Below are 55511 nucleotides of genomic sequence, written 5' to 3' on the forward strand. Positions count from 1 at the left end.
GCCCCTCGGCCGCCGCCCGGATAGGGTCGTGCATGTGATCGAGTACGTACGAAACGTCCGGCTGTGGTTCGCGCCGCAGGAGGTCCGGCAGGAGGGCGGCACCCCCGACTACCGGTTCTCGCTGGCGAACGAGCGCACCTTTCTGGCCTGGCTGCGTACCGCGCTCGCGCTCATCGGCGGCGGGTTCGCGGTGGACCAGTTCCTGCCGGACCTGCGCTGGGGCTGGCGGGTCGGTCTCGCGCTGGCGCTGCTCGCGGCGGGCGTGCTGTGTTCGCTCCGCGCGGTCAACCACTGGGTGCGCTGCGAGCGGGCGATGCGGCGGGGCGAGGACCTGCCGGTGTCGCGGTTCCCGGCGGTGCTGAGCCTCGTGGTCGCGGTCGTCGCCGTCGCGATGGTCGTCGTCGTCCTCGTCGGGTGGGAGGGGTGAGCGCCGGGGAGGCCGAGGCCGCTGAGCCGGTACGCGATCCCGGACTGCAGCCCGAGCGGACGCGCCTGGCGTGGCGCCGTACGACACTGTCCGGCGCGGTGGCCGCCGTACTCGCCGTGAAGACCGCGCTGCACGGCGGCGTCTCGGTGGCCGGGATCGTGGCGTGCGCCCTGTGCTGCGGCCTGTGGCTGGCCTTCCTGGCCCTCGCCCACCGCCGCATCCACGCCCTGGCCGCCTCACCCGAACCCCCGCCGCTGGCCCCCCGGCATGCCACGGCCACCGTCCTGTTCACGGTGGCCCTGGCGGTGTGCGGCGCCGCCCTGGTCCTCTGAGGCCCTCCAGGCCCCTTTCCGAGGTCGCTTCCAGGGCCTTTCTAAGAGCTACGGGCTCTGGTCCGGCTCCTGCCACAGCCCTTCCGGTGCCACCGGCTCCTCCTCGGTCTCCCAGTCCACCGTGACCACGATCTTGCCGCGGGTGCGGCCCTCCTGGTTGAGCCGGTGGGCGTCCGCCGTCCGTTCCAGGGGGAAGGTCTCCGAGACGTGCACGGTCACCACGCCCTCCTCCGCGAGCTCGCAGAGCCGGAGCAGGTCCGTCGCGTCGGGGCGGACGAAGTAGTAGCGGCCGCCGTAGTCGAAGACGTCCGGGTCGGCGATCGACACCAGGCGGCCCTCGGGGGCGAGGAGGTTGGCCGAGGCCTTCAGCGCTTCGCCGCCGACCGTGTCGAACGCGGCGTCCACGCCCTCGGGCGCGAGACCGCGCACCCGTTCGGTCAGGCCGTCGCCGTACTCGACGGGTTCGCCGCCGAGACCGCGCACGAAGTCGTGGTTGTGCGGGCTCGCCGTGCCGATCACCCGGGCACCCAGATGGCGGGCGAGCTGGACGGCGATCGATCCCACGCCGCCGGCCGCCGCGTGTACGAGGACGGTCTCGCCGCGCCGTACCTCCAGGACCTTGGTCAGCACCTGATACGCCGTCAGCCCGACCAGGGGCAGACCGGCCGCCTGCTCCCAGGTGAGGTTGCGGGGCTTGCGCGCGAGGGTGCGCAGGGGGGCGGCGACGTACTCGGCGAAGGTGCCGTGGGAGAGGAGGTCCTCGCGTACGTAGCCGATGACCTCGTCTCCGACTCCGAACTCGGTGACCGACACGCCCGGTTGGACCACCACCCCGGAGACGTCCCAGCCCGGCACCACCGGGAAGGCCGGCTCCAGCAGCCGGTCCATGTGGCCCTCGCGGCACTTCCAGTCGACCGGGTTGACGGCCGCCGCCCGCACCTTGACCAGCACGGAGTCGGGGCCGACGCGCGGCTCGCGCAGCTCTCCGTATGCGAGCACCTCGGGCCCGCCGTAGCGTGTGTAGCTGATGCCCTTCATGGGTTCGACCCTCCGGGGTGGCAGGACGCCACGCAAGCCGAATGACCCGATATGCGGCGTTCGCGTGGCAGCCTGTCCGACGTCACGACCCCCGCCTTCGAAGGTGAGCACCATGACGACCCTGCACGCGGAACACCCCTCCCACACCCACACTCACGGTCCGGACTGCGGGCACACCGCGGTGCCGCACGGCGACCACACCGACTACGCGCACGACGGTCACCTGCACCGCGAGCACAGCGGCCACTGGGACGAGTGCGAGCCGGACGGGCACGTCGCGCACGAGGGCCACACCCATCAGCACGGCGCCGACTGCGGACACGAGAGCGTCCTGCACGGCGACCACGTCGACTACCTCCACGACGGCCACCGGCACGCCTCCCACGACGGCCACTGGGACGACCACTGAGCCCAGCCCCGAGGCCCCGGCCACCTCGGCGTACTGGCCGAGAAGGCACCACCGACAGCTCCCCGGCGCTCCACGCGGGGAGCTGTCGGCCTATCGTGGCCCCGATCACGTTCGGCTCCCCCACTGGACTACATACCGACTGGTCGGCATCATGAGTCAGGTCCCGTTCACCTGCCTTTCAGGAGCGACGTATGAGCCCCGACCATCCGCCCGGTCTCGATCTCGACCGACTGCGCGGCCTGCTCGAGCGTGAGCGGCCCGGTCTGGCGCAGGGTCCGCTGACCGGCCGGCTGATCGAGGGCGGACGGTCGAACCTCACCTACGCGGTCTCCGACGGCACCTCCAAGTGGGTCGTACGCCGCCCTCCGCTCGGTCATGTCCTCGCCACGGCGCACGACATGAAGCGCGAGCACCGGGTCATCAGCGCGCTGCACCCGACCAGTGTGCCGGTGCCGCGGCCGGTGCTGCTGTGCGAGGACGAGGAGGTGCTCGGGGCCCCGTTCTACGTCATGGAGTTCGTCGAGGGCACCCCGTACCGCACCGCCGACCAGCTCGCCCCGCTCGGCCCCGAGCGCACCCGGGGCGCGGTGCTGTCGCTGGTGGACACGCTCGTCGAGCTGCACGCGGTGGATCCCGCCGAAGTGGGCCTCGCGGACTTCGGCCGGCCCGAGGGCTTCCTCGACCGGCAACTGCGCCGCTGGGGCAAGCAGTTGGACGCCTCGCGCAACCGTGAGCTGGCCGGTATCGACGAGCTGCACGCCACGCTCGGCCGCCGGCTGCCCGCCTCCCCCACCGCGACCGTGGTGCACGGCGACTACCGGCTCGACAACGTCCTGATCGGTGCGGACGACACGATCAAGGCGATCCTCGACTGGGAGATGTCCACGCTCGGCGATCCGCTGACCGACCTGGGGCTGCTGGTGATGTACAGCATGCCGCTGGGCATGCCGGACTCCCCCGTCTCCACCACGGCCGAGGCGCCCGGGCACCCGGAACCGGCCGAACTCATCGAGCGGTACGCCGCGCGCTCGGGGCGCGACGTCTCCGCGGTCTCCTGGTACACGGCGTTCGCCTGGTTCAAGCTCGCCGTGATCCTGGAGGGCATCCACTACCGCTACACGCTGGGCCAGACGGTCGGCCGCGGCTTCGACCGCATCGGCGACCTGGTCCCCGTCTTCATCCAGCACGGCCTCACCACCCTTCAGGAAGGCTGATCCGCCATGGACTTCGCGTTCGACGCGCGCACCGAGGAACTGCGTGCCAAGCTGCTCGCCTTCATGGACGAGTACGTCTATCCGGCGGAGGCGGTGGCGGAGGAGCAGCGGGCCGCGCTGGCGTCCCCGTGGGACACCCCGGCCGTGGTCGAGGAGCTCAAGGCCGAGGCGCGCAGGCAGGGCCTGTGGAACCTCTTCCTCCCCGACGCCGAGTACGGCGCCGGCCTCACCAACCTCCAGTACGCGCCGCTCGCCGAGATCACCGGCCGCTCCCCGCAGCTCGCGCCCACTGCGACGAACTGCGCCGCGCCGGACACCGGGAACATGGAGGTGCTGTACCAGTTCGCCGACGAGCAGCAGAAGAAGCAGTGGCTGGAGCCGTTGCTGGCCGGTGAGATCCGCTCGGCGTTCGCGATGACCGAGCCGGAGGTGGCGTCGTCGGACGCCACCAACATCACCACGCTGATCGAGCGGGACGGCGACGACTACGTCGTCACGGGCCGCAAGTGGTACATCTCCGGGGCGATGAACCCGGACTGCAAGATCTTCATCGTGATGGGCAAGACGGACCCCGACGGCGAGGACATCCGCCGCCAGCAGTCCATGATCCTGGTCCCCCGCGACACCCCTGGTGTCACGGTCAAGCGGGCCATGCAGGTCTTCGGCTACGAGGACCACTCCCACGGCGGCCATGCCGAGGTGATCTTCGACCACGCGCGCGTGCCCGTGGCCAACCTCATCGGCGAGGAGGGCGGCGGCTTCGCCATCGCCCAGGCGCGGCTCGGTCCCGGTCGTATCCACCACTGCATGCGGCTGATCGGCATGGCCGAGCGGGCGATCGAGCTGATGTGCCGGCGGGCCGCGTCCCGTACGGCGTTCGGGAAGGCGCTGGCCCAGCAGGGGGTCGTGCACAACTGGATCGCCGACGCGCGTGTGACGGTCGAGCAGTTGCGACTGCTGGTCCTCAAGACGGCCTGGCTTATGGACACCGTCGGCAACAAGGGTGCGCACACGGAGATCCAGGCCATCAAGATCGCTACGCCGCGTGCGGTGGTGGACATCCTCGACCGGGCTATCCAGCTGCACGGTGCGGGGGGTGTCAGTCAGGACTTCCCGCTGGCGGAGCTGTACGCCGGGGCGCGGACGCTGATGATCGCGGACGGGCCGGACGAGGTGCATCAGCGGTCGCTGGCTCGGCGGGAGCTGAAGAAGTACCTGTGACGCCGGGGGCGCCGGGGGTTCCTCGCCCCCGCCGCCCCTACCCGTCCCATCCCTGGGGGCTGCGCCCCCAGACCCCCGCTGTCGGCCCTGCGGGCCTCGTCCTCAAACGCCGGACGGGCTGAAAGATCCAGCCCCGTTTGAGGAGCGGGGTCTGGGGCGGAGCCCCAGAAGGATGGGACGGGGCGCTGATCCGGGTCAGGGGCGGAGAGCCCGGAGCAGGAGGTCAGCCAGGTGGTCGGCGACCTGTTGGGGGGTGAGGGGGCCGTCCGGGCGGTACCAGGTGGACAGGTGGTGGACGGAGCCGAAGTGGTAGTCGACGACCAGGTCGGCAGGGGTCGCCTTGGAGAAGACGCCCGCCTCCTGGCCCTCCTCGACGAGCGCACGGAAGCGTTCGTGGTAGCGCCGCCGCTCGGCCCGCACCTGCTTGTTCTTCTCCGGGCTCAGATGATGCATGGAGCGGAAGAAGATCATCGCGTCGTCGAGGTTCTCGATGGTCGTCACGACGACATCCGCCGCCGCCCCCCGAAGCCGCTTCTCGATCGGCTCGTCGGCACCCGCGAACGCGTCCAGCCGCTCCTGCTGAACACGCAGCACGCGCGCGTACACCTCGTGCAGCAGGTCGTCCTTGGAACCGAAGTAGTGGTACAGCGCCCCCTTGGTGACGCCGGCCGCCTCTACGATCTCCTGCACCGAGGTGCGGTCGTAGCCACGCTCGGCGAAGAGCCGGGTGGCGGCGGCGAGCAGCCGCTGCGGGACGGGCGTACCGTCTCCGTCCGTCGTCCTGGCCACTGTGCCGCCACCTGCCCTTCCGAGATTTCTGCTTGTTGTCTAGCCGTCGTTCACGCGAGAACGGAGTTCCCGTCGGAGGATCTTGCCACTTGCCGTCTTCGGCAGGTCGGGCAGGATCTCCACCTGGCGCGGATATTTGTAGGCGGCCAGTCTCTCCCTGCAGTACTCGGCGAGTGCGCCGGGGTCGGTTTCCGCACCCGGACGGAGGCTGATGTACGCCTTGACGGTCTCCCCGCGGTACCCGTCAGGCACCCCGACGACGGCGGCCTCGCGCACCGCCGGGTGGGTGTAGAGCACGTCCTCGACCTCGCGCGGCCAGACCTTGAAGCCGGACGCGTTGATCATGTCCTTCTTGCGGTCGACGACGTAGAGCCAGCCCTCGGCGTCCATGAAGCCGATGTCCCCGGTGCGCAGTTCCCCGTCGGGGAAGGTCTCGGCGGTGGCGTCGGGGCGCCGCCAGTAGCCGGGGACGACCTGCGGGCCGCGGACGAGGATCTCGCCCTGCTCCCCGAAGGGGACCTCCTGGCCCTGGTCGTCGACGATCCGGACGACCGTCTCGGGTCCGGGCAGACCGACGGCGAGCGTGCCCGAGACCGGGTCGACGGGTGCCTCCAGGCCGGGCGGGACGGACGCGCACGGAGCGGTGCACTCCGTCAGGCCGTAGCCGTTGCGGATGTACGGGCCGAAGCCGGCCCGGAACTTCTCGACCAGGGCGGGCGGCAGCGGGGCGCCGCCGGAGGAGATCATCCGGAAGGAGGCGAAGTGGTCGCGGGTGACGGCCGGGTGGGCGGCGAGCGCCATGAAGGCCGTGGACGGGCCGACGGTGTAGTGCGGTCCGTGCTCGGCGAAGGCGTCGAGCACGACACCCGCCTCGAAGCGGTACGCCAGCACCAGCGTGCCCGCGCTGTCCAGACACGCGCCGAGCTGGCAGACCATGCCGGTGATGTGGAAGAGGGGCGCCAGCGCGAAGTAGACCGGCGCGTCCGGCAGTTCCAGGCCCGTCCGCTGCCGCTCGGCGTTGTACATGATGTTGCCGTGCGTGTTGGTGGCGCCCTTGGGGGTGCCGCTGGTGCCCGAGGTGTAGCTGATCAGGGCGATGTCGGACGGTCCGAGGTCACGGTCCTGCGGCGCCTTGTGGCCGGCGCGGGCCACGGCCGTCAGGTCGTCGGCGTCGTCGGTGTCGTCGGCCTGCGGGAGCCGCTCGAAGGACAGCACGCGCGCGTCGTTGCGCGTCTGGAAATCCAGCTCGCACCCGGTGAGCGCGATCCGCACCGGCGAGTCCGCCGCCGTCTCGCGCAGATACGACTGCCAGGCCCGGTCGGAGCAGATCAGCGCGGCCACCTCGCCGTCCCGCAGGACATGGCCGACCTCCCCCGACTTGTACATCGGGTTGACGGGCACGACGACCGCCCCCGCCTTCCAGGCGCCCAGCAGGGCGAGCACGAAGTGCGGGGAGTTCTGCAGCAGGATCGCCACCCGGTCGCCGCGCTCCAGACCGCGGGCGGCGAGGTGCCCGGCGACGGAGTCGCTGAGCTCGTCGACCTCGCGGTAGGTCAGGCGGCCGTCGAAGTAGGCGAGGAAGGTGCGGTCCGGGGTCTCGGCGACGACCCGGCGCAGGGCGTGCACGAGGGTGCGGGCCGGGTCGACGGGGGCGCGCTGGGCGTCGGAGAGCAGGGCCAGCCAGGGCTTGGCCGCGTACCGGGAGGCGGAGTCGTCGGTCACCGGGCCTCCTCCCACTTCTGCTGGATGTGGCTCATGCCGGCCAGCCAGCGGTCGGGCGTGGCGGCCCGCGCCTCGTAGTACCCGGCGACCTCGGGGTGCGGCAGAATCAGGAAGCGGTCCTCCGCCATGCCCTTGAACAGGGCGTCCGCCACGTCCTCCGGCGCGATGGCCGTGGGCTTCAGCACCAGGTCCCCCGCGCTGCCGGTGGCGTCCAGCATGTCGGTGCGCACACCCTGGGGGCAGATGGCGTGGACCTTCACGCCACGGTGCCGGTACGTCAGCGACAGGTACTCAGCGAAGGCGTAGGCGCCGTGCTTGGTGACGGCGTAGGGCGCGGCGCCGATCATGGTGAGCAGCCCGGCGGCCGACACGGTGGACACGAACCGCCCGCTGCCACGCTCCAGCCAGTCCGGGAGCAGCGCGCCCGCGGCCCGCACGTGTGCCATCACGTTGACGTCCCAGGACAGCGCCCAGGACTTCTCGTCCACCGCCTGCCCCGGCTCCTCGCCCGCGAAGGCGACACCGGCGTTGGCACAGTAGACGTCGACGGTGCCGCCGAGCGCGTCCCGTGCCTCGGCGACGATCGCGGAGGCGTCACCGGCCACGGCGATGCCACCGATCTCGTCGGCGACGGCAGCCGCCTTCGCACCGTCCAGGTCATTGACGACCACCCGGGCCCCTTCGGCGGCGAACCGACGCGCGAGCGCCGCCCCGATGCCACCCCCAGCCCCCGTGACGACCACTCCAGCACCCTGAACGGCTTCCACCATCGGTCTCCTTCGACTCCGGCTCGACTGCAAGGCCCAGACTAACCGGTCGGTATGTATCTGAGGAAGGGCAACAGCAGCCAACCTAGGAGCGCGGGGCTGTATCGATATGCGGCTCCGCCGCGGGGCGCGACCAGCCACAAACCACCGCCGCCTTCCCCACGACCCGCGGGAGCAATACGGTCCCCCCATGCGCCTATCCAGACGAGCTCTCCTCGCAGCGACAACGGCAGCAACCGCCCTCTCCGCAGCCCCCTCCGCCTCGGCCGCCGAGCGCCGCAGGCACCTGCGCACCGGCTTCGAGAACCTCGCCGCCACCGCCTACGCCCAGCTCAGCGGCGACCGCGTCGGGATCGTCACCAACCCCACCGGCGTCACCCGAGACGTCCGCCACATCGTCGACGTCATGCACGCCGACGACCGCGTCGACCTGATCGCCGTCTTCGGCCCCGAGCACGGCTTCCGGGGCACCGCCCAGGCCGGCGGCTCGGAGGGCCGCTACGACGACCCGGCGACCGGCCTGCCGGTCTACGACACGTACCTCAAGAGCGGTCAGCCCCTCGCCGACATCTTCACGGCCTCCGGCGTCGACACGGTCGTCTTCGACATCCAGGACGTGGGCGCCCGCTTCTACACCTACATCTGGACCCTCTACGACTGCATGGACGCGGCCCGACTCGCCGGCAAGCGCTTCGTCGTGCTGGACCGGCCGAACCCGGTGACCGGACGGTCGGCCCAAGGCCCGGTCCTGCACAAGGAGTTCGCCAGTTTCGTCGGCCGGCAGCCCGTGTCGCAGGCGCACGGTATGACGGTCGCCGAGCTGGCGCGGCTGTTCAACGGGGAGTTCCTCACCGCGCCGGTGCCGCTGGAGACCGTAGGGATGACGGGCTGGCGGCGGTCCGACTTCTACGACGCCTCGGATCTGCCGTGGGTGCCGCCGAGCCCGAACATGCCGACCCCGGAGACCGCGCTCGTGTACTCGGGCACCTGTCTTTTCGAGGGGACGAACCTCTCGGAGGGCCGTGGCACCACCCGGCCCTTCGAGCTGCTGGGCGCGGAGGGCATCGACGGCCGCTGGGCCGCCGCGGCGAACGAACTCGGCCTGCCCGGTGTGCGCTTCAGGGAGGCGTACTTCGCGCCGGCCTTCTCGAAGTTCCAGGGTCGGACCATCGGCGGCGTGCAGATCCATGTGCACGACCGTGCCGCGTACGACCCCGTCCGCACCGGGATCGGCCTGCTCGTGACCGCCAAGAAGGTCTGGAGCGGGTTCGGTTGGCGGCCCGACAACTGGATCGACAAGCTCACCGGCTCCACCGGGGTCCGCACGATGATCGACGCGGGAGCGGGCACCGACGACGTGGTGGCGGGCTGGCAGCGGGAGTTGGCGGCGTTCCGGCGGATGCGCAAGGAGTACCTGCTGTACACATGAGCGCCCCCGCCGGGTGCCTCTGATGGGTGACGACGTATGGCCAATCCCGCCCGCTAGCAGGACGATGCGCCCGTATCGCACCGATTCGGGGGACGAGGGGGCCTGTGATGGCGGAACCGGCAGTGAGCGTGACTCCCTACTGGGAGCTGACTTTCGACGCGGACGGGGATCCGGACGCCGCCAGGCGGGACCGGCTGCTGGCCGGGGTGGCCCGGCACCACGTCCGCGATCTGATCGTCTTCGCGCACGGCTGGAACAGCGACCGCTCGGGGGCCACGCGGCTCTACGACCGTTTCTTCGCGCCGATCCCGCAGCTCGCTCCGGCGGCGAGGATCGGGTACGTCGGTGTGGTCTGGCCGTCGATGCGGTTCTCGGACGAGCCGATCCCGGACTTCCCGCGGGCCGTGGCGGCCGAGATGCCCCGTCGGCCGGTGCTCGACAAGGACACGCGGCACGCGCTGCTGGAGACGTTTCCCGGGCGGGCGACCGTGATCGACCAGATCGCGCGGATGCTGGACCAGCAGCCGCGTGAGGAAGCCGAGTTGGAGGAGTTCGGGCGGCTGGTGCGGATGCTGGTGGACGTCGTGCCGCCGGGGCCGCAGGCGCTGTTCGCGGCGGACACGCTGTGCGAGGGGGTGCCGCAGGACTCGCCGGACCTGTTCTCCGGCTCGACCGCAGCCCTGTGCGAGGAGTTCGCGCGGGCGCTGGCACGACTCGAAGCGCCGGACGGGACACCGTCCGACGGAGCCCCGGACGGCGCGGCCTCGTTCTCGTTGCCGAACCCCTGGGAGGGCGCGCACGAGCTGCTGCGGCAGGCGACGTACTACGCCATGAAACGGCGCGCGGGGACGGTGGGTGAGCGTGGGCTCGGCCGGGTGATCGGGCAGCTGGCCGAGCGGGCGGGCGGGGTGCGGGTGCATCTCGTCGGGCACAGCTTCGGCGCCCGGCTGGTGTCCTTCGCGCTGCGCGGGCTACCGAAGGGGGTGCGCACGGTGAAGTCCGTGACGCTGCTCCAAGGCGCCTTCTCGCACTACGCGTTCGCGTCCCGGCTGCCGCACGACGCGCGGGCGGGCGGGGTGCTGGAGGGCCAGCAGAACCGGGTCGACGGACCCCTGGTGTGCTGTTACTCGCGGCACGACTCGGCCCTGTCGACCATGTATCCGCTGGCTTCCCGGATGGCGGGGGACGCGCGCGGGATCGCGGCCCTGGACGTCGGGCGGATGCTGGGCGACAAGTGGGGTGCGATGGGGCACGACGGGGTGCAGGCGGTGCCGGGGACCCGGTCGTTCACGCTGGCCGACGCGCTGAGTGCGAAGCTGCCCACCTCGGGCTGCGTGAACATCGACGCGGCGGCGGTCGTCAAGCGGGGCGGGCCGCCGGCGGGGGCGCACAGCGACATCGCGCACCGGGAGCTGGCGCGGGTGGTGCTGGCGGCGGGCCGTATCCACTGACCCGCCGCCACCGGTCTGCCCGACCGGTCACCTGTGGGACGTGAACTCCACGACCTGCTGGTACGTCGGCCGGTTCTGCCAGCTGATCTTGCCGTGCTTGACGCCGCCCAGCGTGCGCTGGACGATCGAGTCGGCGCACCACTGGTCGCCCGCCGAGCACTGGTCGTCGCCCGGGTAGACCTGGGCCGCGGTCTTGCCGGCCGCCTCCTTCAGGGTGCTGATCAGCAGGTCCCGGCAGGCGCTGAGGCTGCCGCCGCCGCAGTACTTCCGGTCGAGCGGGCCCTGGACGGACTCGCCGAGGACGGCCCTGATGTCCTTGTCGACGTAGCTCCACCAGCCGTACTGGAAGGAACTTCCGGCATGCGAGCCGGTCGGGCCGTGGGCGGCCGACGGGGACTCGTCGATCGGCAGGTTGGCGGTGATCGCGCCGTACAGCTCGCTGCCGAGGCCCGGTTCGAACTCCGCCTTCACCAGCAGCGGCCACCACGCGTCCAGGATGCGGATCGCGTCGGCGTCGGCGTACGCCTTGGAACCGGCCGATGTCTCGGTGCGTTTGCCGCCGACCGAGATCCACGCCTGGAGCTTGCTCACGGCCGCCGCGGCCGTGGAGTCGGTCACGGGCGAGCTGCCCACGACCTTGAGCAGGTCCGGCAGGACGTCCTCGGCCCGCAGGTCGGCGAGGCCCGCGTCGGCCATCGCCTTCACCAGCGAGGCCCGGGTCACGCCGCCCGTGTCGACCAGCTTCTTCACCCGGCTCTCCAGCAGATTGCCGCGGTGGACCGAACCGTCGCCCCACGGGGCGGTCGTGTAGTCCTTGGCCTGCTTGTTGTTCCAGGAGATGTAGTAGTCCTGGTCGACGGAGTTGGGGTGGGCCGAGGGCGGGGTGTACTGCGCGGTGTTCGTCGCCGGGTCCCAGCCGCGCCATTCGTACGCCGACTGCGCCCAGACGGGGAACTCCGCGTCGACGCCGGTCGCCCGGACCGGGTTGTCGCCGCTGTTGTAGTAGGCGGTGTGCTCGGAGTCGACGTAGAACCAGTTGAAGGTGAAGTTGATGTGCTGCACCGCCTTCTGGAAGTCCTCCGGGCCCTTGACGTAGTCCGGGTCGTTCAGCATCTGGAAGCCGATGATCGAGTCGGCCTCGTGCAGATAGGAGGAGCGCAGGGTGGTGTAGGCGACCTTCTTGCCGCCGACGGTGGCGCGGTGGGTGACGGGGCCGTACTTGGTGCGCCAGACCCGCATCGTGTACGAGCCCTCGGGGGTGCTGTCGGCGGTCGTGGGCTTCCAGGCGTTCTTCTGCTCGACCTTGTCCATGGCGGTGCAGGTGCCGCGGTACAGGTAGTGGTAGTCGTCCTGGCACAGCTCGACGGCGTAGGTGTCGATGATGTCCTGGCCGGAGGTGGTGGCGCTCCACGAGTAGTCCTGGCCGCGGCCGAGCTCGACGTACATGCTGAGGCCGGCGAAGGAGGCGCCGCGGGCGCTGATGCCCGGGCCCTGGATCTCCTGGAGCAGGAGCAGCTGGGGGGCGAAGTAGCCGGTCTGCGGGCCGAAGACGGCGACCGGGTGGCCGCTGGCGGTGTGCTCGCCGCCGACCACGAGGGCGTTGGACATGCCGCGCTTGGCGGAGGTCATGGCCGTCTTGGCGGCCGTGGTGGAGGCGGTGCTCGCGGCGGAGCCGGCCGCGCTGCCCGTACGGTCGTACACGAGCTGTTCCTCGGTCACGGAACCGGCGTCGGGCAGGGCCTCGCCCTGGGGGTCGGCGGGCTTGGTGGCGTACGGGAAGCTCTTGTCATGGACGGTGACGACCGCCTCGGGGTCGTTGCGCTCGCGGAACGACTCCCAGAGCTTCGTGCCCTCGGCGACGCCGTACTTCTCCTGGGCGGCCAGCAGGGAGATCGCGTTGTTGACCTCGCCGCCGCCTCCGGAGCCGAACAGGGCGCCGATCACGGAGGCCAGCGCGACCAGGTCGGTGATCTTGAAGTGCTCGATGGTGCCGGCGTTGGTGACGGAGTCCTTGTGGCCGGTCAGGACGTACTCGCCGGGGAAGAAGCGGCCGCTGTCGGAGGCGTCGATGTAGGCGTTGATGCCGTCGAGGTAGGCCTTGGAGTCGGCGAGGGCCAACTGGCCGCGTTCGCCGTTGGTGGCGACGGCGTTGTCGATCTGCGCCTGGAGATCGGCTTCGGTGTACGGCGCGTGGCGCCAGAACTGCTGCTCCAGGCCCTGGTTGGAGGGCGCGCCGCCGGCGAAGGAGGTGAGCTGTCCGCGTCCGACGTGACGGAAGACGTCCATGAGCCACAGCCGGTCCTGGGCGGCCGCATAGCCGGCGCCGAACTCCGTGCCGTATCTGGTGGTACCGGTGATGTGCGGCACACCCGTCTTCTTGTCCCGGACGATCGTCACGTCGCCGCGCCCGGCGGGACTGACGGTGGAGGCGACTTGATCGGAGGGAACGCCGAACGAGGCGTCGTTGAAGAAGTTGTTGATCGTCGCGTTGGTCAGGCCGGAGTAGCCCTTGGCCAGGTTGGCGTAGGGCCCGAGCTGGTCCGAGGCGTGTTCGGGCATGGTGCCGAAGGCCTGGTTGAGGAGGATCTGGGCAAGGGTGGCATTGCCGTTCTGACCAGGCGGAAGGATGTCGGAGCACTGGTTCCCGCAGTGGTCGGCGACGGCCGTCGCCTCGGTCGCCGCGGCCGAGGGAGCGGCGGCCGCCGGGGAAAGTGGCGACAAAAGACCGGCAATCAGAACGCATATGGATGCGGTCTTCAGGAACCCGGGGAATCTGCCGGGAGTTCTCAGTCCGACGAGGGCGTTGCGTGGGGTACGCCGTGGCATGGCCGCTCCTACCGACGAGGGTGAGCCGGGATGTTACCGGCGGTATCCCCGAGATTGAAGATGAACATGCGTCACGTTTGGGAGTCGCCAGGGCTCGCTGTGGAGGTCTACGGAAATCGGATGGAGCCGAATCGCATGTCGATACGTCTATTCGTCAACGTCGCGCGAAGTCCGTGCGGCGACGCCGAAGTGACCGAAGTACAGGTGCAGGTGTGACGGAGGTGCAGGGCGATGGCCGGTTTCCGGAGTCTGGCGAGACAGGTGCGAGATCCGCGGTGCGATCTGGCGCTACGGCGCTACTCGCTGCGTAAGTGCCTTGAGCGGTTCGCCCCTTACGGGCACAGGGCGACCTGGGACCACTTGTGCTCCCGGGCGGGGTTCGGCCCCGAGGACCGCTCCCCCGATCCTGCGCGGCTCGTGGCCGCGTTGGACGAGCTGGAGGAAGCGCGTTCGGTCTGGCTGGCCTATGAGGTCGAGTTCGCCGAGCGGCGCAAGAAGGAAAAGCACGACGGACTGCGCAGGCCGGGCAGTGTGGACGACTGGCACCGGCTGACCTGGGGCGGTTTCGGAGTCGCCTGGTGCGACAACCCCCGGGTCCACCCGAACGAACCGCTGGCCGAGGTGCTGCGCCGGCTGATCTCCGCGCTGGAGCGGGAGCCGGGCTGCGAGTGCCCGGTGTGCGGCGGGGACCGGCTGATCTACAAGTACGACCTGGCCCATGAACCGTCGTCGGGCCCGGTCTGCACGGAGTGCGGGATCGTCGTACCGCGTCCGGTTCTCACGCCCGAAGCGCTGTCGGCGTCCCGGCGCGAACGGCGACTGCTCATGTCCGCCTAGTACGACGGGGGTGCGCAGGGGATGCCGCACCCCCTTTTGTCGTCAGTGGTGGCGGGCACCATCAGGACATGATCCAGGTGTGTCTCAACGGACCCCGAGGGGCCGGCGACGGTGCCGTGGTGCCGCTCTCGCCGGAGGCGCTGGCCGACTCCGCGGCCGAGGCGGTCGCGGCCGGAGCCACCGACATCCATGTCCACGCCAAGACTCCCTGCGGACAGGACAGCCTGTCCCCGCGCGTCCTCGCGCCGACCCTTGCGGCCATACGGGCCCGGGTGCCGGTCCCGGTCGGGGTGACCACGGGCGCCTGGGCGGAACCGGATCCCGCGGCCCGGGTGGCACGCGTACGCAGCTGGACGGTGCTGCCGGACCACGCCTCGGTCAACTGGCACGAGGAGGGCGCCGAGGACGTGGCCGCCGCGCTGATCGAGCGCGGCGTGGGCGTCGAGGCGGGCATCTGGTCCGGCACGGACGGCGCGGCCCGGTTCGCCGCCTCGCCGCTGGGGCCGAGGGTGCTGCGGGTACTGGCCGAGGTGACGGACCCCTCACCGGAGACGGCCGAGGCGACCGCCCACGCCCTCCTCAGCGACCTGGGCCCGGCGTTCGGCCGTCCCGTGCTGCTGCACGGTGAGGACGACGGGGCGTGGCCGGTGCTGCGGCTGGCGGGACGGCTGGGGCTGGCGACGCGGATCGGCCTGGAGGACACGCTGGTCCTGCCGGACGGGCAACGGGCTTTGTCCAACGCTCAGTTGGTGGTCACGGGGCTGATTCAGTACAGACGGTCCCAGCGCTCACTCTGAGGCAGGGCGAGGACTTCGGCGCGAGTCGCCAGGCCGTACTCGCCCGCCGCGTGGAGCCGTGCGGCGCCGTGGCCGGTGAGCCAGGCGCGCAGGTCCGAGACGCCGGCGTCCACGGTGTCGTCGTACCACCAGGAGAACGGGGAGTCGTCGGACAGCAGGTCGTAGAGCCAGACGTCGGCGCACCGGGCGAGATGCGCGTCGGCGATCGGGCCGGGCACCCATCCCTCCAGGAAGGGGGTCACCGTCCTGGCGATCGTGGCGCAGGTGTCGAAGACGGTGTCGATGGCGTACGGCGGCTCCGGCGTGGCGAGGGCGTCCTGCCACCAGGCGCGCAGGAACGCCTCGATCGCGGCGGTCTGCTCGGGCGGCCATGAGCGCCAGTCCACCCGGGAGAGCCCATGAGCGCCGTAGCCGATCGAGCCGAGGCTGCCGTCGGCCATCGCCCGTGCTCCCTGGGGCAGCAGGCGCCGCATCACGGCTGGGTGGTCGTCGAAGTGGTCGGGCACCTCGAAGAGGTAGTACTGCACCGTGTCCACCGGTATCGGCACGTCCGGCGTGCGCAGATACGCGGTCTCCTCGGGTGCGTGGCAGTAGCCGCAGCCGGTCTCGGCGGGGCTTGCGCACCCGCTGAAGGCGGCGGCGATGTCGGCGAGGGCTGCGTCGAGGACGGCTGAGGACATGGAGGTCGGTCCCGTCAGGACTCCGTGCGCGACGGTGGGCCGCCGGCCGAAGATCGCGACGATACCAGCCGCTAATCCGGTCGCTCCATCCCATTCCCGTCCGGACAGTTGGGGGCGATGAAACTCACCTGAGGAACACCGAGGAGCCCTCATGTCGACGCTGCGCGTCACCGCCGAAGTGCTGACCGTCCACGAACATCCGAACGCCGACGCGCTGGAGCTGGCCCAGGTGGGTCTGTACCGGGCCGTCGTCGCCAAGGGCGCGTACCGCACTGGTGAGGCCGCCGTGTACATCCCCGAGCAGGCCGTGCTGCCGCCCGAGCTGATCGAGGAGCTGGGGCTGACCGGACGGCTGGCGGGCAGCAGGGCCGACCGGGTCAAGGCGGTCCGGCTGCGCGGTGAGCTGTCGCAGGGCATCGTGTGCCGGCCGAAGGCGCTGGCCGACGTCGATCTGGCGCGGGCTGCCGCTGAGGGCGCCGACTTCGCCGAACTGCTCGGCGTCACCAAGTGGGTGCCGCCGATCCCGCCCACGATGTCCGGTGAGGTGGAGTCGGCGCCGGATCTGCTGCCCTGGGTCGACATCGAGAACATCCAGCGGTATCCGGACATCTTCACGCCGGGCGAGCCCGTGGTGCTGACCGAGAAGCTGCACGGGTCGGCGTGCCTGCTGACGTATGCCGCCGACGAGGACCGGGTGTACGTCTCCTCCAAGGGCTTCGGCGCGAAGTCGCTGGCGCTGCGGGAGGAGGCACGGAACCTGTACTGGCGGGCCGTGCGCGGCCACGGAGTCGCCGAGGCGGCGGCTCGACTGGCCCAGCGGCTGGGTGCCCGCCGGGTGGGCATCTTCGGCGAGGTGTACGGCGCGGGGGTGCAGGACCTGACGAACGGCGCCGACGGTCGACGGGAGACCCTCGGGTACGCCGCGTTCGACGTGTCCGCGGAGATCGACGGCCGGGTGCGGTGGCTGGACCCGGCGGAGGTACTGGACAGCGAACTCCCCTTGGTCCCGCGGCTGTTCGAGGGCCCGTACGACATCGACCACGTCCTGGAGATCGCCACGGGCCGCGAAACGGTCTCGGGCCGGGAACTCCATCTCCGCGAAGGCGTGGTGATCCGCCCGACCACCGACCGCTACAGCCCGGTGACCGGCGGCCGCGCCATCGCCAAGGCGGTCAGCCCGGCGTACCTGACACGCAAGGGCGGCACCGAGTACGAGTGAACGGCGCCCGGCGTTGCCCCCGGCCCGGGGGGGGGCGTGAGACCGCTCCCCCGCGCTGGCGAGCGCCGCCCACGCCCACTCATGCCGCCCAACGGCACAACTGCCCACAGGCTAAGGGGCCTGCGGGCTACGGGGAGCTGCCGACTACAGGCAACGGGCTGCCGACTGCGGGCTGCGCGCTGCCGGCCACGGACAGCGGGCCACGGACAGCCGACTGCGGGCTGCCGACTGCGGGCTGCCGACTGCGGACAGCGGGCCACGGACAGCCGACTGCCGACTGCGTGCTGCGGGCTGCGGGCTGCGGGCTGCGGGCTGCGGGCTGCGGGCTGCGGGCTGCGGGCTGCGGGCTGCGGGCTGCGGGCTGCGGGCTGCGGGCTGCGGCAGGATGCCCTGGCTGTCTGTTCTGCGCCGACGACATGGCTCAGCCGCACAGCCGACGGCGCCGCACCCCACCCAGGGGCGCGGGGAACTGCGCGACCAGCCACAAACGACCCGCAGCCGCCGTCAACCCCGGAGGCCCCGAACCCATAGGCGTCCCACTCGGCCACAGCCAACCCAAGCCGACCCACACCCTCAACCACAGCCCCCCGCCCCGCGCGCCCTACCTCCCCCTTGCTCCACCATCAACCGCGACCCCGTAAGCCGTTCGCCGAACACATCGTCCGGGTTGGACAGCACGCACGTGTCCAGCGACAGACACCCGCAGCCGATGCAGTCGGTCAAGTGATCACGCAGACGGTTCAGTTGCTTGATGCGCTCGTCCAGCTCCGAACGCCACGCCTCCGACAACCGCGCCCAGTCCTCATGCGTCGGCGTACGCTCCTCGGGGAGTTCCGCGAGGGCGTCGCGGATCGTCGCCAGGGGGATGCCGACCCGTTGCGCGGCCCGGACGAAGGCGACCCGGCGAAGGGTGTCACGGGAGTAACGGCGCTGGTTGCCGGAGGTGCGACGGCTGCTGATCAAACCCTTGGACTCGTAGAAGTGCAGGGCGGACACCGCGGCGCCGCTCCGTGCGGAGAGTTGGCCGACGGTGAGCTCGTGGATCTTCTCGGGGATCTGGGGCACGCCCTCAAACCTACCTACCGCGTCACACCACCGGTCCATTGACAGGGGCTTCGCCTCCTAGCATGCTAAGCAGTCGCTTAGACATTGCACTCTGGAACACGCGACGCGAGAGGCCTGGACATGGCAGAGCCGAGGATCTTCACCTCCGCCGACGACCTGAAGGCGGCGGTGGGCGAGCAGCTGGGCTACACGGACTGGCTGGAGGTCGACCAGAAGCGGATCGACCTGTTCGCGGAGGCCACCGGCGACCACCAGTGGATCCACGTGGACCCCGAGAAGGCCGCGGCGGGCCCCTTCGGGACCACCATCGCCCACGGGTACCTCACCCTGTCGCTGCTTCCGCTCTTCGGACCTCAGCTCATCAAGGTCGAGAACGTGAAGATGGGCGTCAACTACGGGACGAACAAGGTACGTTTCCCCGCCCCGGTCCCGGTCGGCTCGCGCCTGCGCGCCACCGCCACCCTCACCGGCGTCGAGGACGTGACGGGCGGCGTCCAGGTCGCCGTAGCGTTCACCGTGGAGCGCGAGGGCGGGGACAAGCCCGTGTGCGTCGCCGAGTCCGTCTCGCGGTACTACCTGTAGGCGGACCCCGCCGCCCGGCGGAACCTACTGGGCTCCCACCATCCGCAGCACGAGGTCGGCGTACAGCGCGCCGACCTCGTCGGGCGTCCAGGGGCCGTCGACGCTGAACCAGCGGGCCACGTCGATGCACAGCGACAGCACGGCGAGGGTCGTGCCCTTCACGTCCAGGACGTCGAAGTCGCCGGCCGCCACCCCGTCCTCGATGATCGCGCGCACCTCGGCGTCGCACTGCCGGCGCAGCGCGAGGATCTCGTCGCGGGCGTCCGGGCCGAGGGAGTCCAGTTCGTACTGCACGACCCGCGCCGTCGTACGCCCCCCGGCGTGCCAGCGGACGAAGGAGCTCACGGCGTCGGAGAGCCGCTCGGCGGGGGTGCCCTCGCGCCGGGCCGCCGTCCTGAGGATCTCCAGGGCCTTCTCGTGGCCGATCCTGCTGATGCGGTGGAGCAGTTCTTCCTTCGTCTTGTAGTGGATGTAGAGCGCGGCGGGGCTCATGCCCGCCCGCCCGGCGATGTCACGGGTCGTGGTGGCGTGGTAGCCGCGCTCGGCGAAGGCCTCCACGGCGGCGATCAGCAGCCGCCGGGCCGCGTCGGGCGTGACCTCACCCCACGCCGACGTCTCGCCGCCGGCCGTCTCCTCCGCCGTACTCATCGCTCACTCGCCCCTCTCGCTGACAGAGCCCCCACCATACCGCCGATACTGAGCGAGCGCTTAGCGAGAGCCCGGCGGCTCAGATCTTCTCGTAGGGGTCGTGCTCGGCGAGCAGCTTCTCCAGCCGTGCCTGGTCGACCCGGCTGACGATCTGCCCGGCCTCCTGGCGGTCCCGGATGACCTTGGCGAGCGTGAACGCCGAGGTCACCAGGTAGAGGACCGCGATGGCCAGGAAGCCGCGCACCCAGGCGTTGGCGTTCAGCTGGTAGATGCCGATGCCGGTGGCGGCCATGGCGACCGCGAAGGAGGCGACGGACTGGCCGTAGAAGGCGGCCGTGCTCTGCTGCTTGACCGGTGTGTCACTCATGGGGAACAGGGTCGGCGCCCGTGGCGCCGGACACATCCGCTGAAGTACTCAGCCGGTACTCAGAATTGCGTTCAGAACGCCGAAACTCCCGTCAGCGCCCGCCCGATGACCAGCTTCTGGATCTGGCTCGTGCCCTCGTAGAGGGTCATCACACGGGCGTCGCGCAGCAGTTTGCCCGCCGGGTACTCGTCGATGTAGCCGTAGCCGCCGAAGACCTGGAGGGCGTTGTTTGCGGCGCGGACGGCGGCCTCCGAGGCGAACAGCTTGGCCTTGGAGGACTCGACGGCGAAGGGCAGCCCGCGGTCGATCAGGTCGGCGACCCGCCAGGTCAGCAGCCGGGCCGCGTCCACGTCGACGGCGATGTCGCTGATCAGCTCCTGGACCAGCTGGTGCCGGGCGATGGGCTTGCCGAACTGTTCACGCTCACCGGCGTACCGGACGGCCGCGTCCAGGGCGGCCTGGGCTATGCCGACGCATCCGGCGGCGACCGACATCCGCCCCTTGGCCAGGGCCGACATCGCGACCGAGAAGCCCTTGCCCTCCTCGCCCAGCATGGCCGAGGCAGGCACGCGTACGTCCTGGAGCACCAGCTCAGCGGTGGCCTGGCCGCGCAGACCGAGCTTGCCGTGGATGGTGCGGCGCGTCAGGCCGGGGGTCTCGGTGGGGACGAGGAAGGCGGTCACGCCCTTGTGGCCGGGCGCGTCGGTGGAGCGGGCGAAGAGCAGGACGACGTCGGCCCAGGTGCCGTTGGTGATGAACATCTTGGTGCCGTTGATGACGTAGTCGTCGCCGTCGCGCACGGCACGCGTGGCGAGGTTGCCCGCGTCGGAGCCCGTGCCCGGCTCGGTCAGGCCGAAGCAGCCGACCAGGTCGCCCGCGGTGAGGCCGGGCAGCCAGCGGCGCTTGTGCTCCTCACTCCCCCAGGCCGCGATCGACTTGGCGACGAGTCCGAGGGAGACGGACACGATGCCGCGCACGGACGAGTCCCCGCGCCCCAGCTCCTCCGTGACCAGGCAGTAGGCGAGGTGGTCGCCGCCGGAGCCGCCGTGCTCCTCGTCGATCGTCAGGCCCAGGAAGCCCACCTCGCCGAGTTTCTTGACGATCGAGCGGTCCACCTCCTCGGCGCGGTCCCAGGCGACCACGTGCGGGGCGATCTCGCGGTCCACGAAGTCCCGGGCGAGCTGCCGGACGGCGGTCTGCTCCTCGCTGAGCTCCAGGTTCATGCCGAGTCACCCCACAAATTACGGACCTTGAAAGCTGCACATTTAAATTAGCACTGCTAGTTTCCGGTTGCAGCCCTACTATGTGCGCCATGGCCCGACCGCGCAAGCCCTTGCTCAGCACCGACCGGATCGTCGACACGGCACGCGCACTGGTGGACGCCGAGGGGCTCGCGGCCCTCTCCACGCGTCTGCTCGCGGCCGAACTGGGCGTGAGCGGGCCGTCCCTCTACAACCACTTCCGCACCAAGGACGAGATCCTGGAGGCGGTCGCCGACTCGGTCAGCGCGCAGGTCGACCTGTCGATGTTCGAGGACGGCCGGGACTGGCGGACCGCGCTGCACGACTGGGCCGTCTCCTACCGGGCCGCCCTGCGCGACCACCCGAACATCGTCCCGGTCCTGGCCCGCGGCCCCGGTCGCCGCCCGGCCGGACTGCGGCTCGCCGACGCCGTCTACGGCGCGATGGTCGCGGCGGGCTGGCCACCGGCGCAGGCCACCTCCATCGGCGCGCTGATGCGGTACTTCATCATGGGCTCGGCGCTGGGCTCGTTCGCCGGGGGCTTCGTGGACGACGCGAGCGCCTACGACCCCGCCGACTACCCCCACCTCGGGCAGGCCCACCTCCTCGCCGAGCAGCAGGAGAAGATCGACGAGCGGGCCTTCGAGACGGGGCTGACGGCGCTGCTGGACGGCCTCGCGCAGCAGTACGAGCAGGTCAGGCGGACCGCCTAGGACGCTTCGGCACGCACCGAAGTGTCCGTGCCGCATCCTGGAGCGCATGGCCACCAAGGACCCCCAGGCACCGCACCTCGCCCGGCTCGCCGCGCTCATGGCCGACGAGACCCGGGCGGCCTGTCTGCTGGCGCTGCTCGACGGGCGGGCCTGGACCGCCGGTGAGCTGGCACGGCATGCCGGGGTCGCCGCGTCCACGCTGAGCGAGCACCTGGGCAAGCTCGTCGCGGGCGGGCTGCTCACCGAGGAGCGGCAGGGACGGCACCGGTACGTCCGGCTGGCCGACGCGCGGGTCGCCCAGCTGGTGGAGGACCTCGCCGCGCAGGTCGGCCCGCGGGCGGACCAACGGCCCCGGAACCTACGGGAGTCCAGTGCCGGGTCCGCCATGGCGCGCGGGCGCACCTGCTACGACCATCTCGCCGGGCGGCTCGGCATCGCGGTCACGGACGCGTTCACGCTGCGCGGGCTGCTGCGGCAGGACACGGGGTTCGCGCTGACCGATGCCGGGGTCGGTTGGTTCGACGCCGCGGGCATCCGGCTCGACCGTTCGACTCGCCGCCCGTTGGCCCGTGCCTGCCTCGACTGGACGGAGCGCCGGCCCCATCTCGCCGGCGTCGCGGGCGCGGCTCTGTGCCGGCATGCGCTGGATGCGGGGTGGTGTGTGCGGATCGGGTCGGAGCGGGCCGTGAAGGTGACGGCGGCGGGTGAGCGGGCGCTGGCCGGGCTCCTGGGCATCGAGTCAGCGACGTTGCGCTGAGCGCCCCATAGGGGCGCGGGGAACTGCGTGACCAGCCACGACGCACCCGCAGATACGGAGCGAAGTCTTAGTCCCCCGTCCGAAATCCGCGAGCCCCCTCCCCCTCCCCTCTCCTAGCCTCTGGAGCATGATGAACGCCTCCCCCACCCGCCGCACCGAACTCCTCGCGGCAGGCGCAGCCACCGTCACCGTCGTCCTGTGGGCCTCCGCCTTCGTCTCCATCCGCAGCGCCGGCTCGGAGTACTCGCCCGGCGCCCTCGCGCTGGGGCGGCTGCTCGTCGGGGCCGTGGTGCTGGGCGGTATCTGTCTGGTCCGGCGGGAGGGGCTGCCGCCCCGGGCGGCCTGGCCCGGGATCGCGATATCGGGGCTGCTGTGGTTCGGGTTCTACAGCGTCGTACTGAACTGGGGCGAGCAGCAGGTGGACGCCGGCACCGCGGCGCTGGTCGTGAACATCGGGCCCATCCTCATCGCGCTGCTGGGCGCCCGGCTGCTCGGCGATCCGATGCCGCCGCGGCTGCTGGCGGGGATGGCGGTGTCGTTCGCCGGCGCGGTGACCGTGGGACTGTCGATGTCGGGCGGCGGCGGGTCCTCGGTGCTCGGGGTGGTGCTGTGTCTGCTCGCCGCGGTCGGCTACGCGGGCGGCGTCGTGGCGCAGAAGCCGGCGCTCGGTCACGCGAGCGCGCTCCAGGTCACGACGTACGGGTGTCTGGTGGGGGCGGTCCTCTGTCTGCCCTTCGCCGGGCAGCTGATCGGCGACGCGGCCGACGCCTCCCTGTCCGCGACCCTCAACCTGGTCTATCTGGGTGTCTTCTCGCTGGCGCTGGCCTTCACCACCTGGGCGTACGCCCTCGCCCGTACGACCGCCAGCAGCATGGGCGCGACCACGTACGCGGTGCCCGCGCTGGTGGTGCTGATGTCCTGGCTGGCCCTGGGCGAGGTGCCGGGGCCGCTGACGCTGGCGGGCGGGGCGCTGTGTCTGGCCGGGGTCGCCGTGTCGCGGTCCCGGACGCGGTCCGCTCGGGTCGTGGCGGCCGCGCCACAACCCGAGCAGACCCGCGAATCGGCGTGAGTCAGCGGCTGCGCGCCCGGTCCGCGAGGACCTTGATGGACAGCAGGGCGATCACCGAGAGCCCGATGATGTAGCCGGAGACCGCCATCGAGGTGTCGGTGGTCTCCAGCAGCAGCACCATCATGAACGGCGCGAGGCCGCCGCCGAGCACGGCCGCGATCTGGTAGCCGAGGGAGGCGCCCGTGTAGCGCATCTCGGGCGTGAACAGCTCGGCGAACAGGGCCGCCTGGGGGCCGTACATGATGCTGAGGAAGCAGCTGGCGACGAAGGTGCCGACGGCCAGCCACAGCAGCGAACCGGTGTCGATCAGCAGGAACAGCGGTACCGCCCACAGACCGATGCCGGCCGCGCCGATCGCGTAGATACGGATTCGTCCGATCTTGTCCGAGAGCGCGGCGGCGGCCGGGATCAGCACCAGCTGGGTGAGGCTGATGCAGAGCGAGACGGTGAGGACGGCGCTCTTCTTCATGCCGAGTTCGCGGGTCGTGTAGTCGAGCACGCCGGTGATGATGATGTAGAAGGTCGCGGTGTTCACGGCGAAGGAGCCGCCGGCGAGGAGGACCGTGCCGAGGTGGCCGCGCAGGATCGTGCGCAGCGGTGAGGACTGCTCGGACTTCTCCTTCTCGGCCAGCCTCTTCTCCGCCTCCCGGAATTCGGGCGTCTCCTCGACGCGGGTGTGGATGTACCAGGCGAGCGCGAGGACGAACAGGCCCACGAGGAACGGCACGCGCCAGGCCCAGGCCGCGAACTCCGCGTCGGTCGTGAACGCCCCGGCGAGCAGGAACACCGTGTTGGCGGTCACCACGCCGATGGGGACGCCGAGCTGCACGAAGCTGCCGTAGATGCCGCGCTTGCCCTCGGGGGCGTACTCGGTGGCCATCAGCATCGCGCCGCCCCACTGGGCGCCCACGGCGATGCCCTGGAGCACGCGGAAGAGGACCAGCAGGATCGGGGCGGCGACGCCGATCGTCTCGTAGGTCGGGAGCAGGCCGATGCCGGTGGTGGCGAGGCCCATCAGGGTGAGCGCGAGGACCAGCATCGGCTTGCGGCCGCGCTTGTCGCCGAGCTGGCCGGCGACGATGCCGCCGAGGGGGCGGGCGAGGAAGCCGACGGCGAAGGTGGCGAAGGAGGCGAGCACTCCGGCCGTGGGGCTCCCGGCCGGGAAGTACAGGTCGCCGAGCACCAGGGCGGCGGCGATGCCGAAGACGAAGTAGTCGTACCACTCCACGGCGGACGCGAGAGCGGCCGCGGTGGCGACGCGGCGGCGGTTGCCGTCGGCGGGAGCGGTGGTGGGGAGCGGTTGAGCGGAAGGTGCCGTGTCCATGCGTGCACACTCCGGGGTGCTGGGGACGGAACGGGGGGTGGGGCGGATTCCGGGGAACGTACTGACCGGACGGTATGGACGTCAACGGGTCGCACAACAGCAGTTTTTTGCCTGTACATGGCACGGAGAGCGGAGTCCGGGCATGCCTGCGGCCCCGGCCTCCCACAGAGACCGGGGCGCACCGCGGGCAGGGCTAGAACACCACCAGGGCCCTGCCGCCCTTCCCCGCGAGCATGTTCTCGAACGCCGCCGGGATGCCCTCCAGGGCGATCCGCTCCGTCACCAGCGCGCCGAGGTCCAGGCGCCCCGCGCGGACGTGCTCGGCGAGGACGGGCAGGTCGCGGGCCGGGTCGGAGTTGCCGTAGACGCAGCCGGAGAGGGTACGGCCCCAGTGGAAGATCTCCAGGGCGTTGAAGCTGACCTGCTGGTCCTTGCCGCCGATGCCGACGACCGTGGTGCGGCCGCCGCGACGGGTGGAGTCCCAGGCCGTGCGGATCGTGGTCGCGCGTCCCACGCACTCGACGGCCACGTCCACGCCCTGCTTGCCGGTGAGGCCGCGGATCTCGCGGGCCGTGTTCTCGGAGGCGATCACATAGTCGGTGGCGCCCGCCGCGCGGGCCAGCTCCTCCTTCTCCGGGGAGACGTCGACCGCGACGATCTTCGCCGCGCCCGCGATCCGGGCCGACTGAAGGGCCGCCAGGCCCACGCCGCCGACGCCGAACACCGCGACCGTCTCCCCCGCCCGGACCCGCGCCGAGTGGTGCACGGCGCCGTAGCCGGTGAGGACGGCGCAGCCCAGCAGGGCGGCGTCGGTGAGCGGGATGCCGTCCGGGAGCGGCAGGAGGCAGTCGGCGGAGACGACCGTCTCCTCGGCGAACGCGGCGACGTTCAGGCCGGGGTGGAGGTCGGTGCCGTCGGCGGTGCGGGCGTAGACGTCGGCGGCGCCGTTCAGCGCGTTGGCGCACAGCCAGACCTCGCCGAGCCCGCAGGCATGACAACTGCCGCAGGACGGCGCCCAGTTGAGGACGACTCCGTCGCCGGGCGCGACGTGCGTGACCCCCTCCCCCACGGCCACGACCGTGCCCGCGCCCTCGTGGCCCAGGACCGCGGGGACGGGGACGCGCATGGTGCCGTTGGACAGGGACAGGTCGGAGTGGCAGACGCCGGCCGCGGCGAGGCGGACGCGGACCTGGCCGGGTCCGAGGTCGGGCAGGTCGATCTCGGTGACCTCCAGCGGGGCACCGATGGCGGGCAGGACGGCGGCACGGACGGCCATGGGGGAAGCTCCCTTGAACTTGCTCAGAACTGGAGGGACTTGGTCTGGAGGTACTCGGCCAGGCCGTGTGCGCCGAGTTCGCGGCCCACTCCCGACTGCTTGTAGCCGCCGAAGGGGGCGAGCGGGTTGAAGCGGCCGCCGTTGATGTCGACCTGCCCGGTGTCCATCCGGCGCGCGAAGGCCACCGCCTCCGCCTCCTCGCCCGCCCAGACGGCGCCCGCGAGGCCGTACACGGTGCCGTTGGCGATGCGCAGGGCGTCCTCCTCGTCCTCGTAACGCAGGATCGACAGGACCGGGCCGAAGATCTCCTCCTGGGCGACGGTCATGTCGGGCGTCACGTCGGCGAGGACGGTCGGGCTGACGTAGTACCCCAGCTCACGCGGGGCCTCGGGGCCGCCCGCGACCACGCGCGCCCCTTCGACCACGCCCTTCTCGATATAGCCGAGGACCCGTTCCTGCTGCTTGGCATTGACGACCGGGCCGATGCGCTCGCCGTACTTCGCGGCGGCGGCCGTGGCCAGCCGGACGGCCTCGTCGTACTGGTCCCGGTGGACCAGCATGCGCGTCCAGGCGCTGCACGTCTGCCCGGAGTTGGACATGACGTTGGCGACGCCGACGTTGACCGCCGTGGCGAGGTCTGCGCTCGGCAGGATGACGTTGGCGGACTTGCCGCCCAGCTCCAGGGCGACCTTCTTGATCGCCGCGCCGGCCACCGCGCCGATCCGCCGGCCGACGGCCGTGGAGCCGGTGAAGGAGACCAGGTCGACGCCGGGGTGCTCGGCGAGCGCCTGGCCGGCGACCGGGCCGCGGCCGGTGACCAGGTTGAAGACGCCGGCGGGGACGCCGGCCTCGTGGACCGCCTCGGCGAAGAGCTGGGCGACCAGCGGGGTGTCCTCGGCGGGCTTCACCACCACCGTGCAGCCGGCCGCCAGCGCCGGGGCGACCTTGGCGACGATCTGGTGCAGCGGGTAGTTCCAGGGCGTGATGGCGCCGACCACGCCGACGGGCTCCTGGTAGACGGTCGAGTTGCCGACCTTCTCCTCGAAGGCGTACGTCGCCGCCAGCTCGGCGTAGGAGCCCGCGACCGCGATCGGTACGGCCGCGTGGACCGCCTGGGAGAACTTCAGGGGCGCCCCGAGCTCGGCGGTGACCGTCTCGGCGATCTCGTCCCTGCGGGCGTCGAGGAGGTCGCGCAGGGCGCTGAGCCGCGCGGCGCGCTCGGCGGGCGGGGTGGCGGCCCAGGCCGGGAGGGCGGCGCGGGCGGCCCGTACGGCGGTGTCGACGTCGGCGGCGGTGCCGGCCGGGACCCGGCCGACGACCTGCTCGTCGGCCGGGTTCACCACGTCGATCACATCCCGGCCCGCGGCGGGGCGCCAGGCGCCGTCGATGTACATGCCGTCGTGTGCCTTCATGGCGTTTCCTCCCGGGCGGGCCTTCTTGACGTCCGACACATAAACTAGCGGCGATAGTTTTTAGATGCCAGACGTCCCATGACATCAGAAGTCGACGCGGGCCTCGTCGTCCACCCTCCCCACCGCCTCCTGGCCGAAGGTCTTCTCGTAGTCCCGGCGGATCTCCTCGATCCTGCGGTCGCTGCTCTGCGCCGCCGCCTGCGGGTAGAGCAGGATCAACTCGTACGACCGCTCCTTCTCGATCGTCCCGCTCGCGTCCCGCCACTGTCCGCGCCCGGACTGGATCGTGAGCCCGTCCGGGAAGTCCGGTGTGACCTCCTTGTCGACGAAGGCCATGAACTGGCGGTCGGTGACGGTACAGGTCTGGTTTGCGGTTCGGCAGCGCCCTCAGGGGCGCGGGGAACTGCGCGACCAGCCACGGCGGCGCCGCAGCCGAAACAGGTCCCCAGCGGCAGGACCCATCACGGCACCCCCAGCGGAGCGCCCGTCACTCCTCCAGATCGGGCAGCCGCGCCGGATCCGGGCAGATCCGTTCGCCGTGGTGGTCGAAGACGAACAGGTGGGCGATGTCGACGAGGAGCGGCACCTGCATGCCGTGCCGGAGGTCGAAGTCGGGGGTGGTGCGGACGATCAGGTCGCCGGGGAGGCGGCCCTCGGGGGGCGCCGGGTCGGGGGCGGCGTCGGCCGGATGCTCCAGCGTCACCACGGGCCCGGCGCGCAGGGCGCCCGCCCGGGTGCGGAGCCGGTCCAGCACGTTGCCGGCGTCACGGCGGCGGCGCCGGACCGGGGGGACGGGGCGCGGGGCCTCCAGGTCGGGTACGACGGCGGGGCGCGAGCCGGTGTTGAAGTGGACGAGGACCTCGTGGCCCTGGAACTCCACGTGTTCGACCAGGCCCGTGATGTGCACCTCGCCCGGCCGGGCGGAGGTGGGCTCGGCGATCCGGACCGCCTCCGAGCGCAGGCCCACGATGACCTCGCGGCCCTGCTGGACGCGGAGCAACTGGTGGTCCAGGGTGAGCGGTTCGGGCAGCCGGAGGTACTGCTTGCCGAGGCTGATCGTCATGGCGCCGTCCAGCGGGGCCCGTACGACACCGCGCAGCAGGTTGATGCGCGGGGTGCCGATGAAGGCGGCGGCGAAGACGTTGCGGGGCAGCGCGTACACCGAGCGCGGGGTGCCGACCTGCTGGAGGACGCCGCCGCGCATGACGGCGACCCGGTCGCCGAGGGACATCGCCTCGGCCTGGTCGTGGGTGACGTAGACCGTGGTGACGCCCAGCTCGCGGGTGAGGGCGGAGATCTCGGCGCGCAGGTGGTTGCGGAGCTTGGCGTCCAGGTTGGACAGCGGCTCGTCCATCAGGAACGCGGTGGGGTGGCGGGCGATGGCCCGGCCCATGGCGACGCGCTGGCGTTCGCCGCCGGAGAGCTGGGCGGGGAAGCGGTCGAGGAGGTCCTCGATGCCCAGCATGCGGGCGGTGGTGTCCACGCGGGGGCACGGGTCCGTGCCGGGTGCCTCGATGCGCAGGGGGAAGCCGATGTTGTCGCGGGTGGTCATGTTCGGGTAGAGGGCGAAGTTCTGGAAGACCATCGCCATCCGCCGTGCGGCGGGCAGCAGGTCGTTGGCGTACTCGCCGTCCAGCAGCAGCTCGCCCTCGTCGATGTCCTCCAGACCGGCGATCATTCTGAGCACGGTGGACTTGCCGCAGCCGGAGGGCCCGAGAAGGACGAGGAACTCGCCGGGTTCGATGTCCAGCGAGAAGCGGTCCACGACGCGGACACCTCGCGTGTATGCCTTGCTCACGTCGTGCAGGGATATGGCGCGTGTCATGACGGCTGCCCCCGAGGGCTCATTTGCTCCGCGGTCGAACGCCTCGTGCGGGTCGTACGGGGCGTATGAGTCACGGAAGTTAACGGAATGTGTGCGGCCGAGGGAAGGGAAAGGGCCGGATCGGGCCTGCCGGTCCGGCAAGTGAGAAAGCGGACGGCCGCCGCGTTCAGCGCTTTTCGGCCGACTTGGACGGGCCGCGGGTCGCGATGAGATGGGCGAAGACGACGACGTTGCCGGAGTAGCCGGTCCTGCGGTCGTAGTTGCCGCCACAGGTGATCAGCCGCAGCTCCGGGCGCTTGCGGGCGCCGTACACCTCGCCGTTGGGGAACTTGTCCTTCTCGTACGACTTGATGGCGTCGACCGAGTAGACGGCGGTGCGCCCGTCGGCGCGGCGGACCTCGACGCGTTTGCCGCGCTTCAGTTCGCCGAGGCCGCCGAAGACGGCGGGGCCGGTGTTGGTGTCGAGGTGGCCCACGGCGATGGCGGTGCCCTGCTCGCCGGGTGACGGTCCGTCCGCGTACCAGCCGGCCACGTCGGGCTCGTCCTCCGGGGGCGCGGGCAGGCGCCGCTCGCTGTCGAGACGGAGGTCGATGAGCGGGGCGTCGATGCCGACGTAGGGGATGACCAGGCGGGTCGCACGGGAGCGGGGCAGGGTGCGGGGCGGCGCGGGGCGGTTGCCGGCCTTCACCGAGGGGGCCGGACGGGAGGGCGAGGGGGCCGGGGTGACCGCCTCGCGTCCCGGCCCGGCCGGGGCGTCGGGCCGGGCCTCGGCTCCGGGGCGGGCCTCGGCTCCGGGGCGGGCCTCGGCTCCGGGGCGGGCGTCGGCGGCGGCACCGGGACCGGCGTTCTCGCCGCGGGTGTCCGGACCGGCACCCTCCTCCCGGGCGGCCGTGCCGGCGTCATCGGGTGCGGTGACGCCGGCACGGACGTCGGAGGCTTCGGGGGAGCCGGGAGCCGACACGACCGTCCCGGCGGGCGGCTCCCTCCGCTCGCTCATCCGGATGCCGACCACCACCAGCAGAACGGTCAGTACGGCCGTCCTCGCGAGGCGGTAGGCGCGCCTGCGGTACCAGGGCCTTCGCCGTCTCCTACGCGCCATGCGAGCGACGACGGAGCCGGAACCACACCACCCCGCCCACCGCGGCCAGGCCCACGGCACCCGCGCCGGCGACCGTGGTGAACGCCTCATCGCGCGCGATGCCGCCGCCCCCGGCGGGCGGACCGCCCTGCGGGGCGGGTGTCGACATCGAGGCCCGGCAGTCGACCGTGAACGTCTTCTCCCGCTCGGCGCCGGTCATGCCCGTGAACGACCAGATCAGCCGGTACTGCCCGTCGGGCAGGTTCAGGTCCTCGGTGTGGCCGATGCCGGTGTCGTTCGGCAGGTTGAGGGTCCCGCGCAGGGTGGCGCCGCCCGCCACCGGCGGCTGGGTCTCGATGCGCCAGTTGACGGCGTCGACGGTCTCGAAGTTGGCCGCGTCGAGGTAGAACCGGCAGACCCTCGGCTCGTCGATCGCGTCACCGTAGTTCGTGCGCGGGACCCCGTCCCACGGCGCCGTGTGGATCTTGAGGGTGCCGTTGTCCCCGGGGGCCATCGGTGCGGCGCCCGCCGTCGGCAGGCCGGAGAGCGGGGTGAGCGCGGCGGTCAGCGCCGTGACGGCGGCGATGCGCACTCCGGCGCGGCGTGGAAGAGGCGTGGTGGGCATGCGAGTCCTCCGAGTCAGACGATTTTCGTACAAATCGCTCTTCGTCTGACTCTCTTTCACATGTGCCCGGCGAATCCTCGAAGCAGCGCCTTACGGCCCATCAGATACCACTCTTTCGGCGCAAGATCGCGCTGGATCCGCCCTGCCTCCCGGCGTCCTCCTCCCCCGCCGGACCCGCCGGACCCGCCGGACCCGCCGGACCCGCCGGCGCCCGCAGCGCCGTCCCCGCCGACAGCAGCAACAGCGCCCCCAGCATCACGAACGGCGCCGCCACCCCCGCGAGCCCCGCGATCAGGCCCGCCGACGCCGGGGCCGCGACCTGCCCGAGCCGGTTGCCGGTCAGCCGCAGGGCGAGGGCGGTGGAGCGGGCGCCGTCGGGGGCCGCCTGGACGACCGTCGTCATGGACAGCGGCTGGCCGACGCCGAGGCAGAAGCCGAGCACCGCCAGCATCAGGGCCAGCGCCCACACCGGCACCGGCAGCGCGATCCCGGCGCAGAGCAGGGCCGCCAGCAGACAGGTCACGGTCAGCAGCAGGGTCCGGCCGAGCAGCCGCAGCAGGGGCGTCAGCACCAGCCGGCAGGCGATGGTGGCCGCCGCGCGCAGGCTGAGCAGCAGGCCGATCACGGAGGGCGCGATCCCGCGGTGCTCGCCGACCACCGGGAGGTAGGCGGTGAGGATGTCGGTCGCGGAGAGCACGGCGAGGCTGATGAAGATGCCGGCGGGCACGCCCCGGGCGCGCAGGATGCGCTGGACGGGGACGCGGTCGCCCCGTTCCTTGCGGGAGGCAGCCGTCGTACGGCGCTCTGTGCGCCACAGCGAGGTCAGCGCGACCGCGCCGCCCGCGCCCGCCACCAGCAGGGCGAACGCGCTGGTCCCCGCCATGTCCCGGCCGCCGATCAGCGCGCCCGCGGCGATCGGGCCGACCAGCTGGCCGAGCGAGGCGCCGATGGTGAAGTGGCCGAAGTTGCGGTCCTGTTCGTGCGGGGCGGACTGGCGGGCGACGAGGGACTGGGCGCCGATGACGAAGCAGAGATGGCCGAGGCCCATGACGCCGCTCCAGACCGCCATCGCCCACAGGGAGTCCGCGAGGCCGCTCAGCGCACAGCCGCCGGATATCAGCACGACGCCGACGGGCAGCAGCGGCGCGCAGCGCCCGTGGTCGGTACGGCGGCCGAGCGGTACGGCGACGAAGAGCGGGAGCAGGGCGTAGACGCCCGCGATCACGCCGATCGCTCGTTCGTCCGCGCCCAACGCCAGCGCCCGGTAGGAGACGGCGGGCCGGGCCATCGACACCGCCCCCTGCGCGAAGCTGAAGGCGATGACGAGGCGGAGCAGCCAGCCGCGGTTCCCACCGGGCGCCATGATCGTGTCCTCTCAGGATTCCCGGAGCGTCCGGGCCTGGTCCGGAACGCTGCGGAACGGGGCGTGCGGGTCAGATGATTCCGAAGAGCAACCCGGCCGCCAGGATGACGAGGCAGGTGAGGGCCGCCCACTTCACCACGAACTTGGTGTGGTCGCCGAACTCCACCTTGGCCATGCCGACCAGGACGTACACGGCCGGGACGAGCGGGCTCGACATGTGCAGCGGCTGGCCGACCAGGGAGGCGCGGGCCATCTCCAGCGGGGTGACACCGTGCGCGGCGCCGGCCTCGGCGAGGACGGGCAGGACACCGAAGTAGAAGCCGTCGTTCGACATGAAGTAGGTGAGCGGGAGGCTCAGGACGCCGGTGACCAGGGCCATGTGCGGGCCCATGCCCTCGGGGATCACGTCGACCATCCACTTGGCCATGTGGTCCACCATGCCGGTGCCCTGCAGGACGCCGGTGAAGACGGCGGCGGCGAAGACCATGCCGGAGACGTTGAGGACGTTGTCGGCGTGGGCGGCCAGGCGGGCCTTCTGGTCCGGGATGTGCGGGAAGTTCACGGTGAGCGCGAGCGCGGCGCCGAGCAGGAACAGCACCGGGATCGGCAGCCACTCCATGATCATGCAGGTGAGCAGGGCGACCGTGAGCAGCGCGTTGAACCAGTAGAGCTTGGGGCGCAGGGTGGGACGGTTCGGGTCGAGGACCTGGAAGCGCTTCTTCTCGTCCTCGTCGTCGTCCTCGGCGTCGGTGCCCGAGCCGGAGCCGCCGGTGGCGACCGTGTCCTTGCCCGTGCCGCCGGCACCGGAGCCGGCGCCGACCAGCACCGTCTCGGTCTCCTTCTGCTCGGCCTTCTCCTCCACCAGGACCTGGTCCAGGGTGAGCACGCCGAGCCGCTTGCGCTCGCGCAGACCGAGGAAGTACGACAGGACGATGACGGCGAGGAGGCCGACGGCGAGGGCCGGGATCATCGGGACGAAGATCTCGCTGGCGTCCACCTTCAGCGCGGTGGCGGCGCGGGCGGTGGGGCCGCCCCACGGCAGGGTGTTCATCACGCCGTTGGCCATCGCGGCCACACCGGTCATCACGACCAGGCTCATCTTCAGGCGCTTGTACAGCGGGTACATCGCCGAGACGGTGATCATGAAGGTGGTCGAGCCGTCGCCGTCGAGGGAGACGATCGCGGCGAGGATCGCCGTACCGACGACGATCCGCATCGGGTCGGCCTTCGCGAACTTCAGGATCCCGCGCACGATCGGGTCGAAGAGACCGACATCGATCATCACACCGAAGTAGACGATCGCGAACATCAGCATCGCCGCGGTGGGCGCGAGGCTGGTGACGCCTTCGATGACGTAGTCACCGAGCTTGGCGCCCTTTCCGACGAAGACGCAGAACAGTGCCGGAATCAGCACGAGCGCCGCGATCGGCGACATCTTCTTCATCATGATCAGGACCAGGAAGGTCGCGATCATGGCGAAGCCAAGGATGGTCAGCATGAGTGGATACCTAACGTTCGCCCTTGAACGACCCACCAGGGCCGGCGGTGGGACGACGTTAGGTCCGTTCAAACAGCGTTAACAAGACGTTGACATGCGAGCAATAAGCGCAAAACTCCAGGTCAGAGCTTTGCTCAGGTCAGAGGCGTGATCTTTTCGGCCAGCGGGACCACTTCGATCGGCACCCCGTTGAGTACGGCGTTGCCCGACAGCGGGTCCAGGAGGCTGCCGTCGAGGAGCTGGTTGACGTTGGCGCCGGGGTCGGCGGCGGCGTGGCTGAGGCGGGTGCCGGGGCGGTCGTGGCCCCAGCCGTGCGGCAGGCTCACCACACCCGGGCGCACGACGTCGGTGACCTCGGCGGGGGCGGTCACCTCTCCCCCGGCGCCCTTGAGGCGTACGGCCGCCCCGTCCCGCACTCCGAGCCGCTCGGCGTCGTCCGGGTGGATGTGCAGGGTGCAGCGGTTGGAGCCGCCGGTGAGGGCGGGGACGTTGTGCATCCAGCTGTTGTTGGACCGCAGATGGCGGCGGCCGATCAGGACGAGCCCGTCGGCGCGCTCGCGCAGCGCCTCCCGGAGCCGGGGCAGGTCGTCGGCGACGGGCCGCGGCAGCAGCTCCACCTTGCCGCTGACGGTCTTCAGCGGCTGTGGCAGCCGGGACGTGAGGGGCCCGAGGTCGATGCCGTGCGGATGCGCGAGCAGCTTCTCCAGGCTCAGCCCGTCCGGCCGTACGCCGAAGCCGTCGCCGTACGGGCCGAGGCGCAGCATCATGTCGAGCCGCCGCTCGGGGCCGGTGAGCCCGGTGAGCCGCGCGGCGAGTTCGTGGGGGTCGCTCCCGTGCACCGGCGCATGGGGCTCCTTCACGGCCTTGCCGAGGGTCTGGCCGATGACCAGGTCGTCGACGGCGGACGGGTCGGCGCCGTGCATGCCGGTCGCGGCGAGGATCAGCCGGGCCAGGATCTCGGTCTCCGCCATCCGGCCGGGCTCCAGCGGGACGGCGGGGCGGGTGTAGCGGACCTGGTTGCGCACGGCGAGGGTGTTGAAGGCGAAGTCGTGGTGCGGGCTCTGCGAGGGCGGGGGCGGCGGCAGCACGACGTGGGCGTGGCGCGAGGTCTCGTTGAGGTACGGGTCGACGCTGACCATGAAGTCGAGCGAGCCGAGAGCCTTGTCGAGCCGGTCGCCGTCGGGGGCGGACAGCACGGGATTGGCGGCGACCGAGATGAGCGCCCGGATCGGCTCACCCTCCTCGGTGGCCGTGTCGATCTCCTCGGCGAGCGCGGAGAGCGGCAACTCGCCCTTGGCCTCGGGGTGTTCGCTCACCCGGGAGTGCCAGCGGCCGAGCGCGAAGCCGCGGCCGGGTCCTGCGGGGCGGGGCGTCTTGTCGGTGGCCGCCTGCGGGAAGAGCGCGCCGCCGGGGCGGTCCAGGTTGCCGGTGAGGATGTTGAGGACGTCGACCAGCCAGCTGGCCAGGGTGCCGTGCGGGACGGTGCAGCTGCCGATGCGGCCGTAGACGGCGGCGGTGGGGGCGGCGGCGAGTTCGCGGGCGAGGACGCGGATGGTTCCGGCGTCCACGTCGCAGGCGTCGGCGGCGGCTTCCGGGGTGAAGTCCCGTACGGCGTCCGGGAGTTCGTCGAGCCCCTGGAGGTGCGGGGTCAGCTCGCCCGGATCCACGAGACCCTCCTCGAAGAGGGTGTACGCCATCGCCGCGAGGAGCAGGGCGTCCGTGCCGGGCCGGATCGCGATGTGCCGGTCGGCGAGCTTCGCGGTGCGCGTGCGGCGCGGGTCGATGACGGTGAGGGTGCCGCCGCGGGCCTTGAGCGCCTTGAGCTTGCCCGGGAAGTCGGGGGCGGTGCACAGACTGCCGTTGGACTCCAGGGGGTTCGCCCCGATCAGGAGCAGATGGTCGGTGTGGTCGAGATCCGGCACGGGGATCGCGAGGGCGTCGCCATAGAGCAGGCCGCTGGAGACGTGCTTGGGCATCTGGTCGACCGTGGAGGCGGTGAAGACGCTGCGGGTGCCGAGGCCGGCGAGCAGCACCGGCGGGTAGAGCGCGCCGGCCATGGTGTGCACGTTGGGGTTGCCCAGGACGACGCCCACCGAGTGCGGCCCGTACCGCTCGACGACCGTGCGGATCCCGGCGGCGACCGCGTCGAAGGCCTCCTCCCAGGTCGCCTCACGCAGTTCGCCGTCCTTGCGCACGAGCGGCGCCCGCAGCCGGTCGGGGTCACCGTCGACGGCCCCGAAGGAGGCGCCCTTGGGGCAGATGAACCCCTTGCTGAACACGTCGTCCCGGTCACCGCGGGCACCGGTGACCTCGGTTCCCTCGATGGTGAGCGTCAGGCCGCAGGTGGCCTCGCACAGGGGGCAGATGCGCAGTGCGGTGCGGGACACGGGTCCTCCCGGGGTGGCGGCGGCGATGGCGCGCGGTTCACGGGCGAGCATACCGACCGGTATGGACGGAGGGGAGTCCCAGCGGGGGTGAGGTCGGAAATTCGCGAGCCGTCGGCCGGAGCCACGGGTGCGGGCCCCTTTGCGCGGCCCCGTCAGCACGGCCCCGTCAGCGGGGCCCCGTCAGCGCGGCCCGTCAGCGCGGCCCGTCAGTCCAGCACCCGCGCCAGATAGGCCCGCAACATCTGCCGCGCCTCCTCGATGATCCGGTCGTCGCCGCCCTGGGAGACCCGGAACGCGAGGTGGACCAGGGTGTCGGCGGTTTCGACGGCGATGAGGAAGTTGCGGCGCAGGTCGTCGTCCGGTTCGCGGCCGAGGTAGCCGGAGAGCAGGTCGGTGAGGCGGTCGGCGACGCGGGTGTTGGGTTCGCCGCGGGTGCCGACGGGGATCTGGTTGCCGAAGTCGACGAGGGAGAAGCCGGGCGCGGTGCGCTTCATGGCGAGGTACTCGTCGAGCACGGCGTCCATCGCCACCCGCCAGTCGCCGTCCGTGGCGCCCTTCAGGCGTTCGGTGACGCGGGCGATGTAGCGCTCTAGGTTGCGCTGGGCGAGGGCGTCGGCCATCTGGCGCTTGTTGCCGAAGAACCGGTAGACGGAGCCGATGGGGACGCCGGCGCGCTGGGCGACGGCCCGGGTGCTCAGGTCGTCGTAGCCGACCTCGTCGAGGAGGTCGGCGCAGGCGTCCAGGATCCGGGTGAGCCGTTCGGCGCTGCGCCGCTGCACGGGCGCCCGGCGAAGCGTTTCTGGGTGGGGCACGGTCTTCATCATGCCTTTCCGGCTCGGTCCGGGGAACATCGACCCCCAGTACGAAGACGGGTACCCGGCGCGCTCAGTGCCGCGGGGGACGGGGGCGGCGTCAGGGTCGACTTCGGCTCCGATGACGGCGTGGGGGCCGGCTCCGGATCGGGCTCCGATGCCGTGATGTCCGCCGTGCTCTGGACGGGGCCGTCCTCCACGGCCCACACCGTGCCGTCGTCGGCGTACAGCCGCACGGTGACCTGGTGGGTGCCGCGCGGGACGAGGCCGGCCGGGAGGCGGTACTCGGGGGTGCGCAGCTTGGTGACGAGGCGGTCGTCCACGTAGAGGTAAGCGAGCCCGCGCCCGGCGACCGCCCGCTCCCCCGCGTCGGCGGGCGAGAAGCGGAACCTGCGGACGCTCAGCCGTACGTCCCAGCTGCCGTCGTCGCCGTCCACGTCCGGCTGCACCTCTATGCCGACCTCGGGGGCCTCGCCCTCGCCCACCTCGCGGTAGTGCCGCCCTTCGTCGTCGGTGTCGTCGACGACCTTGCCCACCGGGGCGGGAGATGCCGCGTTCTGCCCCTGGTCCGGGGTGGCATTCGAGTCGCAGCCCATGGTCCCCGTCAGCAGCAGGACACAGACCGCGAGCGCGGCGAGCGGGGTCCGGTTCCATGACATGCCCGGGAGATTAGAACAACGGTCCGACAGCCGGATCCCCCTTGAGGCTGGTTCGCGTCCGGTTCTCGTCGTACTCGAAGGGGAGGCAGCGCTGATCTCTTGCGCTTGCGAAACCGCAATCCTACGGTGAAGCATAGGAATCAGACGCTAAGGAGCGACCATGAGCGGGGACGCGCGGAAGACCGCGGAAGGGCTGACCTACCTTTCCGGTTTCGGCAACGAGCACAGCTCGGAGGCGGTGCCCGGCGCCCTCCCCGAGGGCCGCAACTCACCCCAGCGCGCCCCGCTGGGTCTCTACGCGGAGCAGCTGAGCGGTACGGCGTTCACCGAGCCGAGGGCCCACAACCGCCGCTCATGGCTGTACCGCATCCACCCGTCGGCCGCGCACCCGGCCTTCACGCGCACCGACAACGGCGCGATCCGTACGGCGCCTTTCACCGAGTCCGTGCCGGACCCGAACCGTCTGCGCTGGAACCCGCTGCCCGAGCCCGCGCCCGGCACCGACTTCCTGGCCGGCCTGTGGACCCTGGGCGGCAACGGCGACGCGACCCAGCGCACCGGCATGGCCGTGCACCTGTATCACGCCAACGCGTCCATGGACCGCGTCTTCAGCGACGCCGACGGCGAGCTGCTGATCGTGCCGGAGCGGGGCGGGCTGCTGCTGCACACGGAGTTCGGGCGGCTGCATGTGGAGCCGGCACATGTGGCGCTGATTCCACGTGGGGTGCGCTTCCGTGTGGAGCTGCTGGATACCGCATCTGACGGCGGGCAGAGCCCGACTGCCCGGGGCTATGTGTGCGAGAACTACGGGGCGCCCTTCCACCTCCCCGACCTCGGCCCGATCGGCGCCAACGGCCTCGCCAACGCCCGGGACTTCATGGCCCCGGTGGCCTCGTACGAGGAGGTCGAGGGCCCGGTGGAGGTGGTCAACAAGTTCTGCGGCAACCTCTGGACGGCCACCTACGACCACACACCCCTCGACGTGGTCGCCTGGCACGGCAACCATGTGCCGTACGTCTATGACCTGCGCCGTTTCAATGTGATCGGCACCATCTCCTACGACCACCCCGACCCGTCGATCTTCACGGTGCTGACGTCCCCGTCCGACACCCCCGGCCTCGCGGGCGTCGACTTCGTGGTCTTCGCACCGCGCTGGCTGGTGGGCGAGGACACCTTCCGGCCGCCGTACTTCCACCGGAACGTGATGAGCGAGTACATGGGGCTGATCGAGGGCGCCTACGACGCGAAGGCGGAGGGCTTCGTGCCGGGCGGCGGCTCGCTGCACAACATGATGTCGGCGCACGGCCCGGACCGGGAGACGTTCGACAGGGCGAGCGCGGCGGAGCTGAGGCCGCAGAAGATCGACGACGGTCTCGCCTTCATGTTCGAGACCCGCTGGCCGGTGACGCTCACCCCGCAGGCGGCCGGCGCCGACCACCTGCAACAGCGCTACGACGACGTCTGGCGCGGCATGGAGCGCCACTTCCGCCCCTTGCAGTAGAGATCCCCTACCGGTACGGATGGCCCCGTGACCTCCTTCGCCCCTGACTCGATCGTCCTGAACCGCAAGCTGCCGCTCTGGTACCAGGTGTCGCAGTCGCTGCGCGCCTCGATACTCGGCCGCCGTCCGCAGGACCCGCTGCGACTGCCCACCGAGGAGCAGTTGGCGGAGCACTACGGCGTGAGCGTGCTGACCATGCGGCAGGCGCTGAAGGAGCTGGAGGACGAGGGCCTGATCACGCGCCACCGCAGGCGGGGCACGTTCATCGAGCCGGACGTCCGCCGGGGCGCCCCCGTGCGGCTGCTCGGCTCGGTGGACGCGATCGTGGCGCAGCAGTCCGGCATGGTGACGGAGCTGCTGGAGCACGGCACGGTGCCCGTGCCCGCCGAAGTCGCCGAGTTCTTCCCGGACGTCGACGAGGTGGCGACATACCACCGGCTGCGCAGCGACGACAAGACGGGCGAACCGACCAACCACGCCCGTAACTACGTCCGTCCCGAACTCGCCGCCCGCATCGACCTGGACGACCTCGTCCGCTGGCCGATGACCAAGGTGCTGCGGGACGTGGTCGGGGCGGACATCAGCCGCATCACGGACACGGTCGAGGCGCGTCTCGCCGACCCGGAGACGGCGCGACTGCTCCAAGTCCCGCTGCTGAGCCCGATCCTGCACTACACGGGCGTGACGTACGACGCGGAGGGACGGGTGCTGGACGCGGCGGTCATCCACTACCGGGGCGACCGCTTCTCCTTCACGGTGACCTTGGAAGCCAACTGACCCGCACACCGAGGCCAGGTCGTACGATGCCCAGCGTGACGCACGACGACGCTCCGCCGCTGGCGGACCTCATGCCGTGGTCCGTCGCACCGCCGCGGCTCGGCCGGGGGTGGCCGACGGGCCCCGACGCGGCATCCCTGAAAGCCCGCTGGGACGCCTTCGTGAAGGCGGAGGGCCCGGACCGGGAGGCGCTGCTGGAGCCGACGCGCTCCCGCACGCTGCACTCGGCCGTCGGCCAGCTGCCCGGCCGGTCCGCCGGCACGGAGAAGCTTATCCGCGCCTCGGGGCCCTGCCCGGAGCCGGTACGGGTCCTGCACGCCCCCTTCGACGAGCAGTGGCTGATCCCCGACCACCGGCTGATCGACGCGGCCCGCCCCGAGCTGTGGCGGGTGGCGGACGAGCACCAGGTCTTCGTCCTGGAGACCCCGGAGTCCGGCCTGCTCGCGACCTCCCTGCTCCCGCTGCTGCGCCCGGGCCGCGTCCGCCCGCTGTACCGCCGCCCGGGCGGCACGGAACCGAACCTGGCGCCGGGCCTCGTCGAGCACCTCGGGGACCGGCTCGGCGTACCGGTCGAGCCGCTGGACCTGCTCGCCTGGACGCTGGCAACCGTACGCCCCGACCTCACCGTCCCCCTCACCACCGACCCGGACCTGTGGGCACGCGGCGTGGAGTCGGGCCGCCGCGCCCTGTGGCTGATGCGGCGCAACGGCGACCGCCCGAAGCTGCCCGGCGGCCGCCGCCCGTACGTCCGCGCGCCGCTGCCCTCCCGCCCGCTCACGATCGAGTACGACCGTGCCGAGGAAGCCCTGTTGCTGGACGAGGGCCGCGTCTCACCGGTTCCGCCGGAGGCCTGGGACTTCGAGGTGGCCGGCGCGAAGGTCCTGGAGCAGTGGTTCGCCGCCCGCGTCACGGAGCCCGAGCCGGGCACCCTGGCGGCGATCCGCCCGGCGACCTGGCCGCAGGCATGGACTTCGGAGCTGCTGGAGCTGATCACGGTGCTGGCACTGCTCGCGGAACCGGAGTCCCGGCGGGGCGAGTTGAAGGTGCCGGCACCGATCACGGCCGCGGAGCTGAGGGAGGCGGGCGTCCTCCCGGTGCCGGAGGCGGCACGCCGTCCGGCGTCGGTGCTGGATCACCACGAGGAAGGCCCGGAAGGCCAGTTCGCGTTGCTCTAGTCGCTCTTGGGGGCGAACGCGTCCAGCATCCGCTCCACCATCAACCCGAACGCCCCGTCGAGATCGATCGGCCCCGGATCCTCCGTGAACGCCGCGGCCATCCTCGGATACGCCCCCGTGGCCACCTGACTCCCGAGGTAGGCGATCCGCACCGCGTCCTCCTGCTCCGCCGACCAGGGCAGCGACCGGGTGCGCTCGGCGGCGGCCAGTTCGGTCGAGACGTACGACGTCACACAGCCGTTCAGCATCCCGACGAGCTGCATCTTCATGCCGTACGGCGCCTCCAGTGAGTCCAGGCAGGCCAGACAGTGCTCCAGGTACCGCAGGGCGTTGGGGCTGAAGCCGTAGACGGGTGACATCAGCCGCGTCATCCACGGGTGCCGGTGCATCAGCTCGCGTGTCTGCTGGGCGACCCGGCGCATCTCCGCCCGCCAGTCCCCGCCCGGTTCCCACAGCTCGTGCTCCCCGCTGACGGCGTCCACCATCAGCTCGTAGAGGTCCTCCTTGCGGGGCACGTAGTTGTACAGCGACATCGTGCCGCAGCCCAGCTCACCGGCCACCCGTCGCATCGACACCGCGTCGAGCCCCTCGGCGTCGGCGATACGCACCGCGGCCGCCGCGATGTCGGCACGGGTGAACGCCGGTTTCGGCCCGCGCCCCGTCCGCTCGGGTCGCGCCCAGATCACTCCGGGCTCGGCCGCCTTGCCAGCCATCGATCATCACCTCGCACACCATCCTAGTTACGTACACCGTACGTAGTGCGCTATGGTCACCCCATGACTTCTACGTACGCTGTACTTAGTGAAGGCCTGGAAAAGCGATTCGGCGAGGTCCACGCCCTGCGCGGACTCGATCTGGCCGTCGCGCAGGGCACCGTCTGCGGCCTCCTGGGCCCCAATGGCGCGGGCAAGACCACGGCCGTACGGCTGCTGACCACGCTGCTGCGTCCGGATGCCGGCTCGGCCCGGGTCGCCGGGCACGACCTGCTGCGGGACCCGGCGGCCGTGCGGCGCGGCATCGGCGTCACCGGCCAGTACGCCTCGGTCGACGGCGACCTCACCGGCCGCGAGAACCTCCGGCTGTTCGCCCGGCTGCACCGGGTGCGCGGGCCGGCCGAGCGGGCCGGTGAGCTCCTGGACCGCTTCGGGCTGACCGAGGCGGCCGACCGTCCGGCGTCCACGTACTCGGGCGGGATGCGGCGCCGCCTGGACCTCGCGGCCAGTCTCGTCCGCCGCCCCGAGGTGCTGTTCCTGGACGAGCCGACGACCGGCCTCGACCCGGCCAGCCGCAACCGGATCTGGGACGCCGTGCGGGAGCTGACCGCCGACGGCACCACCGTGCTGCTGACCACGCAGTACCTGGAGGAGGCCGATCAACTCGCCGACGACATCGCCCTGGTGGACCGGGGCCGGGTCGCGCACACGGGTTCGCCCGCCCAGTTCAAGTCGTTGATCGGCGCGCATGTCGAGGTCGTCGTGACCGACCCGGACGTGATGGTGAAGGCGGCGGCCGTACTGGACCAACTCACCGGCGCCGAACCGTCGTTCGACCACGAGCGGCGAGCCGTCGCCGCGGTCACCCGGGACGCCACGCTCACACTGCCCCGCCTGGTGCGCGAACTCGACACAGCGGGCGTTCCGTTGCTCGACGCGAGCCTCAAACCGCCGACTCTCGACGACGTGTTCCTGCGGCTCACGCAGGACGTCCAGGAAACCCAGCTGTCCCAGGAAGAGGAGCGTGCCGCATGAGCACCCTGGCGTACGACGGCGGCGCGATGATGGGCCGCCAGCTGCGGCGGATCCGGAACAACCCAGGGCTGCTGATCCTGACGCAGACCATGCCGATCACCATGCTGCTGTTCTTCGGCTACGTCTTCGGCAGCGCCCTCGCGATGCCCGGCGCGCAGTACCGGTCCTTCCTGGTACCCGGTCTGCTGGTGGCGACCGCGGCCAACGGGCTGATGACCGGCATGTTCCAGGCCGCCGGGGACGTCCACCGGGGCGTGACGGACCGCTTCCGGACCCTGCCGGTCAGCCGGGCCGCGGTACCGCTGGGGCAGGCGGCCGCGGATCTGATCGTGACGGCCGCCGGGACCGTGCCGTTCCTGCTGGTCGGGCTCGCGGTGGGCTGGCGGATCGAGGGGTCGGCGCTCGAAGCCGTGGGCGCGGTGGGGCTGTTGCTGCTGTTCCGGTTCGCGACCTCATGGGCCGGGATATTCCTCGGACTGCTGACCCGGAACGAGGAGGCCGCCGGTCAGCTGGGCGGGGCGACGTTCATCCTGCCGCTGCTGTCCAACGCGTACATCCCGACGGAGGGGCTGCCGGGCTGGCTGCGCACGCTCGCCGAGTGGAATCCGATCAGCGCGGTCACCATGGCCCTGCGGGATCTCTTCGGCAACGCGCCCGTACCGGACGGCGCCGCCTGGCCGGTCGCGCATCCCGTCGCCGGGTCGCTGGCGTGGTGCGCGGTCCTGCTCGCGGTGTTCGTACCGCTCGCCGTACGCCGGTACGCGCGCGGAGAGTGACGGTCACTGTGTGACGAAAGCCCGTCAACTCCCTTGCGTGGCGGATCTCATGACACATCTGTTACGCAAGGGAAGCGGGCCGATGAGCGGGGGGCGGGGGTGGGGGGGGTGTGCCCGCGCCCGGAGAGCCCTTCGTGGCGCCGCTGTCTGCCGTGGGGATGACGGACGGGGACAGCGTGGTAAGGCGCCGATGCGGGGGTTTCTGCCGGGCGCGGGCCTTCGAGGTCGTCGAGGGTCGCCGGGATACGGGTCAGCGTCCGCCGAAGAGCGAACGGCGGAGTCGTCGCAGCGGCGCGAAGAGCGAGACACGGCGAACCCGCGCGCCCGTGTCGCTGCGCTTCGTGGTGTCACGACTGGTCAGCTCACGCATCAGCGAGGTCGCCTCGGCCGCTTCTCCCTGGGGCACGGCGGGACCCGCCAGCACCGAGAGATGGCGGTCGAGACGCGAACTGGTCGCGCTGCTCCCGCAGGTGATCGCAGGGACCCTCGCCCTGCTGCGCACTGTTATCTGATCCATGTCACTCCCCACCCGTACGAGTCCACCCGGCCCGGGCAGGTTAACCCTATCTCCCCGGTGGGGCACGCGTGTATCGCGGTCACAGGATTCACCTTCCCCGTAAGGGTGTTGACGACTCGTCGTTGATTACTCTCCGAATCCAACCGATTTCAGGGCGAGTTGGACAACTGGCTGGCTGGTGGGTTGCGGTGAGCCCCCGTCGGGCTCGACGGTCACAGCCAGTGACGTCGTTTTCTTGTCGAGACCGGATGCGATCAAGGGCGTGTCGCCGTCGAAGAGGCCCAGGGAGCGTGGTTGCACATCGGGGCGCATCTGCCAGAGCTGGTGCACCCGGCCGCTCGGCAACTCGCCGTATCCGCTCAGAGTGACGATCGCCCGCCCCGCCGATGCGGAGGCGACCACTCCGATCGTCCGCCCTCGCCCGTCCTCGCCGGCGGTCGCCCGGGCGTCGGGTGCCGCGAGAACGTTAGCGATCTCACTTGCCCGGGCCTGCTGGGCGTCCAGCTGCTCCTGCGTCCTGTTCGCCTGGACGGCGAAGAGGGAGGCGACGACGAGGGCCGCGGCGGCCGTGACCGTGGCGAACGGCACGAGCAAGGGGCGCGTCCTGGGCGCACGGGTGCGCGGCGGCGGCTGGGTGCCCCACACATGCGGCGGCAGCTGAGTGGCACGCGCGTGTGCCGGCTCCCGCCCGACGGACTCCTGCGGAGTCGTGCGTACGGCGGCCAGGACGCGGTCGCGCATCGCGGCCGGCGGCGGGGCGGCCGTCGACCAGGCGAGCCGGACGGCGTCCTCGGACAGGGTTCGCACCTCGGCGGCACAGCTGTCGCAGGACTTCAGATGCTTCTCGAAGCGGAGCCGCTCGGCGGGCTCCAGGGCGTCCAGGGCGTAGGGGGCGGCGAGGGAGTGCAGGTCCCCGCGGCCGAGGAGGCGGTCGGCGAAGCTCATGCGACACCTCCCAGGCACTTGCGCAGCTGGGTGAGTCCGTCGCGCATCCGGGTCTTGACCGTGCCCAGCGGCAGCGAGAGCCGCTCGGCGACCTCACGGTAGGTGTAGCCGTCGTAGTAGGCGAGGGTCACGGACTGGCGTTGCAGCGCGGTGAGCCGGTCCAGGCAGCGGCGCACCCACTCACGCTCCAGTCCGGCCTCGACCTCCTCGGCGACGTGGTCGAAGGCCGGGTGGTTCGCGCGCAGGGCCTCGCGCTGCTCGCGTTCGCCTGCCGCGCGGGCGCTGCGGACCCGGTCGACGGCGCGACGGTGGGCGAGGGTGAGGACCCAGGACAGGGCGCTGCCCCGGCGCGGGTCGAACTTCGCCGCGGACCGCCACAGTTCGAGCAGCACTTCCTGGGCCACCTCCTCGGACTGGGCGGGGTCGCGCAGCACCCGCCGGACGAGCCCGTACACGGGCCCGGAGACCAGCCCGTACAGCTCCTCGAACGCCTTCTGATCACCGCCCGCCACGAGGACCAGCAGCTCGTCGGCCTCCAACTCGTCTCCCCCTCCAGTCAGACCGCAACGCGGCCGTCTCGTCCCGCGAGGCATTCGCAACGAACCCACCTCCGGATGGGGTTACGGATCAGCGGGCCGAAAACGCGGGTCGCCCCTCGATGAAACAACTTTTCAGTTCCGCCGTAAGAACGCTTGGGATTCGACCAATCCACCCTGGCGACGGCTCCGAATCGGGTGCGTCAGGCAAGTTGGGACTGAGGACGGACGGCATGACACCTAATTCCAGGAGCGGTGCGGGACGCAGGGGACTCGCGACCCTCGTATGTGGTGCGCTGGCCGCCGGGGGGCTCGCAGCCGCCGGCGTGACCGCGCTGGAACCGGGGGCGGCCTCCGCCTCCAGTCACCGGGAGGCCCCGCTGATCTCGGGGACCCCGCAGTACGACAACACGGACGTGTACGCGTTCGTCAGCCCGGACAAGCCGGACACGACGACGATCATCGGGAACTGGATCCCGTTCGAGGAGCCGGCCGGCGGACCGAACTTCTTCACGTTCGCCGAGGACGCGCAGTACGACATCCACATCGACAACAACGGCGACGCACAGGGCGATCTGCTCTACCGCTTCACCTTCGACACGCACATCAAGAACAAGAAGACGTTCCTGTACAACACCGGTCCGGTCGAGAGCCTCGACGACAAGGACCTCAACATCACGCAGACGTACGACATCGAGCTGATCAAGCTCAAGGACCAGTACCCGGTGTCGAAGACGAAGGTCGCCAACGACGTGCCGGTGGCCCCGTCGAACGTCGGCAAGGCGTCGATGCCGGACTACGCCAAGCTGCGCGAGCAGGCCGTGCACAAGCTCGCGGGCGACGCGACGTCGTTCGCCGGACAGGCCGACGACCCGTTCTTCCTGGACCTGCGGGTCTTCGACCTCCTCTACGGCGGGAACCTCTCCGAGGTCGGCAACGACACGCTCAAGGGCTACAACGTCAACTCCATCGCCCTCCAGGTCCCGACGCACATGATCACCGAGTCGTCGGACCAGCCGATCGTCGGCATCTGGTCGACGACCCAGCGCAAGAACGCCCAGGGCCACTTCGAGCAGGTCTCACGCCTCGGCAGCCCGCTGGTGAACGAGGTCGTCAACCCCCTCAAGGACAAGGACAAGTTCAACGCGTCCTCGCCCTGGGAGGACGCCCAGTTCCTGAAGAACGTCACCAACCCCGAGCTGCCGAAGCTCATCGAGGCGATCTACAAGATCCCGGCACCGGACGAGCCGCGCAACGACCTGGTCGACGTCTTCCTCAAGGGCGTGAAGGACCTCAACCAGCCGCCGCACGTGACCCCGTCGGAGATGCTGCGCCTGAACACCTCGATCGAGCCGGCCGCCGAACCCAAGCGGCTCGGTGTCCTCGACGGCGACACCGCGGGCTTCCCGAACGGCCGCCGCCTCACCGACGACGTGATCGACGCCTCCCTCCAGGTCGTCGAGGGTGAACTGCTCGGCGCCAAGAACGACCTGGGCGACGCCGTCGACAAGAACGACAAGGACTTCGAGAAGGCCTTCCCGTACGTCGCCCTGCCCACCGAGGGTTCCCGCGGCCCGCTCGCCAAGGGCACGGACGGCGAGACCGACGTCCGCAGCCAGCTCGGCGACGCGCTCCAGCCGGCGGGGGCGGGTGCCTCCGGCCTGGACGACACGACCCTCATCGCCGGCTCGGCAGGCGCCGGCGCACTGGGCATCCTGCTGATCGGCGGAGCCCTGATGTGGTGGCGCCGGATGCGGGAGCGGGCGTACTAGGCGCTTCGCGCCCCTGAAAAGACTGGCGCGGCCCGCGAAGTACTCATCCCCCACGGCGCGGGCCGCGCCGCATGAATGCCGATCGAGGAGAGGGCATGGCGGAGAATTCTGAGCCCGTCCGGCGTTTGAGGACGAGGCCCGGAGGGCCGACAGCGGGGTCTGGGGGCGCAGCCCCCAGCGGGGTCGAAGGGGCGGAGCCCCTTGAGGACGGGACGGGTAGGGGCGGCGGGGGCGAGAAGGGCCGCGAGCAGCGCATCGCCGCCGTCCGCCGAGTCGCCGCGGCAGCCCGCCGCAGCCGAGCCCTCCACCTCGCCGGCTGCGCCACCCTCCTCGCCGTGGCCCTCACCACCGGATCCATAGCCCTCGGCGCGGCACGCGACGACAACAACCCGAGCGTCGCCCCCGCCTCCGCCGCCGTATCCCCGGGCCTCCTCGCGACCGGCGACCTCGAAACCGGCATCGCCTCCCTCCAGGCCCACCTCCGCGACCAGCCAAGGGACTTCACCGGCTGGGCCACCCTCGGCCTCGCCTACGTGGAGCAGGCCCGCACCAAGGGCGACCCCTCCCGCTACCCCCAGGCCGACCAGGCCTTCAAGCGGTCCCTGGAACTGAACCCCGACAACGACCAGGCCCTCGCAGGCCGCGCCGCCCTCGCCGCGGCCCGGCACGACTTCGAGGACGCCCTCACGTACGCCGACCGGGCCCTGAAGGTGAACCCCTACAGCGAACGCGCCCTGTGCACCCGCACCGACGCCCTCGTCGAACTGGGCCGCTACGCCGACGCGGCGAAGGCCGCGAGGACAGCCGACGACCGCCGCCCCGGCATCCCGGTCTTCACGCGGTACGCGTACGTGCAGGAGCTGCGCGGCGACGTACGGACCGCCGAGCGGGTACTGGAACAGGCCCTCGCCTCCGCCACCACCCCCGGCGACATCACCTACGTCGCCACGCAGCTCGGCCAACTCGCCTGGAACCAGGGCGACTACGACACCGCCCTCACCCACTACGCCCGCGCCCTCGCCGCCGACGAGAACTACGTCCCCGCCCTGGAGGGCCGCGCCCGCGCCCAGGCCGCGAACGGTGACCGGAGCGGCGCGACGGAGGGCCTGCGGGACGTCGTCTCCCGCTACCCCCTCCCCGGCCCGCTCGTCGAACTCGGCGAGCTGTACGAGGCGGCCGGCGACAAGGTCGAGGCCGACGACCAGTACGCCCTGGTCGACGCCTGGACGGCCCTCGCCCGCGCCAACGGCGTCAACGCCGACCTCGACACCGCCCTCGCGGCCGCCGACCACGGCGACAAGGCCTCCGCGCTGCGCGCCGCCCGCGCCGAATGGGACCGCCGGCGGACCGTGCACACCGCGGACGCCCTCGCCTGGGCACTGCACGCCAACGGCAAGGACGAGGAAGCCCTTCCCTACGCCCGCAGGGCCACGGCCACCGGCTACCGCAACGCCGCGTTCCTCTACCACCGCGGGATCATCGAGCGCGCCACCGGCCACGCCGAGGACGCCCGCGAGCACCTGCGGGCCGCGCTGAGGCTGAACCCCGGCTTCTCCCCGCTGGGCGCCCGCGAAGCCCGTACGGCCCTGAAGGACCTGGAGGCAGCCAAGTGAGCCCGCGTCGTCTGTTCGCCTCCGCCGCGGCTGTCCTCACGGCGGCTTGCGGGCTCGCCCTGTTCCCCACCGGCTCCGCGAGCGCGCACCCCCTCGGCAACTTCACCGTCAACCGCTACGACGGTCTCGTCGCCGCCCCCGGCGAACTACGCGTCCACCATGTGGAGGACCTCGCCGAGATCCCGGCGACCCAGGCCGAGCCGGACATCGAGAAGGCGGGGATGACGGAGTGGGCCCGGCAGCGGTGCGCGGACGCCGCGCGCGGCAGCGAGGTCACCGTGGACGGACGTACGGTCGAACTGACGCCGCGCAGCAGCCACGCGCGCGTGCGGCCCGGTCAGGCGGGGCTCGACACCCTCCGCGTGGAGTGCCGGCTGACGGCGCCGCTCCCCGAGGACACCACGGTCGCCCTCGGTTTCCGCGGCGCGGGCGCGGAAGCAGGCCCCGGCTGGCGGGAGATCACGGCGCGCGGGGACCGTATGACGCTCGCCGCCTCGGACGTGCCGAAGGAGTCGATCTCCCGCGAACTGACCGAGTATCCAGGGGAGTTGCTGTCCTCGCCGGCCGACACCAAGAGCGCGTCGCTGCGCGTGCGCCCGGGCGGCCCCGCCCTCGCCCAGGCGGAACAGGACACCCCCGCCTCCTCCGTCCTGCCGCGCGGCGCCGACCGCTGGACACGGGCCCTGGACGGCCTGGTCTCCCGCCAGGACCTCACCGTCGGCTTCGCCGCCCTCGCCCTGGTCCTCGCGATCTTCCTCGGCGCGATGCACGCGCTCGCCCCCGGCCACGGCAAGACCCTGATGGCCGCGGTGGCGGCGGCCCGCGGCGGCCGGGCGCGGATGAAGGACGTCCTGCCCCTGGCCGCCTCGGTGACCGTCACCCACACCCTGGGCGTGGTCGCCCTGGGCCTCCTGGTGACGGCGGGCTCGGCGGCGGCCCCCTCGGTGATCACCTGGCTGGGCGTCGCGAGCGGCGCCCTGGTGATCGCGGCGGGCGCGACGCTAGTACGACGGGCATGGCACGTCCGACAGCACGGCCACGGGCACGGGCACGGGCACGGGCACGGCCATGGGCATGACCATGACCATGACCATCCGCACGGGCACGACCACCCGCACCCGCACCCGCACGGGCACTCTCACGACCACGAGACCGACCACGCCCCTGAGCGCGAACCGGTCCTGGTCGCCGCGCACGCCCACTCCGCGGCGAAGGCCCCCGCCCCCACGCCGGGCCACGCCCACCACCATGACCATGACCATGACCACCACAGCCACCCTCACGAGCACGCGCGGAGCCACACCCACGGCCCCCTCACCCACACCCACAACGGCTTCACCCACACCCACTCCACCGCCCCCACCCTCCGCGGCACGATCCTCCTCGGCTTCGCCGGCGGGCTCGTGCCGAGTCCCTCCGCGGTCGTCGTGCTGGTCGGCGCGGCGGCGCTCGGGAAGGCGTGGTTCGGGCTGCTGCTCGTCGTGGCGTACGGCGCCGGGCTCGCGCTCACCCTCACCGCGGCCGGGTTCGCCGTCGTGCGGCTGGGTAGCGGAGTGACGAGGGTGCTGGACCGGCAGCCCCGCTGGATGGCCCATCCCCTCACGGTCTTCGTCCGCAGGACCGCACCACTGGGATCCGCGGTGCTCGTCGTACTGATCGGCGCCGGATTGGTTCTCCAGGGGGCGGCATCCGCACTCGCCTGAGCTACTTTTGTGGAGAATGCGCACGGATGCGAATGGGGGACGCCCGTGTCCGAAGAATCTGGCAGTGAACGTCTGATCGCCGACCGCTACCGCCTGCTGTCCCCGCTCGGCGAGGGCGGCATGGGCACCGTGTGGCGGGCCCGCGACGAGCTGCTGCACCGCGAGGTCGCCGTCAAGGAGGTGCGGGCGCCGCACGGGCTGGCGACCTCGGAGGTCGAGCGGATGTACGCCCGGCTGGAGCGCGAGGCGTGGGCGGCGGCGCGGGTCGCCAACCGCAATGTCGTCACGGTGTACGACGTGGCCACGCAGGACGGCCGGCCCTGGATCGTGATGGAGCTGGTCCGCGGGATCTCGCTGGCCGAGCAGTTGGACGCCGAGGGCCCGCTGAGTCCGCAGCGGGTCGCGCACATCGGCGCCGAGGTGCTGGCCGCGCTGCGGGCGGCGCACGGGGCCGGGGTGCTGCACCGGGACGTGAAGCCGGCCAACGTGCTGTTGTCGAACGACGGCCGGGTCGTGCTGACCGACTTCGGTATCGCGATGGTCGAGGGCAGCTCCGCGCTGACGATGACCGGCGAGGTCATCGGTTCCCCCGAGTTCCTCGCCCCGGAGCGGGCGCTGGGCCGCACGCCCGGTCCGGAGTCCGACCTGTGGTCGCTGGGTGTGCTCCTGTACGCGGCCGTGGAGGGCAACTCCCCGTTCCGCCAGAACACCCCGCTGAGCACCCTGCGGGCGATCGTCGACGAGGAACTGCCGCCGCCCCGGCGGGCCGGTCCGCTGGCCCCCGTGATCGAGGGGCTGTTGCGCAAGGACCCGGCCGAGCGGCTGCCGGCCGACCGGGCCGAGCAGGAGCTGCGGATCATCGGGGCGGGAGGGACCCCGCGCGCGGACGCCGCGGGGGCGGCTCCGTACACCCCGACCGTGGCGGCGTTTCCGACGCCCCCGGAGACGGCGGCGACGGCCCCTGTCCCACCGCCCGGACCGACCAGGCCCACCTCGGCCGCCGCTCCGTACCGGGACACGGCTCCCGTCCGTCCCGACCGCGACCGCCGCGCCCGCCACGTCCTGATCGCGGGCGTCACCGCCCTCGCGCTGGCCGTGGGAGGACTGACGTACGCCCTGCTCGACCGCGGGGGCGGCGACGGCGGCAAGGAGGGCGGTGAGGGGACCAACGCGCAGACGGGCGGCGGGGTCTCGCCGACCGGGACCGACACCGGGGACGAGAACGCGTCCGGCGGAAGTGAGGACCCGACGCCGAGCGCGAGCAGCAGCCGTACGACCACTCCCCCGCCGCAGTCCGTGCGGGTGACGCTGGCGGGGTCGAACACCGAGTACTCCGGGGCCTGTCCGCCGCCCAGCGGCGAGGCGCCCTCCTTCACGGCGACGTTCACGGTGGGGCGGCTGCCGGCCCGGGTGAGCTATCGCTGGGTGTCCGCGGACGGTGACGTCATGGATCAGGGCTGGAAGACCCTGTCGTTCCCGGAGGGCGGCGGGCGGACCAAGCAGGACCGGGCGTTCGTGACGACCTACGACGACAGCGGGACCTTCGAGAACGAGATCAGTGTCGAGGTCCGCGACCCGGTGGAGACGAAGTCGAACTCGGTGCCGTTCTCGGTGACCTGCGCGACGGAGACCCCGACGGGCGGGGTCTCGCCTACGCCTACCGAGTCGCCGAGCTCGTAGCGGAGCCGCGGGTCGTCAGGCCGCGCTGTCGAGCACCGGCAGGTATCCACCCGACTGGCCCGCGGCCGTCGGGTGGTACGACTCCGGGATGTTGAGCCAGTTCACGGAGTGCATCCACGCGCTGCCGGAGCACAGTTCGTGCCCGGTGAAGGCGGGTCGTACGTCGGCGAAGGTGAAGCCGTGGTCCAGGGCGCGCTTCTCGATCGCGGCGTCGATGTGGTCGGCCGCGTCGTTGAGTGCCCTGCGCTTGGTCTCGGAGAGGCCGATGCAGCCCGACGCGCCCAGCTTGTAGAAGCGGGGGTAGCCGAGGACGACCACATGGGCGGACGGGGCCTTGGTGCGGATGGCCGTGTAGACGGTGTCGAGCCTGCCGGGGAGCGTCGAGTCGACGAACGCCTTCGCGGTGTTGATGCGGCCCACGCAGGCGCTGTCGCCCTGGAGCACACAGGTCGTCATGATGTCGGCGAATCCTGCGTCGTTGCCGCCGATCGAGATGGACACGAGTGCGGTGGCGGGGCTGAGCGGGGCGAGCTGACCGGCGGTGACATCACCCGTTTGAGCGCCCGAGCAAGCCGTGAAGTCGAAGGACGAGGGTGAGTTGGCGGCGGCCCAGAGGTACGGGTACGCCTTCGTGCTGCGCTTGCAGTCACCGCTGGCGCCGATGTAGCTGCCCGCGCCGAGGCCGGAGGAGTAGGAGTCGCCGAGGGCCACATAGCCGCCGATCGCGGCGGTGTCGGCGGCCTGCGCGGTGGCTGCGCCGGTGAGGGCGGTGCCGACGGCGAGGAGGAGTGAGGCGACGTATGCGGAAAGTCGGGAACGTCTCATGGAACCTCCCTATAGCAGGATCTCTGCCGTAACCGTCGTACCAACTACGCGTGTTGACGGGAAGTGTCCATGCCAAGACTTTTCCCCTCATCGCGACGCCCATCCTGTGAGTTCGCCATGGGTTCGATTTCGTGTTCATGACAGGATTGTTGACAGGTCGTCAACTCCCTTGTCCGGCACTGCGGGAGCACAGATCCTTTACCTCGGCCCGAGAACGGGAACGCGACGTTCCAGGCCGTGTGTGCGACCCCACGCACGCACCCCCCACATGTGCGCGCACCACCCATGCGCACCGCCTGGAGGAGGACTCCCTCGTAATGGCACAACTGCGTAGCAACACCTTCCGGTTCGCCGCGATAACCAGCCTGGCGACCGCCGCCCTCGTCGGCGGACTCACCTCCCTGCCCGCCCAGGCCGCCCCGGCCGAGGGCAAGGTCCTGGCCGCCGGATCCCCCACGGCGATCAAGGACAGCTACATCGTCACGCTCAAGAAGACCGCGGGCCTGAAGGCCGCCTCCGGCGCCGGCAAAGGCCTGATCAAGGAGTACGGCGGCGCGGTGAACAAGACGTTCGGCGCCGCGCTGAACGGCTACTCCGCCACCCTCTCCGCGACCGAGGCCAAGAGACTCGCAGCCGACCCGTCGGTGGCGTCCGTCGAACAGAACCAGACGGTCCGCCTGGCCGACACCACCCAGTCCAGCGCCCCCTGGGGCCTGGACCGCATCGACCAGGCCGCGCTTCCGCTTTCCGGCACCTACACCTACCCGGACAGCGCGGGCAGCGGTGTGACGGCCTATGTCATCGACACCGGTGTGCGCATCACCCACCAGCAGATCAGCGGCCGTGCCTCCTACGGCTACGACGCCGTCGACGGCGACACCACCGCCTCCGACGGCAACGGCCACGGCACCCATGTGGCCACCACCATCGCCGGCACCACGTACGGCGTGGCCAAGAAGGCGAAGATCGTCGCGGTCCGGGTGCTCGACAACGCCGGTTCCGGCACCACGGCGGGCGTGATCGCGGGCATCGACTGGGTGACCGCGAACCACTCCGGCCCCTCGGTCGCCAACATGTCGCTCGGCGGCGGCGCCTCCGCCTCGCTCGACACGGCCGTGCGCAACTCCATCGCCAGCGGCGTGACCTACGCGATCGCGGCGGGCAACAGCAGCGCCAACGCCTCCTCGTACTCCCCCGCCCGGGTGACCGAGGCCATCACCGTCGGCGCCACCACCAACACCGACGCCCGGGCCAGCTACTCCAACTACGGCTCGGTCCTGGACATCTTCGCCCCCGGCTCCTCGATCACGGCGGGCTGGTACACCAGCGACACCGCGACCAACACCATCTCCGGTACGTCGATGGCGACCCCGCACGTCGCGGGCGCGGCCGCCGTCTACCTGGCGAGCCACACCTCGGCCACCCCGGCCGCGGTCGCCTCGGCCCTGACGAGCGGCGCCACCGCGAACGTGGTCACCAGCCCCGGCACCGGTTCGCCGAACCGGCTCCTGAAGCTCGTGCCGTAACCCCGCACCGCACGATGTGAACCCCACTGTTCCCCGGAGACGCCCGCCGTCTCCGGGGAACGCCCTGTTCCGGGGGACGTCTTGACGGCCCCCACGGAGCTGAGCCACATTGAAGCCCGGCATCCGGCGCTTCGGGGGGCAAAGTCGCCAATGCAGACCATACGTATCAAGACAGCCGCGTCCGAGGACGCCGAGCGTGCGCGGCCAGGGCCGGGGAGGGACCTGACGCCGCTGCTCGCGGGCGCCGCGACGGCTGTGGGGGGACTCGGCGCGGTACTCGCGCTGGTCGATTCGGGCTCGCCGCTGCGCGGGCCGTTCACGCTGTTCTTCCTGCTCGCGATGCCGGCCGGGGCCATCGCCGCCGCGCTGCGCGGGCTGGATCCCTTCGGCCGGACCGTGGCCGCCGTGGCGGGCGCGGTCGTCGTCGACATGCTGGTGGCCCAGGGCATGCTGGCCGTGCACCGGTGGTCGGTGCTCGGCGGGATCGTGGCCGTGACCGCGATCAGCGTGCTCATTCTCCTGCTGGTTGTGGTGCGGCGGCTGCGCGGCCGTACGTCG

Annotated in this window: 51 protein-coding genes and 1 pseudogene (1 of these 52 running past the window's edge); 25 read left to right on the top strand and 27 right to left on the bottom strand. The window is 71.6% G+C overall.

The window, feature by feature from the left end; all coding sequences use genetic code 11:
- Positions 1-34: 34 nt before the first annotated feature.
- A complete protein-coding gene (locus AQJ67_RS39495) occupies positions 35-427 on the top strand; it encodes a YidH family protein (RefSeq protein WP_062724336.1) in 393 nt (130 codons plus the stop codon).
- Positions 424-759 (top strand): DUF202 domain-containing protein, encoded by a 336-nt coding sequence (locus AQJ67_RS39500; protein WP_062724337.1) that lies wholly within the window; start codon positions 424-426, stop codon positions 757-759. Before AQJ67_RS39495 ends, AQJ67_RS39500 begins: the two co-directional genes overlap by 4 nt.
- Positions 760-807: 48 nt before the next feature.
- Here AQJ67_RS39500 and AQJ67_RS39505 read toward each other — a convergent pair whose 3' ends face one another.
- On the bottom strand, positions 808-1797 hold the full coding sequence (locus AQJ67_RS39505) for an NADP-dependent oxidoreductase (RefSeq protein ID WP_062724338.1): 990 nt from the start codon (positions 1795-1797) through the stop codon (positions 808-810).
- A gap of 112 nt (positions 1798-1909) precedes the next feature.
- On the opposite strand from AQJ67_RS39505, the gene AQJ67_RS39510 reads away from it, so the two are divergent.
- From AQJ67_RS39510 to AQJ67_RS39520, 3 genes are all read left to right on the top strand, one after another.
- A complete protein-coding gene (locus tag AQJ67_RS39510; RefSeq protein ID WP_062724339.1) occupies positions 1910-2206 on the top strand; it encodes a hypothetical protein in 297 nt (98 codons plus the stop codon).
- Positions 2207-2397: 191 nt separating this feature from the next.
- Complete coding sequence (locus AQJ67_RS39515; protein WP_062724340.1) at positions 2398-3420, top strand: phosphotransferase family protein; 1023 nt, start codon at positions 2398-2400, stop codon at positions 3418-3420.
- Between the two features lie 6 nt (positions 3421-3426).
- Positions 3427-4641 carry an acyl-CoA dehydrogenase gene (locus AQJ67_RS39520; RefSeq protein ID WP_062724341.1) on the top strand — a complete coding sequence of 405 codons (1215 nt, stop codon included), beginning with the start codon at positions 3427-3429 and terminating at the stop codon, positions 4639-4641.
- Positions 4642-4836: 195 nt separating this feature from the next.
- On the opposite strand, the gene AQJ67_RS39525 is transcribed toward AQJ67_RS39520, so the two are convergent.
- Genes AQJ67_RS39525 through AQJ67_RS39535 form a run of 3 tightly spaced genes read right to left on the bottom strand, consistent with a single transcriptional unit; the run spans position 4837 to position 7922 of the window.
- A complete protein-coding gene (locus AQJ67_RS39525) occupies positions 4837-5430 on the bottom strand; it encodes a TetR/AcrR family transcriptional regulator (RefSeq protein ID WP_062724342.1) in 594 nt (197 codons plus the stop codon).
- A 39-nt stretch (positions 5431-5469) separates the two neighbouring features.
- Complete coding sequence (locus tag AQJ67_RS39530; RefSeq protein ID WP_062724343.1) at positions 5470-7152, bottom strand: class I adenylate-forming enzyme family protein; 1683 nt, start codon at positions 7150-7152, stop codon at positions 5470-5472.
- Complete coding sequence (locus AQJ67_RS39535) at positions 7149-7922, bottom strand: SDR family oxidoreductase (RefSeq protein WP_062724344.1); 774 nt, start codon at positions 7920-7922, stop codon at positions 7149-7151. Before AQJ67_RS39535 ends, AQJ67_RS39530 begins: the two co-directional genes overlap by 4 nt.
- Positions 7923-8109: 187 nt before the next feature.
- On the opposite strand from AQJ67_RS39535, the gene AQJ67_RS39540 reads away from it, so the two are divergent.
- Both AQJ67_RS39540 and AQJ67_RS39545 read left to right on the top strand, forming a co-directional pair.
- Positions 8110-9348: an exo-beta-N-acetylmuramidase NamZ family protein gene (locus AQJ67_RS39540; RefSeq protein ID WP_062724345.1), complete on the top strand. Its 1239-nt coding sequence runs from the start codon at positions 8110-8112 to the stop codon at positions 9346-9348.
- Between the two features lie 107 nt (positions 9349-9455).
- Entirely contained in the window at positions 9456-10799 is a 1344-nt protein-coding gene (locus tag AQJ67_RS39545; protein ID WP_062724346.1) for a hypothetical protein, read from the top strand.
- Between the two features lie 27 nt (positions 10800-10826).
- Here the strand turns inward: AQJ67_RS39545 and AQJ67_RS39550 are convergent, their stop codons facing one another.
- Positions 10827-13625: a penicillin acylase family protein gene (locus AQJ67_RS39550; protein WP_079056475.1), complete on the bottom strand. Its 2799-nt coding sequence runs from the start codon at positions 13623-13625 to the stop codon at positions 10827-10829.
- 231 nt (positions 13626-13856) lie between these two features.
- Between AQJ67_RS39550 and AQJ67_RS39555 the strand changes: the two genes are divergently transcribed.
- Together AQJ67_RS39555 and AQJ67_RS39560 are read left to right on the top strand one after the other, a co-directional pair.
- On the top strand, positions 13857-14462 hold the full coding sequence (locus tag AQJ67_RS39555) for a hypothetical protein (protein WP_062724348.1): 606 nt from the start codon (positions 13857-13859) through the stop codon (positions 14460-14462).
- A 68-nt stretch (positions 14463-14530) separates the two neighbouring features.
- On the top strand, positions 14531-15259 hold the full coding sequence (locus AQJ67_RS39560; protein WP_062724349.1) for a 3-keto-5-aminohexanoate cleavage protein: 729 nt from the start codon (positions 14531-14533) through the stop codon (positions 15257-15259).
- On the opposite strand, the gene AQJ67_RS39565 is transcribed toward AQJ67_RS39560, so the two are convergent.
- Positions 15229-15939 (bottom strand): hypothetical protein, encoded by a 711-nt coding sequence (locus tag AQJ67_RS39565; protein WP_062724350.1) that lies wholly within the window; start codon positions 15937-15939, stop codon positions 15229-15231. The genes AQJ67_RS39560 and AQJ67_RS39565 overlap by 31 nt on opposite strands.
- A gap of 151 nt (positions 15940-16090) precedes the next feature.
- Between AQJ67_RS39565 and AQJ67_RS39570 the strand changes: the two genes are divergently transcribed.
- Entirely contained in the window at positions 16091-17158 is a 1068-nt protein-coding gene (locus AQJ67_RS39570) for an RNA ligase (ATP) (RefSeq protein ID WP_062724351.1), read from the top strand.
- A gap of 573 nt (positions 17159-17731) precedes the next feature.
- Here AQJ67_RS39570 and soxR read toward each other — a convergent pair.
- Positions 17732-18223 (bottom strand): redox-sensitive transcriptional activator SoxR, encoded by a 492-nt coding sequence (soxR, locus tag AQJ67_RS39575; RefSeq protein WP_062724447.1) that lies wholly within the window; start codon positions 18221-18223, stop codon positions 17732-17734.
- 120 nt (positions 18224-18343) lie between these two features.
- On the opposite strand from soxR, the gene AQJ67_RS39580 reads away from it, so the two are divergent.
- On the top strand, positions 18344-18805 hold the full coding sequence (locus AQJ67_RS39580; protein WP_062724352.1) for a MaoC family dehydratase: 462 nt from the start codon (positions 18344-18346) through the stop codon (positions 18803-18805).
- 24 nt (positions 18806-18829) lie between these two features.
- Here the strand turns inward: AQJ67_RS39580 and AQJ67_RS39585 are convergent, their stop codons facing one another.
- The 3 genes from AQJ67_RS39585 to AQJ67_RS39595 all read right to left on the bottom strand — a co-directional run bounded on the left by AQJ67_RS39585 (position 18830) and on the right by AQJ67_RS39595 (position 21043).
- Positions 18830-19453, bottom strand: coding sequence for a TetR/AcrR family transcriptional regulator (locus AQJ67_RS39585; protein WP_062724353.1), 624 nt, complete (start codon positions 19451-19453; stop codon positions 18830-18832).
- A 79-nt stretch (positions 19454-19532) separates the two neighbouring features.
- Complete coding sequence (locus tag AQJ67_RS39590) at positions 19533-19820, bottom strand: YiaA/YiaB family inner membrane protein (protein WP_030054237.1); 288 nt, start codon at positions 19818-19820, stop codon at positions 19533-19535.
- A gap of 71 nt (positions 19821-19891) precedes the next feature.
- Positions 19892-21043: an acyl-CoA dehydrogenase family protein gene (locus AQJ67_RS39595; RefSeq protein ID WP_062724354.1), complete on the bottom strand. Its 1152-nt coding sequence runs from the start codon at positions 21041-21043 to the stop codon at positions 19892-19894.
- An 89-nt stretch (positions 21044-21132) separates the two neighbouring features.
- On the opposite strand from AQJ67_RS39595, the gene AQJ67_RS39600 reads away from it, so the two are divergent.
- The 3 genes from AQJ67_RS39600 to AQJ67_RS39610 all read left to right on the top strand — a co-directional run bounded on the left by AQJ67_RS39600 (position 21133) and on the right by AQJ67_RS39610 (position 23600).
- Positions 21133-21774: a TetR/AcrR family transcriptional regulator gene (locus AQJ67_RS39600; RefSeq protein ID WP_062724355.1), complete on the top strand. Its 642-nt coding sequence runs from the start codon at positions 21133-21135 to the stop codon at positions 21772-21774.
- Between the two features lie 46 nt (positions 21775-21820).
- Positions 21821-22531, top strand: coding sequence for an ArsR/SmtB family transcription factor (locus AQJ67_RS39605; RefSeq protein ID WP_062724356.1), 711 nt, complete (start codon positions 21821-21823; stop codon positions 22529-22531).
- A 127-nt stretch (positions 22532-22658) separates the two neighbouring features.
- Positions 22659-23600 carry a DMT family transporter gene (locus AQJ67_RS39610; RefSeq protein WP_062724357.1) on the top strand — a complete coding sequence of 314 codons (942 nt, stop codon included), beginning with the start codon at positions 22659-22661 and terminating at the stop codon, positions 23598-23600.
- Between the two features lies 1 nt (position 23601).
- Here AQJ67_RS39610 and AQJ67_RS39615 read toward each other — a convergent pair whose 3' ends face one another.
- The 12 genes and pseudogenes from AQJ67_RS39615 to AQJ67_RS39670 all read right to left on the bottom strand — a co-directional run bounded on the left by AQJ67_RS39615 (position 23602) and on the right by AQJ67_RS39670 (position 37859).
- Positions 23602-24924, bottom strand: coding sequence for an MFS transporter (locus tag AQJ67_RS39615; protein WP_062724358.1), 1323 nt, complete (start codon positions 24922-24924; stop codon positions 23602-23604).
- A gap of 193 nt (positions 24925-25117) precedes the next feature.
- On the bottom strand, positions 25118-26200 hold the full coding sequence (locus AQJ67_RS39620) for a Zn-dependent alcohol dehydrogenase (RefSeq protein WP_062724359.1): 1083 nt from the start codon (positions 26198-26200) through the stop codon (positions 25118-25120).
- Between the two features lie 23 nt (positions 26201-26223).
- Entirely contained in the window at positions 26224-27612 is a 1389-nt protein-coding gene (locus AQJ67_RS39625; RefSeq protein ID WP_062724360.1) for an aldehyde dehydrogenase family protein, read from the bottom strand.
- An 84-nt stretch (positions 27613-27696) separates the two neighbouring features.
- Positions 27697-27969 (bottom strand): annotated as a pseudogene (locus tag AQJ67_RS39630) (DUF3574 domain-containing protein); the annotation flags it as partial.
- 130 nt (positions 27970-28099) lie between these two features.
- Positions 28100-29437, bottom strand: coding sequence for an ABC transporter ATP-binding protein (locus AQJ67_RS39635; protein WP_062724361.1), 1338 nt, complete (start codon positions 29435-29437; stop codon positions 28100-28102).
- 166 nt (positions 29438-29603) lie between these two features.
- A complete protein-coding gene (locus AQJ67_RS49890; protein WP_079056478.1) occupies positions 29604-30536 on the bottom strand; it encodes a class F sortase in 933 nt (310 codons plus the stop codon).
- Positions 30526-31140: a hypothetical protein gene (locus AQJ67_RS39645; protein ID WP_062724362.1), complete on the bottom strand. Its 615-nt coding sequence runs from the start codon at positions 31138-31140 to the stop codon at positions 30526-30528. Before AQJ67_RS39645 ends, AQJ67_RS49890 begins: the two co-directional genes overlap by 11 nt.
- Positions 31141-31240: 100 nt before the next feature.
- Positions 31241-32503, bottom strand: a complete 1263-nt coding sequence (locus tag AQJ67_RS39650) for an MFS transporter (RefSeq protein ID WP_062724363.1) — start codon at positions 32501-32503, stop codon at positions 31241-31243.
- Positions 32504-32573: 70 nt separating this feature from the next.
- The gene (locus AQJ67_RS39655) at positions 32574-34001 is read right to left on the bottom strand and encodes a CitMHS family transporter (protein ID WP_062724364.1); all 1428 of its coding nucleotides are present in this window, start codon (positions 33999-34001) and stop codon (positions 32574-32576) included.
- A 134-nt stretch (positions 34002-34135) separates the two neighbouring features.
- On the bottom strand, positions 34136-36388 hold the full coding sequence (locus AQJ67_RS39660) for a molybdopterin oxidoreductase family protein (protein WP_062724449.1): 2253 nt from the start codon (positions 36386-36388) through the stop codon (positions 34136-34138).
- 206 nt (positions 36389-36594) lie between these two features.
- Positions 36595-37209 carry a TetR/AcrR family transcriptional regulator gene (locus AQJ67_RS39665; RefSeq protein ID WP_062724365.1) on the bottom strand — a complete coding sequence of 205 codons (615 nt, stop codon included), beginning with the start codon at positions 37207-37209 and terminating at the stop codon, positions 36595-36597.
- Complete coding sequence (locus tag AQJ67_RS39670; RefSeq protein ID WP_062724366.1) at positions 37209-37859, bottom strand: hypothetical protein; 651 nt, start codon at positions 37857-37859, stop codon at positions 37209-37211. Before AQJ67_RS39670 ends, AQJ67_RS39665 begins: the two co-directional genes overlap by 1 nt.
- A 160-nt stretch (positions 37860-38019) precedes the next feature.
- Here AQJ67_RS39670 and hmgA point away from each other — a divergent pair, with 160 nt between their 5' ends.
- From hmgA to AQJ67_RS39685, 3 genes are read left to right on the top strand one after another with little or no spacing between them, the layout of a single operon-like run.
- Complete coding sequence (hmgA, locus tag AQJ67_RS39675; RefSeq protein WP_062724367.1) at positions 38020-39360, top strand: homogentisate 1,2-dioxygenase; 1341 nt, start codon at positions 38020-38022, stop codon at positions 39358-39360.
- A 27-nt stretch (positions 39361-39387) separates the two neighbouring features.
- Positions 39388-40137: a GntR family transcriptional regulator gene (locus AQJ67_RS39680; RefSeq protein WP_062724368.1), complete on the top strand. Its 750-nt coding sequence runs from the start codon at positions 39388-39390 to the stop codon at positions 40135-40137.
- Between the two features lie 26 nt (positions 40138-40163).
- Positions 40164-41312, top strand: coding sequence for a type ISP restriction/modification enzyme (locus AQJ67_RS39685; RefSeq protein ID WP_062724369.1), 1149 nt, complete (start codon positions 40164-40166; stop codon positions 41310-41312).
- On the opposite strand, the gene AQJ67_RS39690 is transcribed toward AQJ67_RS39685, so the two are convergent.
- On the bottom strand, positions 41309-42025 hold the full coding sequence (locus tag AQJ67_RS39690) for a TetR/AcrR family transcriptional regulator (protein ID WP_062724370.1): 717 nt from the start codon (positions 42023-42025) through the stop codon (positions 41309-41311). The genes AQJ67_RS39685 and AQJ67_RS39690 overlap by 4 nt on opposite strands.
- 63 nt (positions 42026-42088) lie before the next feature.
- On the opposite strand from AQJ67_RS39690, the gene AQJ67_RS39695 reads away from it, so the two are divergent.
- Both AQJ67_RS39695 and AQJ67_RS39700 read left to right on the top strand, forming a co-directional pair.
- On the top strand, positions 42089-43060 hold the full coding sequence (locus tag AQJ67_RS39695) for an ATP-binding cassette domain-containing protein (protein ID WP_062724371.1): 972 nt from the start codon (positions 42089-42091) through the stop codon (positions 43058-43060).
- Positions 43057-43836 carry an ABC transporter permease gene (locus AQJ67_RS39700; protein ID WP_062724372.1) on the top strand — a complete coding sequence of 260 codons (780 nt, stop codon included), beginning with the start codon at positions 43057-43059 and terminating at the stop codon, positions 43834-43836. The genes AQJ67_RS39695 and AQJ67_RS39700 overlap by 4 nt, the downstream gene beginning before the upstream one ends.
- A gap of 250 nt (positions 43837-44086) precedes the next feature.
- On the opposite strand, the gene AQJ67_RS39705 is transcribed toward AQJ67_RS39700, so the two are convergent.
- From AQJ67_RS39705 to AQJ67_RS39715, 3 genes are all read right to left on the bottom strand, one after another.
- Positions 44087-44353: a hypothetical protein gene (locus AQJ67_RS39705; protein ID WP_062724373.1), complete on the bottom strand. Its 267-nt coding sequence runs from the start codon at positions 44351-44353 to the stop codon at positions 44087-44089.
- A 126-nt stretch (positions 44354-44479) separates the two neighbouring features.
- A complete protein-coding gene (locus AQJ67_RS39710) occupies positions 44480-45298 on the bottom strand; it encodes an anti-sigma factor (RefSeq protein WP_062724374.1) in 819 nt (272 codons plus the stop codon).
- A complete protein-coding gene (locus tag AQJ67_RS39715) occupies positions 45295-45837 on the bottom strand; it encodes a sigma-70 family RNA polymerase sigma factor (RefSeq protein WP_030054282.1) in 543 nt (180 codons plus the stop codon). Before AQJ67_RS39715 ends, AQJ67_RS39710 begins: the two co-directional genes overlap by 4 nt.
- A gap of 230 nt (positions 45838-46067) precedes the next feature.
- On the opposite strand from AQJ67_RS39715, the gene AQJ67_RS39720 reads away from it, so the two are divergent.
- The 4 genes from AQJ67_RS39720 (at position 46068) to AQJ67_RS39735 (ending at position 52602) form a co-directional block, all read left to right on the top strand.
- Positions 46068-47606, top strand: coding sequence for a DUF4331 domain-containing protein (locus AQJ67_RS39720; protein WP_062724375.1), 1539 nt, complete (start codon positions 46068-46070; stop codon positions 47604-47606).
- A 95-nt stretch (positions 47607-47701) separates the two neighbouring features.
- On the top strand, positions 47702-49219 hold the full coding sequence (locus tag AQJ67_RS39725) for a tetratricopeptide repeat protein (RefSeq protein WP_079056479.1): 1518 nt from the start codon (positions 47702-47704) through the stop codon (positions 49217-49219).
- The gene (locus AQJ67_RS39730; RefSeq protein ID WP_062724377.1) at positions 49216-50922 is read left to right on the top strand and encodes a sulfite exporter TauE/SafE family protein; all 1707 of its coding nucleotides are present in this window, start codon (positions 49216-49218) and stop codon (positions 50920-50922) included. Before AQJ67_RS39725 ends, AQJ67_RS39730 begins: the two co-directional genes overlap by 4 nt.
- 45 nt (positions 50923-50967) lie before the next feature.
- Positions 50968-52602 (top strand): serine/threonine-protein kinase, encoded by a 1635-nt coding sequence (locus AQJ67_RS39735; protein WP_062724378.1) that lies wholly within the window; start codon positions 50968-50970, stop codon positions 52600-52602.
- Between the two features lie 15 nt (positions 52603-52617).
- Here the strand turns inward: AQJ67_RS39735 and AQJ67_RS39740 are convergent, their stop codons facing one another.
- The gene (locus AQJ67_RS39740; protein WP_062724379.1) at positions 52618-53427 is read right to left on the bottom strand and encodes an SGNH/GDSL hydrolase family protein; all 810 of its coding nucleotides are present in this window, start codon (positions 53425-53427) and stop codon (positions 52618-52620) included.
- 317 nt (positions 53428-53744) lie between these two features.
- Between AQJ67_RS39740 and AQJ67_RS39745 the strand changes: the two genes are divergently transcribed.
- The gene (locus tag AQJ67_RS39745) at positions 53745-54953 is read left to right on the top strand and encodes a S8 family peptidase (RefSeq protein ID WP_062724380.1); all 1209 of its coding nucleotides are present in this window, start codon (positions 53745-53747) and stop codon (positions 54951-54953) included.
- Positions 54954-55103: 150 nt separating this feature from the next.
- A protein-coding gene (locus AQJ67_RS39750; RefSeq protein ID WP_244190751.1) for a hypothetical protein crosses the window boundary here: on the top strand, positions 55104-55511 show its 5' portion. The gene runs 18 nt beyond the window's last position; only the first 408 of its 426 coding nucleotides appear in the window; its start codon is at positions 55104-55106; its stop codon lies beyond the right edge, outside the window.

The sequence above is a fragment of the Streptomyces caeruleatus genome (genome assembly GCF_001514235.1).
GTDB classification, from domain to species: domain Bacteria; phylum Actinomycetota; class Actinomycetes; order Streptomycetales; family Streptomycetaceae; genus Streptomyces; species Streptomyces caeruleatus.

What these genes read in the sequence shown, in the direction of transcription:
- AQJ67_RS39505 (WP_062724338.1), bottom strand. Translation starts at nt 1,797, where the DNA reads ATGAAGGGCATCAGCTACACACGCTACGGCGGGCCCGAGGTGCTCGCA.
- AQJ67_RS39510 (WP_062724339.1), top strand. Translation starts at nt 1,910, where the DNA reads ATGACGACCCTGCACGCGGAACACCCCTCCCACACCCACACTCACGGT.
- AQJ67_RS39515 (WP_062724340.1), top strand. Translation starts at nt 2,398, where the DNA reads ATGAGCCCCGACCATCCGCCCGGTCTCGATCTCGACCGACTGCGCGGC.
- AQJ67_RS39520 (WP_062724341.1), top strand. Translation starts at nt 3,427, where the DNA reads ATGGACTTCGCGTTCGACGCGCGCACCGAGGAACTGCGTGCCAAGCTG.
- AQJ67_RS39535 (WP_062724344.1), bottom strand. Translation starts at nt 7,922, where the DNA reads ATGGTGGAAGCCGTTCAGGGTGCTGGAGTGGTCGTCACGGGGGCTGGG.
- AQJ67_RS39540 (WP_062724345.1), top strand. Translation starts at nt 8,110, where the DNA reads ATGCGCCTATCCAGACGAGCTCTCCTCGCAGCGACAACGGCAGCAACC.
- AQJ67_RS39545 (WP_062724346.1), top strand. Translation starts at nt 9,456, where the DNA reads ATGGCGGAACCGGCAGTGAGCGTGACTCCCTACTGGGAGCTGACTTTC.
- AQJ67_RS39550 (WP_079056475.1), bottom strand. Translation starts at nt 13,625, where the DNA reads ATGCCACGGCGTACCCCACGCAACGCCCTCGTCGGACTGAGAACTCCC.
- AQJ67_RS39555 (WP_062724348.1), top strand. Translation starts at nt 13,857, where the DNA reads ATGGCCGGTTTCCGGAGTCTGGCGAGACAGGTGCGAGATCCGCGGTGC.
- AQJ67_RS39560 (WP_062724349.1), top strand. Translation starts at nt 14,531, where the DNA reads ATGATCCAGGTGTGTCTCAACGGACCCCGAGGGGCCGGCGACGGTGCC.
- AQJ67_RS39565 (WP_062724350.1), bottom strand. Translation starts at nt 15,939, where the DNA reads ATGTCCTCAGCCGTCCTCGACGCAGCCCTCGCCGACATCGCCGCCGCC.
- AQJ67_RS39570 (WP_062724351.1), top strand. Translation starts at nt 16,091, where the DNA reads ATGTCGACGCTGCGCGTCACCGCCGAAGTGCTGACCGTCCACGAACAT.
- AQJ67_RS39580 (WP_062724352.1), top strand. Translation starts at nt 18,344, where the DNA reads ATGGCAGAGCCGAGGATCTTCACCTCCGCCGACGACCTGAAGGCGGCG.
- AQJ67_RS39585 (WP_062724353.1), bottom strand. Translation starts at nt 19,453, where the DNA reads ATGAGTACGGCGGAGGAGACGGCCGGCGGCGAGACGTCGGCGTGGGGT.
- AQJ67_RS39590 (WP_030054237.1), bottom strand. Translation starts at nt 19,820, where the DNA reads ATGAGTGACACACCGGTCAAGCAGCAGAGCACGGCCGCCTTCTACGGC.
- AQJ67_RS39595 (WP_062724354.1), bottom strand. Translation starts at nt 21,043, where the DNA reads ATGAACCTGGAGCTCAGCGAGGAGCAGACCGCCGTCCGGCAGCTCGCC.
- AQJ67_RS39600 (WP_062724355.1), top strand. Translation starts at nt 21,133, where the DNA reads ATGGCCCGACCGCGCAAGCCCTTGCTCAGCACCGACCGGATCGTCGAC.
- AQJ67_RS39605 (WP_062724356.1), top strand. Translation starts at nt 21,821, where the DNA reads ATGGCCACCAAGGACCCCCAGGCACCGCACCTCGCCCGGCTCGCCGCG.
- AQJ67_RS39610 (WP_062724357.1), top strand. Translation starts at nt 22,659, where the DNA reads ATGATGAACGCCTCCCCCACCCGCCGCACCGAACTCCTCGCGGCAGGC.
- AQJ67_RS39615 (WP_062724358.1), bottom strand. Translation starts at nt 24,924, where the DNA reads ATGGACACGGCACCTTCCGCTCAACCGCTCCCCACCACCGCTCCCGCC.
- AQJ67_RS39620 (WP_062724359.1), bottom strand. Translation starts at nt 26,200, where the DNA reads ATGGCCGTCCGTGCCGCCGTCCTGCCCGCCATCGGTGCCCCGCTGGAG.
- AQJ67_RS39625 (WP_062724360.1), bottom strand. Translation starts at nt 27,612, where the DNA reads ATGAAGGCACACGACGGCATGTACATCGACGGCGCCTGGCGCCCCGCC.
- AQJ67_RS39635 (WP_062724361.1), bottom strand. Translation starts at nt 29,437, where the DNA reads ATGACACGCGCCATATCCCTGCACGACGTGAGCAAGGCATACACGCGA.
- AQJ67_RS49890 (WP_079056478.1), bottom strand. Translation starts at nt 30,536, where the DNA reads ATGGCGCGTAGGAGACGGCGAAGGCCCTGGTACCGCAGGCGCGCCTAC.
- AQJ67_RS39645 (WP_062724362.1), bottom strand. Translation starts at nt 31,140, where the DNA reads ATGCCCACCACGCCTCTTCCACGCCGCGCCGGAGTGCGCATCGCCGCC.
- AQJ67_RS39650 (WP_062724363.1), bottom strand. Translation starts at nt 32,503, where the DNA reads ATGGCGCCCGGTGGGAACCGCGGCTGGCTGCTCCGCCTCGTCATCGCC.
- AQJ67_RS39655 (WP_062724364.1), bottom strand. Translation starts at nt 34,001, where the DNA reads ATGCTGACCATCCTTGGCTTCGCCATGATCGCGACCTTCCTGGTCCTG.
- AQJ67_RS39665 (WP_062724365.1), bottom strand. Translation starts at nt 37,209, where the DNA reads ATGAAGACCGTGCCCCACCCAGAAACGCTTCGCCGGGCGCCCGTGCAG.
- AQJ67_RS39670 (WP_062724366.1), bottom strand. Translation starts at nt 37,859, where the DNA reads ATGTCATGGAACCGGACCCCGCTCGCCGCGCTCGCGGTCTGTGTCCTG.
- hmgA (WP_062724367.1), top strand. Translation starts at nt 38,020, where the DNA reads ATGAGCGGGGACGCGCGGAAGACCGCGGAAGGGCTGACCTACCTTTCC.
- AQJ67_RS39685 (WP_062724369.1), top strand. Translation starts at nt 40,164, where the DNA reads ATGCCCAGCGTGACGCACGACGACGCTCCGCCGCTGGCGGACCTCATG.
- AQJ67_RS39690 (WP_062724370.1), bottom strand. Translation starts at nt 42,025, where the DNA reads ATGGCTGGCAAGGCGGCCGAGCCCGGAGTGATCTGGGCGCGACCCGAG.
- AQJ67_RS39695 (WP_062724371.1), top strand. Translation starts at nt 42,089, where the DNA reads ATGACTTCTACGTACGCTGTACTTAGTGAAGGCCTGGAAAAGCGATTC.
- AQJ67_RS39700 (WP_062724372.1), top strand. Translation starts at nt 43,057, where the DNA reads ATGAGCACCCTGGCGTACGACGGCGGCGCGATGATGGGCCGCCAGCTG.
- AQJ67_RS39705 (WP_062724373.1), bottom strand. Translation starts at nt 44,353, where the DNA reads ATGGATCAGATAACAGTGCGCAGCAGGGCGAGGGTCCCTGCGATCACC.
- AQJ67_RS39710 (WP_062724374.1), bottom strand. Translation starts at nt 45,298, where the DNA reads ATGAGCTTCGCCGACCGCCTCCTCGGCCGCGGGGACCTGCACTCCCTC.
- AQJ67_RS39720 (WP_062724375.1), top strand. Translation starts at nt 46,068, where the DNA reads ATGACACCTAATTCCAGGAGCGGTGCGGGACGCAGGGGACTCGCGACC.
- AQJ67_RS39725 (WP_079056479.1), top strand. Translation starts at nt 47,702, where the DNA reads ATGGCGGAGAATTCTGAGCCCGTCCGGCGTTTGAGGACGAGGCCCGGA.
- AQJ67_RS39740 (WP_062724379.1), bottom strand. Translation starts at nt 53,427, where the DNA reads ATGAGACGTTCCCGACTTTCCGCATACGTCGCCTCACTCCTCCTCGCC.
- AQJ67_RS39745 (WP_062724380.1), top strand. Translation starts at nt 53,745, where the DNA reads ATGGCACAACTGCGTAGCAACACCTTCCGGTTCGCCGCGATAACCAGC.